The sequence below is a fragment of the Sphingomonas sp. J344 genome (assembly GCF_024700005.1).
In the GTDB taxonomy this organism is placed as follows: domain Bacteria; phylum Pseudomonadota; class Alphaproteobacteria; order Sphingomonadales; family Sphingomonadaceae; genus Sphingomonas.
In genome coordinates, this window is the sequence record NZ_JAJONB010000001.1 from 1695284 (window position 1) to 1752954 (window position 57671).

Annotated in this window: 48 protein-coding genes and 4 pseudogenes (2 of these 52 running past the window's edge); 34 read left to right on the top strand and 18 right to left on the bottom strand. The window is 66.5% G+C overall.

Annotated features, from left to right (window positions below):
* Positions 1–387, bottom strand: partial view of an MBL fold metallo-hydrolase gene (locus LRS12_RS08675; RefSeq protein ID WP_257844230.1) — the start only. 414 nt of this gene lie to the left of the window's left edge; the window shows 387 of its 801 coding nt (coding positions 1–387); its start codon is at positions 385–387; its stop codon lies beyond the left edge, outside the window.
* Positions 387–2699 (bottom strand): TonB-dependent receptor, encoded by a 2313-nt coding sequence (locus LRS12_RS08680; protein WP_257844232.1) that lies wholly within the window; start codon positions 2697–2699, stop codon positions 387–389. Before LRS12_RS08680 ends, LRS12_RS08675 begins: the two co-directional genes overlap by 1 nt.
* Before the next feature lie 118 nt (positions 2700–2817).
* Between LRS12_RS08680 and LRS12_RS08685 the strand changes: the two genes are divergently transcribed.
* The 12 genes and pseudogenes from LRS12_RS08685 to LRS12_RS08735 all read left to right on the top strand — a co-directional run bounded on the left by LRS12_RS08685 (position 2818) and on the right by LRS12_RS08735 (position 18650).
* Entirely contained in the window at positions 2818–3744 is a 927-nt protein-coding gene (locus LRS12_RS08685; RefSeq protein ID WP_257844234.1) for a LysR family transcriptional regulator, read from the top strand.
* A 129-nt stretch (positions 3745–3873) separates the two neighbouring features.
* A pseudogene (locus LRS12_RS08690) lies at positions 3874–7381 on the top strand (hydantoinase B/oxoprolinase family protein).
* Positions 7378–8049, top strand: coding sequence for a DUF969 domain-containing protein (locus LRS12_RS08695; RefSeq protein ID WP_257844236.1), 672 nt, complete (start codon positions 7378–7380; stop codon positions 8047–8049). Before LRS12_RS08690 ends, LRS12_RS08695 begins: the two are co-directional and overlap by 4 nt.
* Positions 8046–8996, top strand: coding sequence for a DUF979 domain-containing protein (locus LRS12_RS08700; protein ID WP_257844237.1), 951 nt, complete (start codon positions 8046–8048; stop codon positions 8994–8996). The genes LRS12_RS08695 and LRS12_RS08700 overlap by 4 nt, the downstream gene beginning before the upstream one ends.
* Complete coding sequence (locus tag LRS12_RS08705; RefSeq protein ID WP_257844238.1) at positions 8996–9976, top strand: DUF2891 domain-containing protein; 981 nt, start codon at positions 8996–8998, stop codon at positions 9974–9976. Before LRS12_RS08700 ends, LRS12_RS08705 begins: the two co-directional genes overlap by 1 nt.
* A gap of 152 nt (positions 9977–10128) precedes the next feature.
* On the top strand, positions 10129–12426 hold the full coding sequence (locus LRS12_RS08710; RefSeq protein ID WP_257844239.1) for a TonB-dependent receptor: 2298 nt from the start codon (positions 10129–10131) through the stop codon (positions 12424–12426).
* The gene (locus LRS12_RS08715) at positions 12416–13717 is read left to right on the top strand and encodes an MFS transporter (protein ID WP_257844240.1); all 1302 of its coding nucleotides are present in this window, start codon (positions 12416–12418) and stop codon (positions 13715–13717) included. The genes LRS12_RS08710 and LRS12_RS08715 overlap by 11 nt, the downstream gene beginning before the upstream one ends.
* Positions 13714–15051 carry a carboxylesterase family protein gene (locus LRS12_RS08720; protein WP_308222993.1) on the top strand — a complete coding sequence of 446 codons (1338 nt, stop codon included), beginning with the start codon at positions 13714–13716 and terminating at the stop codon, positions 15049–15051. The genes LRS12_RS08715 and LRS12_RS08720 overlap by 4 nt, the downstream gene beginning before the upstream one ends.
* Complete coding sequence (locus LRS12_RS19965; RefSeq protein WP_308222994.1) at positions 15048–15332, top strand: hypothetical protein; 285 nt, start codon at positions 15048–15050, stop codon at positions 15330–15332. Before LRS12_RS08720 ends, LRS12_RS19965 begins: the two co-directional genes overlap by 4 nt.
* Positions 15329–16912, top strand: a complete 1584-nt coding sequence (locus LRS12_RS08725) for an AMP-binding protein (RefSeq protein ID WP_257844241.1) — start codon at positions 15329–15331, stop codon at positions 16910–16912. Before LRS12_RS19965 ends, LRS12_RS08725 begins: the two co-directional genes overlap by 4 nt.
* Positions 16899–17681, top strand: a complete 783-nt coding sequence (locus tag LRS12_RS08730; protein ID WP_257844242.1) for a TetR/AcrR family transcriptional regulator — start codon at positions 16899–16901, stop codon at positions 17679–17681. The genes LRS12_RS08725 and LRS12_RS08730 overlap by 14 nt, the downstream gene beginning before the upstream one ends.
* Positions 17682–17757: 76 nt before the next feature.
* Positions 17758–18650: pseudogene (locus LRS12_RS08735) on the top strand (SDR family NAD(P)-dependent oxidoreductase).
* Positions 18651–18708: 58 nt separating this feature from the next.
* Here LRS12_RS08735 and hemA read toward each other — a convergent pair.
* The gene (gene hemA / locus LRS12_RS08740; RefSeq protein WP_257844243.1) at positions 18709–19950 is read right to left on the bottom strand and encodes a 5-aminolevulinate synthase; all 1242 of its coding nucleotides are present in this window, start codon (positions 19948–19950) and stop codon (positions 18709–18711) included.
* 219 nt (positions 19951–20169) lie between these two features.
* Between hemA and LRS12_RS08745 the strand changes: the two genes are divergently transcribed.
* Positions 20170–20337, top strand: coding sequence for a hypothetical protein (locus tag LRS12_RS08745; RefSeq protein ID WP_257844244.1), 168 nt, complete (start codon positions 20170–20172; stop codon positions 20335–20337).
* Positions 20338–20340: 3 nt separating this feature from the next.
* Here LRS12_RS08745 and LRS12_RS08750 read toward each other — a convergent pair whose 3' ends face one another.
* On the bottom strand, positions 20341–22011 hold the full coding sequence (locus LRS12_RS08750; protein WP_257844245.1) for a hypothetical protein: 1671 nt from the start codon (positions 22009–22011) through the stop codon (positions 20341–20343).
* Positions 22008–22799 (bottom strand): glutamate racemase, encoded by a 792-nt coding sequence (gene murI / locus LRS12_RS08755; RefSeq protein ID WP_257844246.1) that lies wholly within the window; start codon positions 22797–22799, stop codon positions 22008–22010. Before murI ends, LRS12_RS08750 begins: the two co-directional genes overlap by 4 nt.
* 75 nt (positions 22800–22874) lie before the next feature.
* On the opposite strand from murI, the gene plsY reads away from it, so the two are divergent.
* From plsY to LRS12_RS08770, 3 genes are read left to right on the top strand one after another with little or no spacing between them, the layout of a single operon-like run.
* A complete protein-coding gene (gene plsY, locus LRS12_RS08760) occupies positions 22875–23480 on the top strand; it encodes a glycerol-3-phosphate 1-O-acyltransferase PlsY (protein WP_257844247.1) in 606 nt (201 codons plus the stop codon).
* A complete protein-coding gene (dprA, locus tag LRS12_RS08765) occupies positions 23473–24558 on the top strand; it encodes a DNA-processing protein DprA (protein WP_257844248.1) in 1086 nt (361 codons plus the stop codon). The genes plsY and dprA overlap by 8 nt, the downstream gene beginning before the upstream one ends.
* A 6-nt stretch (positions 24559–24564) precedes the next feature.
* Entirely contained in the window at positions 24565–25239 is a 675-nt protein-coding gene (locus LRS12_RS08770; protein ID WP_257844249.1) for a hypothetical protein, read from the top strand.
* A 22-nt stretch (positions 25240–25261) separates the two neighbouring features.
* Here LRS12_RS08770 and LRS12_RS08775 read toward each other — a convergent pair whose 3' ends face one another.
* A complete protein-coding gene (locus LRS12_RS08775; RefSeq protein WP_257844250.1) occupies positions 25262–25708 on the bottom strand; it encodes a hemerythrin domain-containing protein in 447 nt (148 codons plus the stop codon).
* A gap of 119 nt (positions 25709–25827) precedes the next feature.
* On the opposite strand from LRS12_RS08775, the gene topA reads away from it, so the two are divergent.
* On the top strand, positions 25828–28371 hold the full coding sequence (gene topA / locus LRS12_RS08780; protein WP_257844251.1) for a type I DNA topoisomerase: 2544 nt from the start codon (positions 25828–25830) through the stop codon (positions 28369–28371).
* 103 nt (positions 28372–28474) lie between these two features.
* Here topA and LRS12_RS08785 read toward each other — a convergent pair whose 3' ends face one another.
* Complete coding sequence (locus LRS12_RS08785; RefSeq protein WP_257845472.1) at positions 28475–28771, bottom strand: hypothetical protein; 297 nt, start codon at positions 28769–28771, stop codon at positions 28475–28477.
* Positions 28772–28856: 85 nt separating this feature from the next.
* Positions 28857–29699 carry a pantoate--beta-alanine ligase gene (gene panC / locus LRS12_RS08790; RefSeq protein WP_257844252.1) on the bottom strand — a complete coding sequence of 281 codons (843 nt, stop codon included), beginning with the start codon at positions 29697–29699 and terminating at the stop codon, positions 28857–28859.
* A 77-nt stretch (positions 29700–29776) separates the two neighbouring features.
* Here panC and LRS12_RS08795 point away from each other — a divergent pair, with 77 nt between their 5' ends.
* From LRS12_RS08795 to LRS12_RS08810, 4 genes are all read left to right on the top strand, one after another.
* Positions 29777–30577: a division plane positioning ATPase MipZ gene (locus tag LRS12_RS08795; protein ID WP_257844253.1), complete on the top strand. Its 801-nt coding sequence runs from the start codon at positions 29777–29779 to the stop codon at positions 30575–30577.
* Positions 30574–30870 carry a J domain-containing protein gene (locus LRS12_RS08800; RefSeq protein ID WP_374580635.1) on the top strand — a complete coding sequence of 99 codons (297 nt, stop codon included), beginning with the start codon at positions 30574–30576 and terminating at the stop codon, positions 30868–30870. Before LRS12_RS08795 ends, LRS12_RS08800 begins: the two co-directional genes overlap by 4 nt.
* 84 nt (positions 30871–30954) lie before the next feature.
* The gene (gene pgmG, locus LRS12_RS08805) at positions 30955–32337 is read left to right on the top strand and encodes a phosphoglucomutase/phosphomannomutase PgmG (protein WP_257844254.1); all 1383 of its coding nucleotides are present in this window, start codon (positions 30955–30957) and stop codon (positions 32335–32337) included.
* Positions 32338–32387: 50 nt separating this feature from the next.
* On the top strand, positions 32388–32711 hold the full coding sequence (locus LRS12_RS08810) for a DUF1801 domain-containing protein (RefSeq protein WP_257844255.1): 324 nt from the start codon (positions 32388–32390) through the stop codon (positions 32709–32711).
* A gap of 4 nt (positions 32712–32715) precedes the next feature.
* Here the strand turns inward: LRS12_RS08810 and LRS12_RS08815 are convergent, their stop codons facing one another.
* Positions 32716–34806, bottom strand: coding sequence for a TonB-dependent receptor (locus LRS12_RS08815; RefSeq protein WP_257844256.1), 2091 nt, complete (start codon positions 34804–34806; stop codon positions 32716–32718).
* Between the two features lie 126 nt (positions 34807–34932).
* Entirely contained in the window at positions 34933–36105 is a 1173-nt protein-coding gene (locus LRS12_RS08820) for a tetratricopeptide repeat protein (RefSeq protein ID WP_257844257.1), read from the bottom strand.
* A gap of 112 nt (positions 36106–36217) precedes the next feature.
* Between LRS12_RS08820 and LRS12_RS08825 the strand changes: the two genes are divergently transcribed.
* Positions 36218–36979, top strand: coding sequence for an exonuclease domain-containing protein (locus LRS12_RS08825; RefSeq protein ID WP_257844258.1), 762 nt, complete (start codon positions 36218–36220; stop codon positions 36977–36979).
* Between the two features lie 47 nt (positions 36980–37026).
* Here LRS12_RS08825 and LRS12_RS08830 read toward each other — a convergent pair whose 3' ends face one another.
* The 4 genes from LRS12_RS08830 to LRS12_RS08845 form a co-directional block, all read right to left on the bottom strand.
* Positions 37027–37944 carry a TraB/GumN family protein gene (locus LRS12_RS08830; RefSeq protein WP_257844259.1) on the bottom strand — a complete coding sequence of 306 codons (918 nt, stop codon included), beginning with the start codon at positions 37942–37944 and terminating at the stop codon, positions 37027–37029.
* A 32-nt stretch (positions 37945–37976) separates the two neighbouring features.
* Positions 37977–38399: a hypothetical protein gene (locus LRS12_RS08835; protein WP_257844260.1), complete on the bottom strand. Its 423-nt coding sequence runs from the start codon at positions 38397–38399 to the stop codon at positions 37977–37979.
* Positions 38389–38598 (bottom strand): helix-turn-helix transcriptional regulator, encoded by a 210-nt coding sequence (locus tag LRS12_RS08840; RefSeq protein ID WP_257844261.1) that lies wholly within the window; start codon positions 38596–38598, stop codon positions 38389–38391. Before LRS12_RS08840 ends, LRS12_RS08835 begins: the two co-directional genes overlap by 11 nt.
* Positions 38599–38663: 65 nt before the next feature.
* Positions 38664–40187: a sodium:solute symporter gene (locus tag LRS12_RS08845; protein ID WP_257844262.1), complete on the bottom strand. Its 1524-nt coding sequence runs from the start codon at positions 40185–40187 to the stop codon at positions 38664–38666.
* 111 nt (positions 40188–40298) lie between these two features.
* Between LRS12_RS08845 and LRS12_RS19970 the strand changes: the two are divergent.
* From LRS12_RS19970 to LRS12_RS08895, 11 genes and pseudogenes are all read left to right on the top strand, one after another.
* A pseudogene (locus LRS12_RS19970) lies at positions 40299–41173 on the top strand (Ku protein).
* A 4-nt stretch (positions 41174–41177) separates the two neighbouring features.
* Positions 41178–41657: an MgtC/SapB family protein gene (locus LRS12_RS19975; protein WP_260481515.1), complete on the top strand. Its 480-nt coding sequence runs from the start codon at positions 41178–41180 to the stop codon at positions 41655–41657.
* The gene (gene ligD / locus LRS12_RS08855) at positions 41644–44088 is read left to right on the top strand and encodes a DNA ligase D (RefSeq protein WP_257844264.1); all 2445 of its coding nucleotides are present in this window, start codon (positions 41644–41646) and stop codon (positions 44086–44088) included. Before LRS12_RS19975 ends, ligD begins: the two co-directional genes overlap by 14 nt.
* 72 nt (positions 44089–44160) lie before the next feature.
* Entirely contained in the window at positions 44161–46638 is a 2478-nt protein-coding gene (locus LRS12_RS08860) for a circularly permuted type 2 ATP-grasp protein (protein WP_257844265.1), read from the top strand.
* Positions 46638–47516, top strand: coding sequence for a transglutaminase family protein (locus tag LRS12_RS08865; protein WP_257844266.1), 879 nt, complete (start codon positions 46638–46640; stop codon positions 47514–47516). The genes LRS12_RS08860 and LRS12_RS08865 overlap by 1 nt, the downstream gene beginning before the upstream one ends.
* Positions 47517–47595: 79 nt before the next feature.
* Positions 47596–48546, top strand: coding sequence for a DnaJ C-terminal domain-containing protein (locus LRS12_RS08870; RefSeq protein ID WP_257844267.1), 951 nt, complete (start codon positions 47596–47598; stop codon positions 48544–48546).
* A 9-nt stretch (positions 48547–48555) separates the two neighbouring features.
* Positions 48556–49490 (top strand): annotated as a pseudogene (locus LRS12_RS08875) (YihY/virulence factor BrkB family protein).
* Positions 49491–49493: 3 nt separating this feature from the next.
* A complete protein-coding gene (gene fabI / locus LRS12_RS08880; protein ID WP_257844268.1) occupies positions 49494–50297 on the top strand; it encodes an enoyl-ACP reductase FabI in 804 nt (267 codons plus the stop codon).
* 1 nt (position 50298) lies between these two features.
* Positions 50299–50826 carry a GNAT family N-acetyltransferase gene (locus LRS12_RS08885; RefSeq protein WP_257844269.1) on the top strand — a complete coding sequence of 176 codons (528 nt, stop codon included), beginning with the start codon at positions 50299–50301 and terminating at the stop codon, positions 50824–50826.
* Between the two features lie 70 nt (positions 50827–50896).
* A complete protein-coding gene (gene aroC / locus LRS12_RS08890) occupies positions 50897–51964 on the top strand; it encodes a chorismate synthase (protein ID WP_257844270.1) in 1068 nt (355 codons plus the stop codon).
* 105 nt (positions 51965–52069) lie between these two features.
* A complete protein-coding gene (locus LRS12_RS08895; protein ID WP_257844271.1) occupies positions 52070–52306 on the top strand; it encodes a hypothetical protein in 237 nt (78 codons plus the stop codon).
* 42 nt (positions 52307–52348) lie between these two features.
* Here the strand turns inward: LRS12_RS08895 and LRS12_RS08900 are convergent, their stop codons facing one another.
* The 4 genes from LRS12_RS08900 to LRS12_RS08915 all read right to left on the bottom strand — a co-directional run bounded on the left by LRS12_RS08900 (position 52349) and on the right by LRS12_RS08915 (position 57078).
* Positions 52349–53638 carry an adenylosuccinate synthase gene (locus LRS12_RS08900; protein ID WP_257844272.1) on the bottom strand — a complete coding sequence of 430 codons (1290 nt, stop codon included), beginning with the start codon at positions 53636–53638 and terminating at the stop codon, positions 52349–52351.
* A gap of 67 nt (positions 53639–53705) precedes the next feature.
* A complete protein-coding gene (locus tag LRS12_RS08905; RefSeq protein ID WP_257844273.1) occupies positions 53706–54053 on the bottom strand; it encodes a response regulator in 348 nt (115 codons plus the stop codon).
* Between the two features lie 5 nt (positions 54054–54058).
* Positions 54059–55138, bottom strand: coding sequence for a PAS domain-containing hybrid sensor histidine kinase/response regulator (locus LRS12_RS08910; RefSeq protein WP_257844274.1), 1080 nt, complete (start codon positions 55136–55138; stop codon positions 54059–54061).
* Positions 55048–57078, bottom strand: a complete 2031-nt coding sequence (locus tag LRS12_RS08915) for a PAS domain-containing protein (protein WP_257844275.1) — start codon at positions 57076–57078, stop codon at positions 55048–55050. Before LRS12_RS08915 ends, LRS12_RS08910 begins: the two co-directional genes overlap by 91 nt.
* A gap of 107 nt (positions 57079–57185) precedes the next feature.
* Here LRS12_RS08915 and LRS12_RS08920 point away from each other — a divergent pair, with 107 nt between their 5' ends.
* Positions 57186–57671, top strand: the beginning of a protein-coding gene (locus LRS12_RS08920) for a fumarylacetoacetate hydrolase family protein (protein ID WP_257844276.1). 519 nt of this gene lie beyond the right edge of the window; 486 of the gene's 1005 nt are visible here — the first part of the coding sequence; the start codon lies at positions 57186–57188; its stop codon lies beyond the right edge, outside the window.

The window sequence follows — 57671 nt, forward strand, 5'->3', positions numbered from 1 at the left end:
CATTCCCGCGACCAACTCGCGCGTGCCCGGCGGGCCATAGACGGTCAGCTTCTCCGCGACATTGGTCTGGTTGCGCAGCCCCAGCACCGCCGACAGGCCGCCGGTATGATCGGTGTGCAGGTGGCTCAGGAACACCGCGCGCACGCGGGGCAGCTGATAGCCAGCCTTGGTCAGCTGCTGGACCGCGCCATCCCCGGCATCGACCAGATAGACGCGCCCGTCATGCACCAGCGCATTGGCGGGCTGCGAGCGGTCGCGGCTCGCCACCGGTCCGCCCATTGTGCCGAGCGTGATGAACGCATCGCCCTGGGGCGGCGCCTGCTGTGCGGACGCGGGCACCGCCGCGAGCACCGCCGCAACCACCAGTCCCAGAAGCGACGCGCGCATCAGAAGTCGAACCCGACGCGGACGCCATAGGTGCGCGGCGGGCGCAGCGTGCCGACCGGGAAGTCGAGGATCGGCCGGGTACCCGCGCGCGCCAGCACGACCTCATCGGTCAGATTGTTGACGAAGCCGGTGACGCTCCACCCCTGCTGGCTGCGCAGTGTGACGAACGCGTCGGCCATCACGAACCCGTCCTGCTTTTCTTCAGGGCGGTAGTTCGAGTTCATGAAGCGGCTGCTCTCGATATTCGCCCGCGCACCCGCGACGAAATCGAGGTCGCCGGTCAGCTCGAACGTCCGCTCGTACCCGACATTGATCGCCCATTCGGGCGAGTTGACCGTCGGCTTGCCCGAACAGTCGATGTCATAGAAGCGCGCGTTGTTGACCCCCGGATTGGCCGCACGGCTGCCCAGCGTGGTGCAGCCCGTGGTCACCGGCGCGCCCGTCGGCGAGAAATTCGCCGTCTGCAGGCTGTCATACTTGCCCTTGAGATACTGGACGTTGAGGTTGAACAGGTCGTTGCGGGTCGGCGCAAAGCGCGCCTCGAATTCGGCGCCATAGATGTGCGACTTGCCGGCATTGACCGTGATCGACCCCTGCGCGAACACGCCGGTCCCGGTCGGCACGCCGCCGACATAGGTAATCTGTTGGTCCTTGTAGTCCCAGTAGAATGCCTCGAAATTCAGCTGCAGCTTGTTGTCCATGAAACGGTTCTTCGCGCCGAAGGTATAGGCGGTCAGCGTTTCCGGGCGGAACGTGTTGTTCGGCGGCTGCGCGACGAAGAAACCGCCCGCCTTGAAGCCGGTCGCGACATTGGCATAGACCAACGACGCCGGACCCGCGTCGAACTCGACCCCCGCCTTCCAGGTGAATTTCTCGAAGCTCAGGCTGCCGGTGAACGGCGCGCTCAGCGGGGGCAGCACCGGGCCGGGCAGGCCGCCCGACGCGGTCGAGGTGAGCTGTTTCTTGTCCTCGCGCGTGAAGCGGCCACCCGCGACAAGGCGCAGCTTGTCGCTGAGGTCGAAGGTCAGCTGTCCGAACGCCGCGACGCTCTCGGTATTGAGGCGCGGGGTAAAGCGCGTGGTCGAGATATTGCCCTGGCGGAAGAAGTTCAGAGTGTTCTGATTTTCGCCGAAATAGAAGCCGCCGACGACGTAGCGCAGCCGCCCGTCCTCATTCGACGCCAGCCGCACCTCGACCGAGGTCTGCTCGGCCAGATCGGTGATGTCGCCGGCAAAGCCGGGCAGATAGGTGCGGAAATTGACGTCCGAACGCCGCCATGCGGGGAGGACCGTCAAGGTGCCGAAGCCAAGGTCGCCGACCACGGTCGCGCTGACGCCGATGAACTGGTTGTCGAGGAAGCCGTCAGTCCCGGCCAGCGCCACGCAGCCGCTGTTCACGAAATTGCCCATGCCGCCGCAGAAGGGCGGGGCGGAGATGGTCGACGCCAGCTGACGGATCGCGGCGTGCGCGCGCGGGTCCGACACGCTGACGCGATCCTCGAGCGCCGGAACGGTGTAGCGCGCCTCGGGCAACAGCACCGCGCCCGATCCCTTGCCATGCTGGTTGTAATAGTCGGCGACCAGGGTCATCGACCAGCGGTCGGACGGCTCGATCAACAGCGACGCGCGCACCGCCTCGCCCTTGTCGTCGTCATAGCCGTCGGAGATATATCCGTCCCGATCGACCACCTGCCCCGCGACGCGCAGCGCGACCTTGTCGCCCAGCGGCACGTTGAGCGCGAGGAAGCCCTTCTTGCTGTCGTAATTGCCATATTCGAGCAGCGCTTCGCCGCCGAACTTGCCGAGGATCGGCTTTTTGGGGAGCACGTTGATCGCGCCGCCGGTAGCGTTGCGGCCATAGAGCGTGCCCTGCGGCCCCTTGACCACCTCGACGCGTTCGAGGTCGTAGAACACGCCGGCGGGTGCCGTCGGGCGGCCGACATAGACGCCGTTGAAGTTGAACGCGACGGCGTTTTCCGAGAACGAGTTCTGCGAATTGGTGCCGACGCCGCGCAGGAAGAAGCTGGTCGTGCCGCCGGTCGGCTGGACGACGAGCGAGGGGACCAGCTTGCCGAGGTTGGCGGTTTCGGTGATGCCCGATTGGGCGAGGTCGTCGCCGGTCACTGCGGTCACCGCGACGGCGGCGCGCTGGAGCGATTCCGAACGGCGCTGCGCGGTGATGACGATGTCCTGAAGACCCTCGCCTTCCTCGGTCGCCTGCGCGGCTTCGGGGGCGGCGGGCGCATCCTGCGCCAGCGCAGGAGCAGCATGGGCGACGAGGATCGCGGTCCCCGCGAGAAGCAATTTTTTCATCAGACAATCCTCCCATGGGCGCCGCTTCGCCGAGCGCGCCTCTGCATTGAGGATGGTCAAAGCCGATCATTTATCATAACGATTTGTTTCTATCGTTTAGCACAAATGGAATTGATGGATGCGGCTCGATCAATTCGATCTCAACCTGTTGATTGCATTCGACGTCCTGATCGAGGAACGCAGCGTCACGCGTGCGGCGGAGCGGCTCAACCTTACCCAATCGGCGATGAGCGCGGCGCTCAAGCGGTTGCGCGAATCGTTCGCCGACGAAATTCTGGTGCAGCACGGCAAGCGGATGGTGCCGACCGCTGCCGCTCTGTCGCTGGCGCCCGACGTGGCCGCAGCACTGCTGAACATGCGCGCGATCCTTGCGAGCGGTATGCGGTTCGATCCTGCCCAGTCGCAGCGCACGTTCCGCATTGTCGGGTCGGATTATATCACCACCGTTCTACTCGGCCCGGCACTGCGCATGCTGCACAGGGAAGCACCGCACATCCGGATCGAGATTACGCTGCCGCGCTCCGACATTCTCGAACAGCTCGACGACGGCGAGATCGACTTGCTCATTTCGCCCGAACAGTTTCTCAGTCCGCATCACCCGCGCGAATTGCTGTTCGAGGAACGGCATGTCGTGGTCGGTTGCTCGACCAACCCCGTGATGCACCGACGGCTGGATGCAGAGACCTATTTCGCCAGCGGGCATGTGGCGACCAGCGTGTCGCGCGATGGCACGTTCATCGACAATTATCTGCGCGGTCAGGGCGAACAGCGTCGTGTGGAAATTGTCTGTGCTGCCTTTTCGCAGGTGCCGTGGATCCTGCCCGGGACGACCCGCCTCGCGCTGATGCACGAACGGCTCGCACGCGAACTGGCGCCGCAACTGGGGCTGATCGTCCAGGAATCGCCCTTCCCGCTGCCGGTGATGCGCGAAATGATGCAGTTTCACAGCGCGCGCAGCAGCGACCGGGGCCTGTCATGGCTTTGCGACCGGCTGAAACGTGCCGCAAGTGGCAACGCCGGGTCGGGCGAAACGGCGACCGGGTAATCCAATCGCCATCTTGTCTGATTTGGCCAGCCGCGTATCCACGGGTGCTGCGAGGTGTAACGGGGGGCCGGGGTGAGCGGATCGGGGTGTTGGGAATTCGCGATCGATCGCGGTGGCACCTTCACCGATATGGTTGCGCGTGCGCCCGACGGAACACTGACGACGCTGAAGCTGCTATCGGAAAATCCCGGTCACTATGACGACGCGGCGATTGCCGCGATCCGGCGCGTAACGGGTGTCGCATCGGGGGCGCTGCCGCCGATGCAGGTGCGGATCGGCACCACCATCGCGACCAACGCGCTGCTCGAGCGCAAGGGCGAGCCGGTGTGCCTGGCGATCACGCGCGGCTTCGGCGACGCGCTGGTGATCGGCACCCAGGACCGGCCGCACATCTTCGCGCGGCGGATCGAGCGCGCGCCGTCATTGGACGCCGCGACGGTCGAAATTGACGAGCGGGTCGGCGCGGATGGAGCGGTGGTGCGCGCGCTCGACCTCGACGCGGCGCGGCGCGATCTGACGGCGGCGTTCGAGTCTGGGTTGCGCGCGGTGGCGATCGTGCTGGTGCACGGCTTTCGCTATCCCGCGCATGAGGTGGCGCTGGCGCAGCTGGCGGTACAGATCGGCTTTACCCAGATTTCTGCGAGCCACGCCGTGGCACCTCTCATCAAGCTGGTCCCCCCGCGGCGATACCTGTGTCGCCGACGCCTATCTGTCGCCCGTGCTGCGCCGCTACGTCGCCGGTCTCGACGCCGCGCTGGGCGCGGACAATGCGCCGCTGTTCATGCAGTCGAGCGGCGGGCTTGCCCCGGGCGGGGCGATTTCCGGAAAGGACGCGATCCTGTCCGGCCCCGCCGGCGGCATCGTCGGCATGGCGGAAACTGCGCGCGCCGCCGGGTTCGATCGCGTGGTCGGTTTCGACATGGGCGGCACCTCGACCGATGTGTCCTTGTTTGCCGGCCGCTATGAGCGCGACAGCGAGACGATCGTCGCGGGCGCGCGCATCCGCGCTCCGATGCTGCGCATTCACACCGTCGCGGCGGGCGGCGGGTCGATCTGCCGGTTCGAGGACGGCCGGCTGCGCGTCGGCCCGGAATCGGCGGGGGCGGTGCCGGGTCCGGCCTCTTATCGGCGTGGCGGGCCGTTGACGGTCACGGACTGCAACTTCGCGCTGGGCAAGCTCCAGCCCGGTTTCTTTCCCGCCGCCTTTGGTCCTGACGGCGATCTGCCGCCCGATCCAGAGTCGGCGCACGCGCGGCTGGCGGCGGAGGCGGCGGCTGCGGGCATGACGCCTGAGGCGGCGGCCGAAGGATTCGTCGCCATCGCGGTCGCCAACATGGCCAATGCGATCAAGTCGATCTCGATCGCGCGCGGGCAGGATGTGACGCGCTTCGCCCTGTCGTGCTTTGGTGGCGCGGGCGGGCAGCATGCGTGTCTGGTCGCCGATGCGCTGGGGATCGAGACCGTCCTGATCCACCCGCTCGCCGGGGTGCTCTCGGCCTATGGCATCGGCCTGGCCCGCCAGCGCGCGATCCGCGAGCGGACCGTGGCGCTGCCGCTCGTCGACGCTGACAGGCTGGCGACGGCGCAGATTGCTCTTGCCGATGAGGCGTGCGCGGCACTGGCCGCGCAGGGGGTGGCGGGAGGCGTCACCGTTGAAACGCTCGCGCATCTGCGGCTGCCCGGCTCCGACAATCTGATCGCGGTGCCGTTCGGTGCGGGGGAGACGATGCAAGCCGCCTTCGCCGAGCAGTTCCGCGAGCGCTTCGGCTATGCCCCGCGCGGCGAACTGACGGTCGAGATGCTGAGTGTCGAGGCAATCGAGCCCGCCCGCGCTGCGCCGTCGCTCCCCGCTCCGCCCGCCCGTGCGGCGAAGCCTCACGCGCAGGTGCGGCTCTACACTGCCGGCGACTGGCACGACGCACCCGTCTTCCGCCGCGATGCGCTGCCCGCCGGGGCGCAGGTGAGCGGTCCCGCGCTGGTCATCGACGATGTCGCGACCAGCGTGATCGAACCCGGCTGGACCGCAACGATCGATGCCGAGGGCAGCATCCTGCTGACCCGAAGCGGAGCCACCGCACGCGCGCAACGCAGCGACACCAGCGCCGATCCGGTGCGGCTGGAGATCTTCGCCGGGCTGTTCATGGCGATCGCCGAGGAAATGGGCGCGGCGCTCCGCCACAGCGCGACATCGGTCAATATCCGCGAGCGGCTCGATTTCTCCTGCGCGCTGTTCGACGGCGCGGGCAACCTCATCGCCAATGCGCCGCATATCCCGGTGCATCTGGGGTCGATGGGCGAGAGCATCCGCACCGTGATCGACCGGCGCAGTGCCGACGGGCGCGGCATCCGGCGCGGCGACGTCTACGCCCTCAACGCACCCTATAATGGCGGGACGCATCTGCCCGACATCACCGTGATCCAGCCGGTGTTCGTCGGGTCGGGGGACGCACCCGACTTCTTCATCGCGGCGCGCGGGCACCATGCCGATATCGGCGGGATCAGCCCCGGATCCATGCCACCGGACAGTGTGGACATCGCGGAGGAAGGAGTCGTCATCGACAATTTCCTGCTGGTCGAAAATTCTGTGCTGCGTGAAGCGCAAACCCGCGACTTGTTCGCATCGGGAAAATGGCCGGCCCGCAATATCGACCAGAATCTCGCCGACCTTGCAGCTCAGGTAGCGGCGTGCGCGCGCGGCGCTTCCGAACTCCAGCGACTGTGCGACGAACAGGGGGTGGCGGTGGTCCGCGCCTATATGGGCCATGTCCAGGATCATGCCGAAGCGGCGGTGCGACGGCTCATCGGCGGGCTGTCCGACGGCACCTTCCGCTACGAACTCGACAACGGTTCCGTGGTGGCGGTCGCCGTAGAGGTCGATCGCGATGCCGCCACGCTGAGCTTTGATTTCACCGGGACTAGCGACCAGCTGCCCGACAATTTCAACGCGCCGCTGTCGGTCGTCCGCGCGGCGGTGCTCTATGTCATCCGCTGTCTGGTCGATGAGCCGATACCGCTCAACGACGGCTGTCTGCGCCCGGTGACGATCCGCGTGCCGGGAGGGTCGATGCTCAATCCGCGCTTTCCCGCCGCGGTGGTCGCGGGCAACGTCGAGACCAGCCAGGTGGTGACAGACGCGCTGTTCGGCGCTTTGGGCGCAATGGCGGGGGCGCAAGGGACGATGAACAACTTCACCTTCGGCAACGAGCGCCACCAATATTATGAGACGATCGCGGGCGGCTCCGGTGCCGGTCCGGGGTTCGACGGGACCGCGGCGGTACAGACGCACATGACCAACAGCCGCCTGACCGACCCAGAGATCCTCGAAACGCGCTTCCCCGTGCGGCTCGAGGAATTCTCGATCCGGCGCGGGTCGGGCGGCAATGGTCAGTGGCGGGGCGGCGATGGTGCGGCGCGCCGGGTCCGTTTTCTTGAGCCGATGCACGCAGGCATCCTCGCCAACCGCCGCCGCGTGCCGCCGTTCGGGCTGGCGGGCGGCAGGGACGGAGCGACCGGCGCGAACCATGTCGAGCGTGCGGACGGCACCGTCGAGCGGTTCGGCGCGACCGCCTCGGTCGAGGTCGGCGCAGGCGATGTGTTCGTGATCGAAACGCCTGGCGGCGGAGGCTATGGCGCATGAGTTACCTCCCCCTGCTCGGCATCCTGGTCGTCGTTGCTGGCTTTGCGCTGCGCCTCAACCCGATGCTGGTTGTCACCGCCTCGGCGCTGGTCACCGGTCTGCTTGCCGGGATGGGGCCGGTCGAGGTGATCTCGGCGTTCGGCAAGGCGTTCAACGACAACCGCATCATCGCGATCGTATGGATCGTGCTGCCGGTGATCGGTCTGCTCGAACGCTATGGCCTTCAGCAGCGGGCGCGCGCGGTGATCGGCGGGTTCCGCCGCGCGACCGCCGGCCGGCTGCTGATCCTTTACCTCCTCTATCGCCAGATCACGGCGGCGATCGGGCTCCATTCGACGGCAGGGCATCCCCAGACGGTGCGACCGCTCGTTGCTCCGATGGCGCTGGCCGCCGCCGAGCAGCAGCATGGCGCGCTGACCGAGGATGAGGCGGAAACGGTCAAGGCCAATGCCGCCGCTACGGACAATGTCGGGCTGTTCTTTGGCGAGGACATCTTCTTCGCGATCGGATCGATCGTGCTGATTCAGGCGACGCTGTCGACCTATGGCATATTGCTCGCCCCGCTGGAGCTTGCCGTCTGGGCGATCCCGACCGCGATCGCCGCGTTCGTCATCCATGCCGCGCGGCTGCTGCTGCTCGACCGACGGTTGGGGAGGGGGCGCACATGATCACCCTTAACTGGCTCTACGTCCTTGCCGGTCTGATGTTCGCCGCCTTTGCGGTGCTGAGCGCGCGCGACCGGCGCAATACGAAGCGGTTCGGCAACGCCGCCTTCTGGGGCCTGATGGCGCTGAGCCTGCTCGCCGGATCGTATCTCGGCGACCTTGGCAACGGGCTGCTGGTGCTGGGGTTGGCGGGGCTAGCCGGGTTCGGCGCGATCGGGCGCGGCGAGCCGGCGACGACCAGCGACGCCGAGCGTGAAGCGTTCAGCGCGAGGCTCGGCAACCGGCTGTTCCTCCCCGCGCTGATCATCCCCGCCGTCGCGCTGTTCGGGACGTTGCTTTACAATTACACCCCGCTCGGCACCTCCGGCCTGATCGAAGCGAAGCGCGAGACCTATGTGCTCCTCGGTCTCGGCGTGCTGGGCGCCATCCTGGTGCTGTTCGTGTGGTTGCGCCCGCCCGCGCTCGCCCCGCTTCAGGAGGGGCGGCGGCTGATCGACTCGATCGGCTGGGCGGCAGTGCTGCCACAGATGCTCGCCGCGCTCGGCGTGGTGTTTGCTGCGGCCGGGGTTGGCACGGTGATCGGCGACCTTACGCGCGCGATGATACCTGGGGGTAGCGTGTTCCTGACCGTCGTGGTGTTCGGCGTCGGGATGGCGTTGTTCACGATGATCATGGGCAACGCTTTCGCCGCTTTTCCTGTGATGGCGGCGGCGATCGGCGTGCCGTTGTTGATCGTTCAGTACAACGGCGACCCGGCGGTGATCGGGGCGATCGGGATGCTGGCTGGCTTTTGCGGGACGCTGATGACGCCGATGGCGGCGAACTTCAATCTGGTCCCCGCCGCGCTGCTCGAGCTGAAGGACCGCAATGGCGTAATCAAGGCGCAGGTGGCGACGGCGCTGCCGCTGCTGGGGGTCAATATCCTGTTCATCTGGTGGCTGGGCTTTTGATGAGCACCCTCACCCCCGAACTCGCCGCGCGGTTCGCCCGCACCACCTTGTCGCACCTCGGCCAGCAATGGCCGTACAAGATGGACCATGTGCTGAACGGGCCAGAGGATGCGCGCCCGCCGGTCGCCTTCCACCCGATCTTTCACGGCAGCTTCGACTGGCACAGCTGCGTGCATGGCTGGTGGCAGGTGATGCGGATCGCTCGGCGCTTCCCCGACCTGCCCGAGGCGGCAGCGGCGCGCGCGCGGGCCGATGCGATGCTGGTGCCGGACAAGGTCGCGGTCGAGCTTGCCTATCTCTCGCGGCCCTATGCGGCGGCGTTCGAGCGGCCCTATGGCTGGGGCTGGCTGCTCGCGCTGCATGGCGAGCTCGCGCGGCACGACGCCCCGTGGGCGGCGGCGCTGGAGCCGCTGGCGCGCGCGTTCGCGGAGCGGTTCATGGGGTTCCTGCCCAAGCTGACCTACCCGCTCTATGTCGGCACGCATTTCAACACGGCGTTCGCACTGACGCTGGCGCGTGACTGGGCGCTGGAGCACGACGGCGCGCTGCTGGTGCTGATCGACCAGCGGAGCCGCGACTGGTTCGGGTCGCTGCGGGATTGCCGGACGTTCGAGCCCGGCGGCGACGAGTTTCTGTCGCCGACGCTGTCGATCGCATTGCTGATGAGCCGTGTGCTCGATCCGGTCGCATTTGCCGCGTGGTTCGCCGCCTATCTGCCCGCGATCGGCGACCATCTGCTGACACCGGCGCATGTGTCGGATCGCAGCGACGGCAAGATCGCGCATCTCGACGGTCTCAACCTCAGCCGTGCCTGGGCGTATCGCGGGATTGCTGCGGCATTGCCCGACTCGCATGCGCACATCCCGACGATGCGCGCCGCCGCCGACCGCCATCTCGCCGCCAGCCTGCCGCATCTGGAGGACGACTACATGGGCAGCCACTGGCTCGCCAGCTTCGCGCTGCTCGCGCTCGAAGCCTGATTTCCATCGCGCGACCGTCCCCCATTGCCGCAAATCCATGACCCGAAAAGATATTCACACTCGTGATAGTGAATGTTGACAGGCTCCGGACATCGCGACATATTCCTTCCAGCAAGTCGACGCATGATCGACGGCATCGAGGAGAGGTAAGGATGAGGGCAAGGCTTCTGGCGACCGCGTGCGCGGTCACGCTGTTCACGGTTCCGATGTCCGCTGCGGCGCAGGACGCCCCGGCCGGCGACACCGCCGCTCAGGGCGACGATGAAGTGGTCGTCACCGCCACCCGCCGCGCCGAGCGCATCCAGGACGTGCCGCTCAGCATCAGCGCGTTCCAGCAGGAAGAGCTGACCGAAAAGGGCATTGTCGGGTTCGAGGGGATCGCCCGCGAAACGCCGGGCGTCGTGCTCAACCGCCCGACCCAGAATTTCAACAATTTCACTGCACGCGGCATCGCCACCAACGGCTATAACGCGAACCTGCAGAGCTCGGTCGCGGTCTATATCGACGAACTGCCGATCTCGACGATCGGCAACACGACGGTGGTCGACCCGACCCTGTTCGACGTCGAGCGCGTCGAGTTCCTGCGCGGTCCGCAGGGCACGCTGTTCGGGTCGGGATCGCTGTCGGGTGCGATGCGCATTCTGACCAAGAACCCCAATCTGTCGTCGTTCGACATGGCAGGGCAGGTCGATCTCGCGCTGACCGGATCGGACAGCTTCCGGCAGCGTTACAATGTCATGGTCAACCTGCCGATCGTCAGCGACACGCTGGCGGTGCGCGCGGTGGGCTTCTATCGCAACGAAGACGGCTATCTCGACAATGTCGGGACGGGCGTGAAGAATTCGAACAAGCTGATCAACTGGGGCGGGCGCGTCATCGCGCTGTGGAAGCCGACCGACCGGCTGTCGGTGCGCGTGATGGGGTCCTATGAGGACAGCGATCCCAAGGACAGCTCGCTCACCAGCCCGTCGCTCGGCCGCGAGAAGCGCGTGTCGGATCAGCCGGACCGCTTCACCGGAAAGCAGACGATCATCAACGGCACGGTCGAATATGAATTCGATTTCGCCCGCCTGACCAGCTCATCGACCTATTCGGATTTCGACCAGAAATTCTATGTCGACCTGGCCGGCACCTTCGCGCCCGGCTCGTTCCCCGGCGCGCCGATCGCGTTCGGCCTCGACGCCGACGCCTATGACAAGGTGTTCGTGCAGGAAACGCGGCTGGTGTCGTCGCTCGACGGCCCGTTCGAATTCACCATTGGCGGCTTCTACATGCACCGCCGCCGCGACGTGGACTTTTTCTACCGCTCCAACCCGCAATTCCTCGCGGCGCGCGGGATCACCGGCCTGCCCGATCAATATTATCAGAAGCTCTACACGCATTCGAAGAGCGACGAGCTGGCCGGGTTCGGTGAGCTGACCTATCGCTTCTCGCCCAAATTCTGGCTGACTGGCGGCATGCGCTATGGCCGCACCTCGGCACAGGCATTTACCGAGGCGGGCGGCTATCTCGCGACGGCGGGCGGGTTCAACTATTTCACCTATGCGCTGTTCGGCATTCCGGTGAACTTCAATCCCGCCACCTTCACCCCCTATGCCGCAGCGGCCGGGGTCAAGGCGACCGGATCGGCTCCGTCATGGAAGGCGAGCGCGAGCTGGAAGCCGAGCGAGGCGATCACCACCTACGCCACCTTCTCGACTGGCTTCCGCGCGCCGATCGTCAATGCCCGCGCCGGTGCCGCCAGCCTGACCGACCCGACCGACATTATCATCCCCTACGGTGCGGACTCGGACGACCTCAAGAGCTACGAAATCGGTGCCAAGGCGCGCTGGCTCGACGGTCGGGTGACGATGAACGCCGCGCTCTACCTGATCGACTGGAGCAACATCCAGGCCCAGGCCAACCGCCGCTCGGACTCGGTCCAGTTCGCCACCAATATCGGCGCCGCGCGTAGCAAGGGGTTCGAGGTCGAAATCGGCGTGATCCCGGCCAAGGATGTCTTCGTCGGTCTCAACGCCGCATATAACGACTCCAAGATCACCAAGCTGACCCCGACCGAGGCGACGATCTCGGGCGCGGTGCTCGGCCATCGTCTGTCGGCACCGCGGTTGCAGGGTGCGGCGTACATCTCCTATGGCTTCGACCTGGGGGATAGCGCGCGCGGCACCTTCGCGATCAACGCGCAATATGTGGGGTCTTACAACAGCTCGTTCCCGAACACGCCGGGCAACCCGAACCTGCGCCTCGCGACGTTCGGCAAGACCGACGAATATGCCAATGTGAACCTCAATCTGGGGGTCAAGAAGGGGTCGCTCTCGGCCAATCTCTATGTCGAGAATCTCTTCGACGATCATTCGGTCGTGTACATCCACCCCGAGGCGTTCCTGGTGAGCCGCTTCGGCACGCTGCGCCCGCGCACCGTGGGGATCCGCCTTGGCTATGGCCTCTGATGCAGCGACGGCCGGTGGCGACACCGGCCGTCCGTCACCCGCGAACCGACCGTGGTTCGTGCTGGTCACGCTCACCTTCGTCTATGTGCTCAATTTCCTCGACCGGCAGCTGATCGGCATCCTCGCCAAGCCGATCCAGGATTCGCTGAATGTCACCGACACCCAGTTGGGACTCATCGGCGGCCTCTATTTCGCGATGTTCTATTGCTTCATCGCGATCCCCGTGGGGTGGTTCGCCGACCGCACCAGCCGCGTCGGGGTGCTCAGCCTTGCCTGCGCGATCTGGAGCGGGGCGACGGTCGCATGCGGCATGGCGGCCAACTATACGCAGCTGGTCATCGCGCGGATGACGGTAGGATTCGGCGAGGCCGGCGGCGTCCCGCCATCCTATGCGATCATCACCGACACCTACCCGCCGGGCAAGCGCGCGGCGGCGCTGGGCATCTTCAACTTGGGTCCGGCGATCGGTGCGGCGGCGGGCGTCGCGTTCGGCGCGGCGATCGCCGAACATTATGGCTGGCGGCTGCCTTTCATCATCGTCGGCGCGATCGGCGTGGTCACGGCTGCGTTCGTGTGGCTGACGATCCGCGAGCCGCAAAAGGGCGCGATGGATGGCGCACGCGCGGCGAGTGCGGACGACAAGGCGCCGTTCTGGCCCACGGTCGGCGCGTTCCTTTCCAACCCGGTGCTGATGCTCGCGGCGCTTGGGAGCGGTGCGACCCAGTTCGTCACCTATGGCCTGGGCAATTTCGCGGTCCTCTATCTGATGCGCGAAAAGGGCATGGTGCTGGGCGACGTCGCGGTCTGGTACGCGCTGGTCCTGCTGATCGGCATGGGCGGCGGGATGGTCGTATCGGGCCGGGTGATCGACGCGATGACCCGGAAATCGCGTAGCGGCTATGCGGTTGCCCCGGCCGCGTCACTGGCGGTGGCGATGCCCTTTTACATCGGCTTTGTCTGGGCACCGGGCTGGCCGCTCGCATTGGCGCTGCTCGCGGTGGTGATGGTGTTCAACTATTTCTACCTCTCGGCCTCGGTTGCGCTGGTGCAGGAAGAGGTGCGCCCCAATCAGCGCGTACTGTCGGGTGCGCTGCTGCTGCTGATCATGAACTTCATCGGCCTTGGTCTCGGCCCGACCTGGGTCGGGTTCGCAAGCGACTGGTTCAAGGCGCAGGGCGATACGCAGAGTCTGCAAAGCGCGCTCTACACGCTCACCCCCTTCTATCTGATCGCGATCGGATTGTTCGTGGCGCTCGCGCGGCGGCTGAAGCGCGGGGAGGCGGCGGCGTGAAGCGGCTGATCGTCCTGATCGCGCTGCTGTTCGCCGCGCCCGCGCTGGCCCATCCGCGGGTCACCGCGCCGGTCGGCACGGTCGAGGGGGTGGAGCAGGGCGGCGTCCGGATCTTTCGCGGCATCCCCTATGCGCAGCCGCCGGTCGGCCCGCTGCGCTGGAAACCGCCGGTTGCGGCCCCGGACTGGCAGGGGGTGCGCAAGGCGACCGCGTTCGGCACCGCCTGTGTTCAGCCGCGCAACCGCAATGCCGGCATCTATACCAACCCGCTCGACAAGGTCAGCGAGGATTGCCTGACGCTCAACATCTGGGCGCCAGCGGAGGGCAAGGACCTGCCGGTGTTCGTATGGATCCACGGCGGCGCGCTGGTCGCGGGCTATGGCCATGAATCCATGTATGACGGCGCGCGGATGGCCCAGCGCGGCAACATAATCGTGGTGTCGATCAACTACCGGCTCGGCATCCTCGGCTATCTCGCCCACCCCGAACTGAGCGCGGAGTCGCAGGACGGCGTGTCGGGCAATTACGGACTGCTCGACCAGATCGCGGCGCTGAAATGGGTACAGCGCAACATCGCGGCGTTTGGTGGCGATGCGGGCAACGTCACCATCGCGGGCGAGTCCGCCGGGGCGCTCAGCGTCATGTATCTGATGGCCAGCCCGCAGGCGCGCGGCCTGTTCCACAAGGCGGTGGCGCAGAGCGCGTACATGATCACCACGCCTGAGCTGAAGCGCGGCGCGCACGGCCTGCCCTCGGCCGAAGCGGCGGGGAGCCAGATCATGGCGGCGGTCGGCGCGCGCGACCTTGCCGGGCTGCGCGCGATGGACGCGGAGAAGCTGACGGTCGAGGCCGCGACCAAGGGCTATGGCCCATGGGGGACGGTCGACGGCAGGACGCTGACCCGCCAGCTGGTCGCGATCTGGGACCATGGCGAACAGGCCAAGGTGCCGGTGCTGACCGGGTTCAACTCGGGCGAGATCCGGTCGCTGACGGTGCTGCTGCCGCCCGCGCCCGCGTCCGCCGAGGCGTATGAGGCGGCAGTTCGCGCGCGTTATGGTGACCTCGCCGAGCATCTCCTGCGGCTTTACCCGTCGAGCAACATCAAGGAGTCGCTGCTCGCGACGACGCGCGACGCGCTCTACGGCTGGACCTCGATGCGGCTCGCGATCGGCCAGACGACGATCGGGCAGCGCGCCTATCTCTACCTGTTCGACCATGGCTATCCGGCGGCGGACGAGAATGGGCTCCACGCCTTTCATGCTGCCGAAATCCCCTATGTGTTCGGCACCGCCAGCCGCACGCCCCCTATTGGCCCAAGGTTCCCGATGACGTGACCAACCGCCGCCTGTCGGACGCGATGCTGTCCTATTGGGCGAGCTTTGCGCGCAGCGGCACCCCGGTCGCGGACGGCCAGCCGGCATGGGAGGCCTATGGCAAGCCTGCCAACTACATGAACTTCGCAGGCAAGCCCCAGCCGGGAACGCGGCTGATGCCCGGCATGTTCGCGCTGCACGAAGCGGCGATGTGCCGCCGCCGCGCGGCGGGCGATCAGCCATGGAACTGGAACACCGGCGTCGCCTCGCCGGTCCTCAACAAGGCGACGGGTTGCCGATGATCGACGGAAGCATGCAGGATTATCCGCTGACGCTGGACAAGTTCCTGCACCACGCCGCCAAATGGCATCCGGATGCGGAGGTCGTCACTGCGCGGGACGGCGGCGGGATCGACCGGATCGGCTATGCCGGGCTGCGGGACCGCGCACTGGCGGTGTCGTCGCTGCTGACCAGCTTTGGCGTCAGGCAGGGGGATCGCGTGGCGACGCTGGCGTGGAACAGCCAGGCGCATGTCGAGACATGGTATGCGATCATGGGCATGGGCGCGGTCTGCCACACGCTCAACCCGCGCCTGACTGCGGCGCAGCTTGCCGATATGGTCGTGCAGTCGGGTGCGCGGGTGATGATCGTCAGCGCCGATCTCCAGCCGCTCGCGCGTGCCATCGCCGAGCGCGTGCCGGACCTGTCTCTGATGCTGGTGATCGACGGTGAAGCCGATGTTCAGACGGCGGGGACGTGTGCTGTCACCGCGCTGGAACCGCTGATCGCGACCGCACCCGGTGGAGCGGTATGGGGCGATTTCGCTGAAACGACGCCGTGCGGCCTGTGTTTCACCTCCGGCACGACCGGCGCGCCCAAGGGCGTGACCTACACCCACCGCGCCAGCTTCCTGCACACGCTGCGCTGCCTTCAGGCCGATGTGATGGCGATCCGGTCGACCGACAGCGTGCTGGTGGTGGTGCCGATGTTCCACGCCAATGCCTGGGGGCTGCCCTTCGCGCTGCCCGCAGCGGGTGGGCGGCTGGTGCTCCCCGGACGCGCGACCGATGGCGCGAGCCTCGCCCGGCTGATCGCCGCGGCGGAGGTGACGATCGGCGTCGCAGTGCCGACCGTGTGGTTGGGTGTCGCCGAACATCTCGAGGCGACCGGCGAGTCGCTGCCCAGCCTGGAGCGTATCATCGTTGGGGGATCGCCGCTCGCTCCAGCGTTGATGGAGCGGATCGAGCGCGTCCTAGGTGTCACGGTCCAGACCAGCTGGGGCATGACCGAACTGTCGCCCTCGGGCACCGTCGCGCCGCCGCACGATCCGCAGCGGACGGCGGCGGTCTCCGGCCGCCCGGCGATCGGCGTCGACCTGTTGCTGACCGATGCCGATGGCGTGGCACTGCCGCAGCAGCGCGATGCCGAAGGCCATCTGCGCGTGCGCGGCGCTGCCGTGGTGGACCGCTATTTCGGGCAGGATGCTCCCGCGACCGACGCCGACGGCTGGTTCGCGACCGGCGACCTCGCCCGCATCGACGCGCAGGGCAACCTCATCATCACCGGCCGCGCCAAGGATCTGATCAAATCCGGCGGCGAATGGATCAATCCCGCCGAGATCGAGGCGGTGGTCGGCGCGCTGCCGCAGGTATCGCTCGCCGCCGTGATCGGGCGCGAGGACGCCAAATGGGGCGAACGCCCTCTGCTGCTGGTCGAAATGCAGGACGATGCGCTGAGCGACGCCGAACTGCTCGCCCCCTTGCGCGGACGGGTCGCGTCGTGGTGGATTCCCGATGCGGTGGTGCGTCTCGACGCGATGCCGCTCGCTCCAACCGGCAAAATCGACAAGAATAGCTTGCGGTCTCAATATGGAAGCGCTTGAGACCTTGTTCGACCCGGCGCGCGGCGATCCGTCCGCGTCCGGGCAACAGGGGGAAGAACGCCCAGTGCCGGAACAGACGCCCGACAAGCCCAAGCCGCGCCGCCGCTCGACCAAGGCTGAACAGCGCGCGGAGACGATGGAGCAGATCCTCGACGAGGCGGAGTATCTGTTCTCGAAGCACGGGCTGCACGGAGTGACGCTCAAGGACGTCGCCAAGCGCGTCGGCGTGCACCACACGCTGCTCAACTATTATTTCGAGGACAAGAAGAAGCTGTTCGACGCGGTGTTCGCCCGTCGCGCGGTGGTGACCAGCGAACGGCGGCTGCGCGCGCTCGACGAATACGACGCCGCGACCGGCGGCAAGCCGACGCTGGAAGGTGCGCTCCACGCCTTTCTGGACACCGATCTCGACCTCTATATCGAGGGCGGCGAGGGCTGGAAGAATTACGGCGCGCTCGGTGCATTGGTGGCGAACACGCCCGAATGGGGTGCCGAGCTGATGGACGCGCATTTCGATCCCGTTGTCCTGCGTCTGATCGGCCTGCTGAAAAAAGCGCTGCCCGATTGTGCCGAAGAGGATATTTTCTGGGGCTATCACTTCGTGACTGGCGCGCTGATGGTCACGCTGGCGCGTACGGGACGCATCGACAAGCTGTCGGGTGGCTTGTGTCGGTCCAACGATTTTGCGGCAGTCAAGGAACGCATGGCTGCATTCATGGCCGCCGGTTTTCGCCAGATCTGCGAAACCCGGGGGCGGGGCAGGGGCTAGCCTTGCCGATCACGAGGGTTTACCCCTAGTCAAGACATTCACTCACGCGTTAGCGAATATTATGGGAGATGGTTCAATGTCGCTCGAAGGCCGGATTGCGATCGTTACCGGAGCCGGTGGCGGGCTGGGGCGCGCGCATGCGCTCTACCTCGCGGGCAAGGGCGCGCGGGTGGTCGTCAACGACCTCAGCGAACACGCGGCGCAGCGCGTCGCCGCCGAGATCGGGGCGCAGGGCGGCAAGGCGCTGGCGTTGGCCGGTTCGGTCACCGACGAATGGGCGGTGTCGCACATCGTCGCATCGACCATTGATGCCTGGGGGCGGATCGACATTCTGGTCAACAATGCCGGAATCCTGCGCGACAAGAGCTTCGCCAAGATGACGATGGACGATTTCCGGCTGGTGGTGGACGTGCATCTGATGGGCGCGGCGATTGCGAGCAAGGCGGTGTGGGAGATCATGCGCGGACAGGGCTATGGCCGCATCGTGATGACCACCTCGTCCTCAGGGCTCTACGGCAATTTCGGCCAGGCCAATTACGGCGCTGCGAAGATGGCGCTGGTCGGGCTGATGCAGACGCTGGCGATCGAGGGCGAGAAATACGGCATCCGCGTCAACTGCCTCGCGCCGACTGCGGCGACGGGCATGACTGAAGGCGTGCTGTCGGATGCGAGCCTTGCCGCCCTTGACCCGGCGCTGGTCAGCCCCGGCCTGCTCGCTCTGGTAGGTGAGGACGCGCCGACCCGCGCGATCCTGTGCGCTGGCGCGGGGCATTTCGCGACTGCCAATGTGACGCTGACCGATGGCATCCAGATCGGCGGCGGCGCGGATGCGGGGAGCAGCTCGCCGCGCGCTGGGCCGAAGCGAGCGATCGTGCGGGCGAGATCGTTCCGGCCTATGGCTTCACGCAGGCCGAACGCGAGCTGGAAGCTGCGGGAGTCAATGTTGCGGCGGTCGCTGTCGCGCGCTGATTCTTAACGTTATCCCTTCCCGGTGCCGGGGCGCGGCACCGGGAGGAAACGCCACGCATCAGGCTGCCGCACGCAGTTCCAGCCGTTCCCAGATCTCGACCAGAGCCCCGGTCAGTTCCGCCATCATGGCTTCGTCATGCGCCGGTCCGGGGGTGAAGCGCAGCCGTTCCGTACCGCGCGGAACGGTCGGATAGTTGATCGGCTGAACATAGACGCCGTATTCGGCGAGCAGGATGTCGCTGATCTTCTTGGCGCGAACCGGATCGCCCACCATCAGCGGGACGATATGCGTGACGCTGTCCATCACCGGAAGGCCGGCATCGGCGAACATCGTCTTCAGTTTCGCCGCCGCTGCCTGCTGCCCGTCGCGCTCCTCGCTCGATTGCTTGAGGTGGCGCACCGATGCCAGCGCACCGGCGACCAGCACCGGCGAGAGGGAGGTGGTGAAGATGAAACCGGGCGCATAGCTGCGGATCACATCCACAATGGTGCGATCTGCAGCGATATAGCCGCCCATCACCCCGAATGCCTTGCCCAAAGTCCCCTCGATGATCGTCAGCCGCGATGCCGCGTCGTCGCGCTCCGAAATCCCGCCGCCGCGCGCGCCATACATGCCGACCGCGTGCACTTCGTCGAGATAGGTCAGCGCGTTATATTTGTCGGCCAGGTCGCAGATCGCGTGGAGCGGGGCGACGTCGCCGTCCATCGAATAGACGCTCTCGAACGCGATCAGCTTCGGCACCGATGGATCGTCGGCGGCGAGCAACTCCTCGAGATGGTCGAGGTCATTGTGCCGCCACACCCGCTTCTCGCACCCCGAATTGCGAATGCCCGCGATCATCGAGGCATGGTTGAGCTCGTCCGAATAGATGATGCAGCCGGGCAGCACCTTGGCCAGCGTCGACAGCGTCGCCTCGTTCGAGACGTAGCCGCTGGTGAACAGCAACGCCGCTTCCTTGCCGTGAAGGTCGGCCAGCTCGGCCTCGAGATGGACGTGATAATGGGTATTGCCGCCGATGTTGCGCGTGCCGCCGGAACCCGCACCCACGTCGTGCAGCGCCTCTTCCATCGCTGCGATCACCTTGGGGTGCTGGCCCATGGCGAGATAGTCGTTCGAGCACCACACGGTGATCGGCTTTGGCCCGTTATGCCCGGCAAAGCAGCGCGCATTGGGGAACATCCCCTTGTTGCGCAGAATGTCGATGAAGACGCGATAGCGTCCTTCGGCATGAAGCCGGTCGATCGCCTGGTTGAATACGCGCGAATAATCTACCGCGCGCGGGGGTGCCTCGCTGGTCATTCTGACCCGTTAGCGATTTTTCGAGCGCTGCGCCACTAGGGCAATGCCCTAACTTTTGATCATCGTGATCGACTCTTCGTTACGCCGGCGCTTGCCCCAGATCAGGACTCGACGGGCGAAATCTGCTATAGGTCCGGGCACTGTGGAACGGGACTCCGGGCATTTCCGCAGCTGAGAGACCATCGCGCTCCCGCTGAACGCAGAATTGGGAGATCAAGGATGTCGCAGACGGACGTCGATTACTACACACAGCGCGAGCGTGCCGAGCGCGAACGCGCCGAACGCGCCGACGATGCGGGCGCGCGCCATGCGCACCTGGCAATGGCGGAGGTCTATGCGCAGCGGGTCAAGACGATGGCGGCGACCCCCGCGATTCCGCTCCGCTGACGATCAGCTGACGCGCCGCCACGGTTGCGGCTGGCGCATGTCGAGCCGACACACGCCGGTCAGCCTGTGCGCGGCGATATAGCCCGCCACCCGCATGTCATAGTCGCTGGCCAGCGGATCGGCGAACACCCAGTCCTTCGGCTGAAAGGTCGAATATCCGCCCAGCGTCGGCACCTGCCATAGCTGGGCGAGCAGCATCGAATCGTCGTTATGCGGGTGTTTCGCGTGCATCGCCGCGCTGCGGTACAGCGGCTCGCCCACGCGCGTCTGCACCGCGTAGAAGGCGCGGCAGCCCGACGGTGGCGGCGGCACCCGGGTCAGCGGCTCCCAATAGGCGTTTCGACTGAGCTGGGCGGCGGAAAAGCCATTGAGCTGTTCGGCCAGCAACACGCCGACAAGCGCGAGCGCGACGAGGCGCTTCGCATCGAGCAACGCGATCAGTCGATCGCGCCAGACTGCGGCAACGAGCAGCAGTACCGGCAGCACCAGAAAGACCTGGTAGCGCAGCACGACCCGCATCCCCTTCGCGCCGGGGACGAGGTGGAACACCGCACCCCAGGGCGATACGACCCACAGCTGGAGCGTGAGCGCCCAGCTGACGACGACCGCCAGGGTAAAGGCGAACAGCACGGGATCGGCGGGGATGCGTCGCCGCAACACGCGCCACGCCGCCACCGCGACCAGCACGAACAGCAGAAGCGGGAAGCCCGATTCATGCTCACCGCCGAACACACGGCGTGCAACATCGGGATCGGGCGCGAACAGGCCGAGCAGCGCCCGCAACGCGCGCTGGATCCAGCCCCACAGGAGATTGTCGGGGCCGGTATTGATCAGGTCGATAGGCGTGACGAGATAGCCCAGCATCTTCCAATAGCCATGCCCGCCCGTCTCCCCCGCCTTGGCGAGATAGACCGACAGAAAGGGCAGCACGGCAACGGCGAAGACGACCCCGCAGATGGCGAGTGTGCCGATATGGGCGCGGGCCAGCGACAGCGCGGCGACGGGACGCCAGTTGCCTGTCGAAACCAGCCAGCACGCGACGAACACGCAGCCGAACCAGATGGTGAACCACGCCATGTAGAAGCCGGTGATCAGCCATGCGGCGAGCAGCAGTGCGAGCAGGACGCCGGAAATCCGTGCCCTGGTGCGCCGCCCCGCCACCTCCGCGCGCACGGCATCGATCGCCAGGATGATCGCCACGGGCAACAGCGCGATGCTCTGCAACTGGGCATGCACTGCCTGGAGCGCCATTGCATTGTTGATCGTGAACAGCGCCGCGACCAGCAGCGCGACCGGCGCCTGCCAGCCGAGGGTCCGGCGGACGAGCCACCAGCTTGCGACAAAGCCGATCGTCTTGAATGTCGCGGCGTTGAGCGTGTCGGCAAGGAACGGGTCGAACCAGATCCGCCAGAAGGAATAGACGAGGCCGAACAGGAAATAGCCGTCATTATAGCCCAGCGTGCCGGGATGCGGGTGGAAATAGATCGGCTGGTTCCACGCCGATGCCCCCATCAGCACGTTGCGCCAATGTTCGAGCAGGCTGATCTCGATGATCCCGTCGGCGCGATCGCCAAAGCCCAGGTCGAACCCGCTCAACACCGGATCGCGGAATGCGATCAGCATCGCCGCAAGCCAGGCGAGCGCGACCCAGGCAAGCTCGCGGCGCAGAATCACAGCGTCTCGATCCGATCCAGGCCGTAGGTGGCGACCGCTGGCATCAGCGCGGGGTCGGGCGTCGCGGTGAACACCGCGATGCCGGGGGTGGGGCTGGTCGGCCATTCCTGTCCCTGCGTCAGGTGGGCGATGCGCCGTGCGATTCCCGGCCCGCCATCGACGAAATGCAGCGGATGCGGTGCAACCGCTGCAAGTTCGGCCTCGACCAACGGGAAATGGGTGCAGGCGTTGACGATCACATCGATGCGATCTCCGCCCGGCTGGTCGATCAGCCCGGCCAGCACCGCGCGAAACCGCGACGGATCGCTCGTCCCGCCCCGCAATTTCGCTTCGGCCAGCTCGACCAGTTCGGCGCTCCCGTGGCGCAGCACGGTGCAATCGGCGGCGAAGCGTGCGGTCAGATCGTCGACATAGGGCTGGCGCACCGTTGCCTGGGTCCCGAGCACGCCGATCACCCGCGTCCGCGAAAGTTCGGCGGCGGGCTTGATCGCGGGGACGGTGCCGACGATCGGCACGTCGAGTGCGGCGCGGACATGGGTCAGCGCGATGGTCGATGCGGTGTTGCATGCGATCACGATCAGGCGCGGCTTGTAGCGTTCCGCCAGCCGCCCCAGCAGCGCCGGGACGCGCGCGGCGATCTCCCCTTCGCTGCGCGTCCCATAAGGAAAACCGGCGACGTCGGCGACATAGACCAGAGGCGCATGCGGCAGCAGAACGCGCGCCGGTGCCAGTACCGACAGCCCGCCCACGCCCGAATCGAAAAAGAGAAGGGGCCGGGTGTCGGCCATGCACATGCGTCCGCTGATCGAGATTGTTGCGTGCGCTTACCGAAGCACCTAGCCTTTGTCCAAGCAAGGGGACTCATGCAGACGCAACTCGCCAATTTCGCGCCGGTGCTCGCCATCGCGCTCGGCTATCTTCTCGGCTCGATCCCGTTCGGGGTCATCCTGACCCGGATCGCCGGGGCCGGTGACCTGCGCCAGATCGGATCGGGCAATATCGGCGCGACCAACGTCCTGCGCACGGGACGCAAGGGGCTGGCGGCGGCGACGTTGCTGCTCGACATGCTCAAGGGTGCGGCGGCGGTGTGGATCGTCGAGGCACTTTGGCCGGGCCTTGGCGTGCTCGCCGCGGCCGGGGCGTTTGTCGGCCATTGCTATCCGGTCTGGCTGAAGTTCAAGGGGGGCAAGGGCGTCGCGACGCTGATGGGCATCGTCCTCGCGCTCCATTGGCCTTGCGGCCTGGTCTTTGCGACGGTGTGGCTCGGGCTGCTCGCGCTGCTCCGCATTTCATCGGTCGCCGGGATGGTTGCGGCGATGAGCGCACCGGTCAGCGCTGCGCTGATGGACCGTTTCGATCTCACCATGCTGCTCGTCGCGCTCGCGGCAATCGTGCTGTGGAAGCATCGCGAGAATATCGAGCGGCTGCTCGCCGGGACCGAACCGCGCATCGGGCGCAAGCATGGCTGATGAGGCCGCGCGCCTCGCCCGACTTCGCCTTATCCGGTCGCCGCGCATCGGGCCGGTCACCTATCGCCAGCTGATTGCGCGCTTCGGCGATGCGCAGGCCGCGCTCGACGCGCTGCCCGGACTGGCGTCGTGCGGTGGCGGCGCGGCCCCGACGCTCGCCGATCCCACGCTCGCCCGGCGTGAGCTGGCAACGGTGGAACGGCTTGGTGCACGTTATCTGTTCCTCGACGATCCCGATTATCCGGCCTTGCTTGCGGAGCTGGAAAACGCCCCGCCCGCACTGATCGTGCGCGGCGATACCGGCCTGTTGTTCCGGCCCTGTGTCGCGATGGTCGGCGCGCGCAACGCTTCGGCCGCTGCCTGTCGCTTCGCGCGCCAGCTGGCTCAGGGATTGGGGGAGGCGGGTGTGACCGTGGTTTCGGGTCTCGCGCGCGGGATCGACACTGCGGCACATGTCGGATCGCTCGCCAGCGGAACCGCGGGCGTGATCGCCAGTGGGATCGACATCGCCTTTCCGCCCGAAAATGCCGAGTTGCAGGAACGGGTCGCGCATCAGGGCCTGTTGATCGCCGAACAGCCGCCGGGGGCCGAACCGCTCGCCCGCCACTTCCCCTCCCGCAACCGCATCATCGCGGGGCTGGCGCATGGCACGGTGGTGGTCGAGGCCGCGCCGCGCTCCGGATCGCTGATCACCGCGCGCATCGCGGCTGAGGCGGGGCGGGAGGTGATGGCGGTCCCCGGTTCGCCGCTCGATCCGCGCGCACAGGGCTGCAACCTGCTGATCCGCGAGGGCGCAACGTTGGTGCAGGGCGTCGATGACATCCTTGAAATGATCCGCCCGATCGATCCGCGCGCGGTCCGCGCGCCGGTTTCCGGCTTCGGCACGGAGCCCCCGGTGGAGCCCGATGCCGCCGGGCGTGACCGGGTAGAGGGGTTGCTCGGCCCGGTCCCGGTGCCCGTCGACGAGCTGATCCGTCAGTCGGGCCTGCCCGGCGCGGCGGTGCAGCTGGTGCTGCTCGAACTCGAACTCGCCGGACGGCTGGAGCGGCATGCCGGCGGGCGGGTCAGTTTGCGGTGAGTATCGATGATTCTGAATCGGCTGGAGATTGCGGAAGTTCTCGGCGAAGCCTCGGCGCTGATCGGGGCGCACGCACTGGCCTTCATCGTCGCGACCGCAATCTATGTGGTGTTCGGGATCTGGATCGAGGATCACGACGAATCATGGAGTGCGCAAGCCACGATGCTGATCGCGCCCGTACTTCTGCAGGGCTTGTTGCAATATCTCCTGTTCCGCCAGGCCTTTGGCGATGTGGGCGGTGGGTGGGTCGGCGGCGTGGTTGCGCCGTTTACCGTGATCGGGCTGCAGTTCGGGATCTGGTTGATTTGCGGATTGGGCTATTTCCTGTTGCTGCTGCCGGGTCTCTATCTGGCGGCCCGGACTTCGGCAGCGATCGGGATGGCAGCGGTTGAGCGCACCGGTCCGATCGACAGCATCGTCGGAAGCTGGCATCGCACGCGCCGGTCGGCGTGGCCGCTCGTGGTCGTGCATGCGATCCTGCTGTTCCCGATCGTTGCGCTGCTCGTCGGGATGTTCGGCACCATCATTCTAGACCAGGGCATCGAATATGAATCGATCGAGTTCAGGGTGGTCGCGAACCTCGTCTTCGGCGTCGTGACGATGGCGGGATGGGCAGTGGCGGGCGCAGTTTACCGCCTGACGGCACCGCCGCGCGGGGGACACGAAGACATTTTCGCCTGAATATCGTGCAGGGCGAAGCGGGTTATCGCGCCATCATCCGCGCGCTCGCCTCACGCAGGGTGATCGTGCCGCACGCGAGCGCGAGCGGGTAGAGGATCTCGTTCTCGATCCGCACCCGCGCGGCCAGTGCCGAGAGCATCCGCTTGCTCGCCTCGACGAACAATTCACGATCGCCTTCGATCTCCTCGGCGGTCCAGTCGCTGACATAGGCGCGCCACTGGGCGGCGAGCTTCTCGAAATCGCCCATCGCGATCTCCGCCGCCTCGCGCTGGGCAAGGTCACCGGCGGACAGGAGATGCGGATAAACGTCGAGATCCTCGGTCGCGAGATGCGCGGCGAGTTCGGTGTCGAGTGCGACGATCGCCGCATGCAGCTCCGCACCCGACGCGTTCGCCGCGTCGCGCATCAGCGCGTTCGCCATCGCAGTAATCCGCGCATGTTCGTCAATCAGCCGTTCGATAGAGACCATCTGCCCACCCTCTTCCGACTCTTATAGACGATCGGAGTTAAGAGGGGGTGGCGTTCTGCTTGACGCCCGCTATTCAGCCTCCCCATCCTCGCGCGTACACGTAAGGACCACCCGATCTCATGCAGCTCGTCATCGTCGAATCGCCTGCCAAGGCGAAAACCATCGAGAAATATCTGGGCAAGGACTATCGCGTCCTCGCCTCCTACGGCCATATCCGCGACCTCCCCGCAAAGGACGGTTCGGTGCAGCCCGATGACGGCTTTGCGATGGATTGGGAGACCTATCCCGACAAGGCCAAGCAGCTCAAGGCGATCACCGACGAGGCAAAAAAAGCCGATCGCCTGATCCTCGCCACCGACCCCGATCGCGAAGGGGAGGCGATCAGCTGGCATGTTCAGGAAGTGCTGGCGAAGAAGAAGGCGCTCCCCAAGGAGGTCGAGCGCGTCACTTTCAATGCGATCACCAAGGCGGCGGTGACCCAGGCGATGGCTGCGCCGCGCCAGCTCGATACCGACCTGATCGACGCCTATCGCGCACGCCGTGCGCTCGACTATCTGGTCGGCTTCACTTTGTCCCCGGTGCTCTGGCGCAAGCTGCCCGGCGCCAAATCGGCGGGCCGCGTGCAATCGGTCGCACTGCGTCTGATCGTCGAGCGCGAGCGTGAGATCGAGCTGTTCAAGGCGCAGGAATACTGGTCGGTCACCGCGCATCTCGAACATGACGGGACTGCGTTCGACGCGCGGCTCGTCCGCTTCGAGGGCAAGAAGCTCGACCGACTGTCGATCGGCACCGAAGGCGTGGCGATGCGCGCCAAGGCTGCGGTCGAACAGGGTCGCTTCACCGTCGCCAGCGTCGAGACCAAACCGGCGATGCGCAACCCGCCGCCGCCCTTCACTACCTCGACACTCCAGCAGGAAGCGGCGCGCAAGCTCGGCTTCTCCGCCAGCCACACGATGCGAATCGCGCAGGCGCTCTACGAGGATGGCGCGATCACCTATATGCGCACCGACGGCGTGCAGATGGACGGCAGCGCGATCGACGAGGCGCGCAAGGCGATCGTGAACCGCTACCAGGCAAGCTACATCCCCGACAAGCCGCGCCAGTACCAGTCCAAGGCCAAGAATGCGCAGGAAGCGCATGAAGCGATCCGGCCCACCGATTTCAGCAAGGACAAGGCCGGGTCGGGCGATCACGCGCGCCTCTATGACCTGATCTGGAAGCGCGCGCTGGCGAGCCAGATGTCGAGCGCCCGGATGGAGCGCACCACGGTCGAGCTTGAGGAGCCGACCGGACAGGACGCGCTGCGGGCGACCGGACAGGTGGTGATCTTTCCCGGCTATCTCGCTTTGTACGAGGAAGGCCGCGATGACGAGGGCGACGAGGATTCGCGCCGTCTCCCGGTGATCCGCAACGGCGACACGCCCGCCAAGAAGGGGGTCGACGCCGAACAGCATTTCACCCAGCCGCCGCCGCGCTTCTCCGAAGCGTCGTTGGTCAAGCGGCTCGAGGAACTCGGCATCGGCCGCCCCTCGACCTATGCCTCGATCATCCAGGTGCTCAAGGACCGCGCCTATGTCCGGGTCGAGAAGAACCGTTTCTTCGCCGAGGAGACCGGGCGGCTGCTGACCGCGTTCCTCGAGCGCTTCTTCGAGAAATACGTCAATTACGACTTCACTGCGGGACTCGAGGAAGAGCTGGACGACGTGTCCGGCGGTCGCGCGGGCTGGCAGGCGGTGCTCGAAGCCTTCTGGAAGGATTTCCGCCCGCGTACCGACGAGGTGATGGAACAGAAGCCGAGTGAGGTGACCGCCGAGCTCGACAAGTTCCTCGAGCCCTATCTTTTCCCGGACAAGGGCGACGGGACCGATCCGCGCCTCTGCCCGTCCTGCGGGGTCGGCAAGCTGGCGCTGCGCGGCGGCAAGTTCGGCGCGTTCGTTGCCTGCTCAAACTATCCCGACTGCAAATTCACCCGCCGCTTCGGCCAACCGGGCGGCGCGGACGGTGGCGACAGCGGGCCGGAAGTGATCGGCACCGACCCCGGCACGGGTGAGGAAATCAGCCGCCGCTCGGGCCGGTTCGGTCCCTATTTCCAGCGCGGCGAGGGCAAGGAGGCGGCGCGCGCGTCGATCCCCAAGGATATCCCCGAGCTGGACCTCGACTGGGCGGTCAAATTGCTCAACCTGCCGCGCACGATCGGCGACCATCCCGAAAGCGGCAAGCCGATCACCGCATCGATTGGCCGCTATGGCCCCTATCTGGCGCATGACGGCAAATACGCGCGACTGGCTTCGACCGCAGAGGTGTTCGAAACCGGCATGAACGCCGCGGTCGTCAAGCTAGCCGAAGCGGCAGCGGGCGGCGGGCGGCCACAGCGCGGGTCGCGCGAGCCATTGAAGGTGCTGGGTGCGCACCCGGTGTCGGGCGCGGAGATCAAGCTGATGGAGGGGCGCTATGGCGCCTACCTCACCGACGGGACCACCAATGCGACGCTGCCCAAGACGGTCGATCAGGCCGCGCTGACGCTCGACGAAGCCGTCCAGCTCATCGACGCCAAGGCTGCAGCCGGCCCCGTCAAGAAGAAGGGCGGGCGCAAGGCTCCGGCAAAGAAGGCATCGGCCAAGAAAGCCGCGCCGAAGAAGAAGGCGGCGGTGAAGAAGGAATAGCTTATCGTCGCCCCGGCTTGAGCCGGGGTCAAGCTGCCTTGTCAAAGGCAGAAGAAGCGGGGTCCCGGGTCAAGCCCGGGATGACGCCGTTCTGGGAGGGGCGTTACGCCGCCCGAAGGCTCGTCATCTGCAACCAGGCGCGGGCCTGTTTCTGCGCTTCGATGATTTCGCGCGCGGTCATTTCTTCCGCGACTTCGGCGCGCATGTATGGCGCCTGGGCGCTGCCCTTGAGGGCGGCGATGTTGAACCATTTGTGCGCTTCGATCAGGTCCATGTCGATGCCGGACGCGCCGCTCGAATAGACCATCCCGAGTTCGTAGGCCGCGTCGGCGCTACCGCGCGCCGCATCCGCCAGCCGGCTGTCGATCAGGAACTGTGCGCTCTTAATGCTGTTGCCCATGACTTTGCCCCACTTTTCATCGCTCTCATCATGGAGGCGAGAGTGCGGCATTCATGGTAAGCAAAAGGTTAACAGCGTTTACCGTTCATTCCGGCGTCGCCACCGAAACATTATCGATCAAGCGCGTGCCCGAAATCCGCGCGGCGGCGAGCAGGCGGCGGGGCTGGCCGGGGAGAGGTGCTGCGAGGCTGTCGGCATCGACCAGCTCGACATAATCGACTTCGAATCCAGCGGCTTCCAGCGATGCGCGTGCAGTGGCGAGTACGGCAGCAGCATCGTCCCCCTTTTCGATCGCACGCGCCGCCACGCCGAGCGCGCGGGGCAGAGCGACCGCGGCGGCACGATCCTCGGGCGCGAGATAGGCGTTGCGCGACGACAGCGCGAGGCCGTCATCGTCGCGCTGGGTGGGCACGCCGCGCACCTCGATATCGAAATCGAGGTCGGCGACCATGCGGCGGATCACCGCGAGCTGCTGGAAATCCTTCTCCCCGAACAGCGCGATATCGGGCTTCACCTGGTTGAACAGCTTGGCGACCACGGTGGCGACCCCGTCGAAATGACCCGGCCGCGCCGCGCCGTCGAGCGGCTCGCTGACCCCGGAGACCGAGATATTGGTCGAATGGCCCTCCGGGTACATCACCTCGACCGGCGGCATCCACAACAGGTCGACCCCGGCTTCGGACAGCATCCGCGAATCCGCCATCTCCTTGCGCGGATAGCGGGCAAGATCCTCGTTCGGGCCGAACTGCTTGGGGTTGACGAAGATCGACACCACCACGCGCTGTCCCGCCAGCTTCGCCTCGGCCACCAGCGCCATATGCCCGGCATGCAGCGCGCCCATCGTCGGAACGAAGGTGATCCGCTCCCCATTGGCGCGAAATCCCGAAACGGCATCGCGGAGGTCGGAGAGCTGACGGATGGTTTGCACGCGCACAATGCCTTGGATATGGAACGAAGGGCGGCCTTCTATGGGGGGCGGGCCGGGTGTTCAATCAGGGAAGTTGAGTGACCGACGCATCGAACTCGCTGCACGTGATCGTCTTCGCCAACGAAAAGGGCGGGACCGGCAAATCCACGACCGCTGTCCACACCGCGATCGCGCTCGCGATGAAGGGCGCGCGGGTGTCGTGTTTCGACCTCGACCATCGCCAGCGGACGATGGGCCGCTATCTCGACAATCGGCTTCAGACGATGGAACGCGCCGGACGACCGCTGCCGATGCCGCGGTACGAGACGCATGATGGCGAGAATATCGCGCGCTTCTCCGAATCGCTGGAGCGGCTGGGGCAGGATACCGACTTCCTGATCATCGACACGCCGGGGCGCGACGACAAGTTCGGGCGGATCGCGATCACCAATGCCGACACGCTGGTGACGCCGATGAACGACAGCTTCGTCGATTTCGACCTGATCGGGCAGGTCGATCCCGATACCTTCCGGGTCACCCGGCCGAGCTTCTATTCGGAGCTGATCTGGGATTCGCGCAAGCGCCGCGCCAAGGCCGACGGCCAGACGATCGACTGGGTCGTCCTGCGCAACCGGATGCAGCATATCGAGGCGCGCAACATGAAGCGCGTGTCGGAGGCGATCGACCAGCTCGCCAAGCGCGTCGGCTTCCGCGTCATCCCCGGCCTGTCGGAGCGCGTGATCTATCGCGAGCTGTTCCCCAAGGGGCTGACAATGCTCGACAGCCGCGAGTTCGGCGAAATGGGCCTCGCCCATGTCGCCGCGCGGCAGGAGCTGCGCGAGATGATGGCGGGCCTCGCCTTGCCCGAACTTGAGTCGGCGATGCCGCTCTTCGCATGATCGCGAAGTTTCTGATCGCCCTGCTGGTGTGCTGGCTCGGCTTTCGACTGTGGCATGGTTGGGGGCGCCCGATGCCCGGAACCCCAAAGCCGCCACCTGCGCCGCAGCCGCGCGATCCGGCGGAGGCGGAAGCCCTTTCAATCCTCGGCATCGCGCCGGGTGCGCAGCCGGACGAGATCCGCGCCGCGCACCGCCGTCTGATCGCCAATGTCCATCCGGATCGCGGCGGCTCGCCCGAGCTGACACGTCAAGTCAACGCTGCGCGCGACACGCTGTTGAAACCAAAAAACTGAAACGCATTGCTGTCAGCCGCGTTTGACGGTTGAACTTTGCGTAACGCGCGCGAAATGAAGCGCGTCGATTTCCCTGGAGGCCCAATGACCCATCGTTTCGATCCGACCTCGCTGCGCGAGTACGACATCCGCGGAATCGTGGGCAAGACGCTGGGGCCGGACGATGCGCGCGCGATCGGGCGCGGCTTCGCCACCCTGCTGCGCCGCGCGGGCGGACATCGGGTGGCGGTCAGCCGCGACGGGCGCGTCTCCTCGCCGGTGCTGGAGGCGGCGCTGATCGAGGGGCTGACTGCGTCGGGCTGCGACGTGGTGCGGATCGGGCTCGGCGCAACGCCGATGCTCTATTATGCCGAAGCGGTACTAGAAGTGGATGGTGGCATCCAGATAACCGGAAGCCATAATCCCGGCGATTATAATGGCTTCAAGATGGTGTTTCAGCACCGTCCGTTCTTTGGGGCCGACATCCAGACACTGGGCAAGATGGCCGCGGAGGGCGATTGGGAAGAGGGCGAGGGCACCGTCGCCGACGCCGATATCCTCGACGATTATGTCGGTCGCCTGCTCGCGGGATATTCGGGCGGCACCTTCCGCATCGGCTGGGACTGCGGCAATGGCGCGTCGGGTCCGGTGATCGAGAAGCTGGTCCAGCTGCTTCCGGGTGAGCATCACACGCTGTTCACCGATGTGGACGGCAATTTCCCCAACCATCATCCCGATCCCACCGAAGAGAAGAATCTGGCGCACCTCAAGGCACTGGTCGCGGAGAAGAACCTCGATTTCGGACTGGCCTTCGACGGCGACGGCGACCGGATCGGCGCGATCGACGGGCAGGGCCGCGTGATCTGGGGCGATCAGCTTCTGTCCATTCTGGCCGAACCTGTGCTGCGCAAGGATCCCGGCGCGACGATCATCGCGGACGTGAAGGCCAGCCAGGCACTGTACGACCGCATCGCCGAGCTGGGCGGCCAGCCGCTGATGTGGAAGACCGGCCACAGCCTGATCAAGACCAAGATGAAGGAAACCGGCGCACCGCTCGCGGGCGAGATGAGCGGCCATATCTTCTTCGCGCAGGATTATTACGGGTTCGACGATGCACATTATGCCGCGGTCCAGCTGATCAACGCGGTGCACCTGATCGGCCAGTCGATGAGCGACATCCGCAGCGCGATGCCCGCAATCGTCAACACCCCCGAAATGCGCTTCCAAGTCGATGAAAGCCGCAAGTTCGCGGTGATCGACGAGGTGCTGGCGCGGCTCAAGGACTCGGGCGCGGACGTCAACGACACCGATGGTGCGCGGGTCAATACCCCCGATGGCTGGTGGCTGCTGCGCGCGTCGAACACCCAGGACGTGCTGGTCGCCCGCGCCGAGGCGAAGGACGAGGCAGCGCTGGAACGCCTCCTGGCCATGATCGACGCCCAGCTCGCTGCCAGCGGGCTCGAGCGCGGGCCGCAGGCGGGGCATTGAACGCTGCCGTCGTAACATGGCTTGACGCGCTCGGTCCGGGGGATCGGGCAATGGTCGATGCCCTGCGCGCGATCGTCATCGACGCTGCCCCGGAGTTGGTCGAAGAAATCAAGTGGAACGCGCCCAGCTTTCGCGACGGCGCGGATCACAAGGTCACGCTGGGGATCGAGCGCAAGGGCGGGGTCCGCATTGTCCTGCATCGCGGTGTTGCATCCAGGGATGTTGCAGGCTTCAGCTTCGCCGATCCCGATGGTCTCGCCAGCTGGCCGGCAGCGGATCGCGGGGTGGTGACGTTGCGCGATCCCCCGACGATCGAGACGAAGCGCGCCGCGCTTGGCGCATTGATCGCGCGCTGGGTCGCCGCAACCCGATGAGCCGTTATCCCAGGCTATGCTTCACCGTCAGCGACGGCACGATGTGCTTGTTGCGGCTGCGATATTCGACCGCTGTGGGCGTGAGGGCGGAGCGATCCGGGGTGTAGAAAGTCCGTTCGCGCGTCCCCGGGGTTCCGGTCGCATTGTCGAGCGCAAAGGTGACCGTCGTCGCCTTTGACGGCCGCCATTCGGCGAAGGCGGTGACATAGGGCGGGACCATCCGGTTCGCATCGACCTCGTTCCGGCGATAGAAGCTGGAGCCGCTGTTGGCGAAGACCGAAAAGCCCCAGGCGAAGCTGCCCAGATCCTGCCGAAAGCTGGTTTCGTGGACGAAGCCGGTATAACCTGAAAAGGGCCGATCGCGGCCGGTATAGGGATCCTGCACCGAAGTCGCGACCATCGAATTATAGATGCTGAGCCGCCCGCCCTTGATGCCCAATTTGGCAAGCGGCGCGTCGATTCGGCTGCGCGCGATATAGACATGGCCGGTGCCCAGATTGCCCGGCGCATCGAATCCTTCGGGGGTCGGTACGCGATCCTGAACCTTCTCGACCCGCTGATAGCCGAGATCGACCTTGATCAGCCCGTCGCCCAGGAACTTGCGCTCGACCGTCAGCTGAGTCTCCCATCCGCGCTGGGGGAGGAGGTTGGCGTTGCCGCCATTGACGCGGTCGTTGCTCAACTCTGCGCTCGAGATGAAATCCTCGAACTGCAGCTGCGCGACGAAGCGTTGGGCCAGCCAGTTGACGTGCCAGTTGCCCGATCGCCAGTCGAGCACCAGCTTGGGCTTGAGAAAGCTCAGCGCGCGCTCCGACGTCGCATCGCCCGACACGGTGATGCGGGACGTTTCGAAGGTCGCACCCAGGTCGAGCCGCAGCCCCTTGCCGATCCCGCGTCCGGCGTTGAGGAACAGTTCGCCGCGCCGCTCCAGCACGACCGCGTCGTCGACCGGCAGGTCGATCCGCGTCCGTGCCCCGCCCGCGCCGAGCAGGAACAGGTCGACCTTGCTCTCCAGCCGGTTGATCACCCCCTCTGCGCCCGTCTCGACCGACCAGCCGCCAAGGTCGGGGCGGGTCCAGACGAGCCGCGCGAGCGTCTCCTCCAGCGTGTCGTCAAGCTCCTGCTCATAGCCGCCGGTGACGGTACCGGTGATGCGATTGAGCGACAGCTCGCGATTGTCACGGTAGCGGCGCGTGGCGAGGCCGATCAGCTTGATCCCGCCCCCGGCAAAGGGGCGCGTGACGTCGCCGCCTAGCTCATAGATATCGCGGTCGAAACGCTGGCTCAGCCGGTCGTCGCGCACTGGCCCGGTCGCCGGGGTTACGTCATTGTCCTGATCCAGCTTGAACCGGTCCAGGAAGATGCGGCCGTTGAGGTTGGCGGTGCGATATGCACCGTCGTTGAACGACCAGGATGCCGACAGCGCGCCATTGGGAGCGTTGATCCGGTTTTCCTTGACCCGATATTCGAGCAGCGCACCGTTCGGCACCGCAGTGATCCGGTCGTAGCCGTGCTCGGTGGTGAAGTCGTTGTCGAGGGCCAGCGCGACGTTGAACGTCGATCGCCCGCTGCGGATCAGCGTAGAGATGCTGCCCTCTGGCGCGACCTTGCCGGTATAGTCGCGCAGCACCGACGCCGTCACCGTGCCCGACATGCCGCCGCGGTTGCCGAGCACCAGGTTCAGCACCTGTGCCTTGCCCGCATATTCCGCGCCGAACCCGTCGCCCGGCCCGAGCTCGACGCGCAGCACCTGGCTGGCCGGAATGCGGGAAAGGATGGTGGTCAGCGGGTCGCTCTTCGAACTGGGGCGCTGGCCGTTGATGACCACGTTGCCGGCCGCCGAACCGAAGCCGCGCACTTCGGCATCGGTTTCCTGAATCGCAAAGCCGGGCACGCGATTGGCGATGTCGAGCGCGGTGGAGGGGGCGAAGGGCGCGAAATACGCCGCCTCGAACACCTGACGCCCCGCCGCCGCTGCCGTCGCGCCGCCGGTGTCTTCGCGCTCCGCTCCGTCATCGACAGCAGCGGCGACCTGCGCATAGGCCGGTGCCGAAGCGATCAGGGCGATCGCCGATACGGCGTGCAACAGGGTCATGTCTTTCTCCAGGCTCACTCGACTACATTCGTAGTCAAATGGGTGATCTATGCCAGCAAGACACGAGAGGCAAGGGGCTGAAATCGCGTTTCGACCAACTATCGACGCGGTTTGACGAGCGGCGTTCTAGCGGGAAGCAGGGTGGGCCAGATCCCAAGCCGCACGGACCTGCGCAGTATAGATCGGAGCGCTGCGCTCCACCGCCGCCTGCGCGTCGCGGGAGAAGCCTGTATGGGACTGAAGCCTGAGGCGCGCATCGGCTGCGGCGACGAGCAGCAGCGAGCGGACCTCTTTCGGCTCCCGCCCTGTCGCCTGAAGATGCCGCGCGAGGCCAAGGATCACCCGCGCGCGATCCGGATCCAGCGCCGGACGTCTGATCAGCACGGCGAACGCCTTGCGATACCAGGTCTCGGCCTCATCCATCCGGCCCTGTTTCGCGATGATACCGGCGACATAAGTCCGCCCCCGCGCCACGCCGGGATCATCCTCGCCAACCAGCAGCGCAGAGGCTTCGAGCCCCTTGCGAAATATCGCTTCGCCCTCCGCGAGCCGACCTTGGCTGGCGATATTGTAGCCCAGATTGGTGTAGGTCACGGCCAGTTCGAGACGGCCTCTGTTGTCGACAGGGTGGGCGCGTGCGGCGAGCAAAGGCGCATATGTGGCCTCGGCCTCGGCGAAGCGACCTTGGTCCTCCAGAAAATAGGCGATGTCCTGCCGAGCCTGCAGGATGTCCCGATCTCCGACTGGCAGCACCCGGGCGCGCAGGGCGAGCGTCGTGCGCATCATCGCTTCCGCCTCGCGATGCCGTTCCTGATAATTCAGATTCCAGGCAAGCGCCTGATAGACATCCGCGACCTCAACGTGCTGCGCCTTCTCCGCCTCAAGCAGCGCGAGCGCCAGCCGGTACAGTGGTTCACCCTCCATGAAGCAGGCCTGCTGCTCCATCCCGCTGGCGAGGTGCAGATAGGTGCGGACCAGCTGCGCCGTGCGCGTCATCGGGCGGCGGTCGGTATGGAACAGCGGGGCATAGCGTTCCGCCACCCAAAGGTCGCCGGGATCGCGCGACGCGACCAGCAGCTGTCCCCAGCTCGTCGCGCATTGCAGCGTGGGTTTGGCCGGGTCGCACGCGGCCAGCTCCGCGCGGCGCGCGGCGATGTAGCGGGCACGGGCGGCATCGCCCCCGGCGAGTTCGATGCAGCGCGGGGCTCGTGCGGTCGCCGGCGAGAGCGAAACGCCCGCCAGCGCCGGGCTGGCCAGCGTCAGCGTCAGGAACAGCAACAGGCGGCGCAGCAGGTGCATGGGGCGATCCTATCGCGCCGCGCGCCGCGCACCAGCGACGATCTCTGACAGGGCGGGACAGTCCGCACCGGTCGGGGCTGGCAAATCGCGGCGGCGCAGGCCACATGGGGGCATGGCTCCCCCCGCCCCCCAGATCATCCGCGTCATCGACCTCGAAACCACCGGCAACGCCCCGCCCCAGCATGGCGTGTGCGAGATCGGGTGGCAGGATGTCGTGCTGGGCAAGGACGGCCGTTGGGCGCTGGAGGGGGAGGGCGGCGCGCGCCTCGTCAATCCCGGCCGCCCGATCCCGCCGCTGACCATGGCGATCCACCATATCCGCGATGAGGATGTCGCCGACGCATCATGGTGGCACGATGTCGCGCGCCCGGTGCTCGATCCCTGGCCGCGCCGCGTCGCGCTGGCGGCGCATCGCGCGAGCTTCGAGGAGCAGTTCTGCACCCCGTCGCTGACACGCGGGGCAGACTGGATCTGCACGTATAAATGCGCGCTGCGGCTGTGGCGCGACAGTCCGGGCTTCTCGAACCAGTTCCTGCGCTATTACCGCATGCCCGAGGGGCTGGAGCATGAGCGCGGCCTGCCCGCGCACCGCGCCTTTCCCGACGCCTATGTGACCGCGCACCATCTGCGCGACATGTTGAACGAAGCGAGCGTCGCGCAGCTGATCGAATGGTCGAAGCTGCCCGGTCTGCTCCCGCGCGTCCGTTACGGCCCGGATCGCGGGAAGGAATGGAGCGAGATCGACGACGAATCGCTCGACGCCTTCCTGCAGGATCGCGACGAGGACATTCGCTACACTGCACAGGTCGAACTAGACCGCCGCCGCGGCCGGGGTCCGGAGTTCAAGCCGGTCTGCCAGCCGGATTTGTTTTAGGGCGTCCTGCATTTGGCTCCCCTCCTTTCAGGGAGGGGAGCCAAGGCTCAATACTCGATTCGCTGGGTCTTGATCTGGCGCTTCTCCAGCATGACCTGAACGCTGTCCGGCCCGGAAAGGTGGCCCGCACCGACCGCCATGAACACGACTCCCGGCTTGTCGAGCCGCGTGTCGATCCACTCGGCCCAGCGCGCGTTGCGGTCGGCGAGCAGCATCTTGCTGAGCTCGGGCGAGCTGCGCAGCGCCTCGTTCATGATCGCGGCCAGACCCTCGGCATCGCCTTCCGACCATTCCGCGACCATCTTGGCGAATTCCGGCCCGACCTGCCCGAGCTGCTCGAGCGTTTCGCTGAGGAACTGAATCTGCGCGGCTTCCGAGAGGCTGTTGAAAAAGCCGAACTGCATCTCGATGCTCTCAAGCCCCGAAACCGGCTTGTTCGCCGCCTTGGCCGCTTCGCTGAGCGCGGTTTCCGCGCCCGATGCGGGATTATAGCCCGCCTTCATCAGCGCGACGAGGCTGAGCTGGCTGGCGGCGAACCAGGGCTGGAACCGCTCGACCGCCTGCGCGGGCAATCCGGCATCGGCGACGGCCTTGGCAAAGGCGGCGCGCTTGTCGGCGGGCAGGCGTTCAGTAAGGGTCGGACCGGCCGTGCTGACGGCATATTTGAGGATCAGCGGCTGGACGCTGGCGGGATCCGGCATCTCGCCGATCTCGGTCACCATCTCGCTGCTCTCGTCGAACGCCTTCTTCACCGCCTCGTCAAACCAGCTGAGGCCCGCTGGCAGGACGTGGATCGTGCCGAACAGATAAATCGTCGTGTCCTCGTCCTTGACGACCCAGAGTGCGGGGTCGGAATCCTTGAGCTGCGCCACCGGGGCAGGGGCGGGCGCCTGTTGCGCCAGCGCGGCGGGGGTGACGAACAGCAGCGCAAGGGCAGTGCCGGTGCGCGATAGCATCTTGATCATAATTTACTCCGATACCAATGATTTGGGGTCAATCAGGGACGTAATTTCTTGTAGCCATAGGCAAGCAGCATCGCGATCATCGTCGCGACGAACACGCCCTCATGCTGGGGCTCGGGCACCAGTCCACCGCGCCACCACAGATACCAGCAGGCATAGCCGGCGATGTAGAGGTTTAGCGCGACCGCCGAGGCCCATTGATTGTCGCGCCGGTCGAGCTCGTCGGTGGCGAGGTGATAGCGCCACCCGCCATAGCCGAGCGCGACCAGCAGCACGGCGGAGGCGACGATTGCCCAAGCGGCCGGAATGCCCTCAAGAAAGCCGCCGCCCTCGACCTCGAAAAAGGCCGAGAGGAAGCCGATCACGCCGCCCGCCGCCATCAATCCGCCGATGATGAAGCTCAGCCGCCGGCTGCGTGCCCTTGCTGCGGCGATGCCGGGGCGGGGATCATTCGCCATGGTCGTGCTCCGTGTCATCGAAAATCTCCTCGATCCTCAAATCGAACAGCCGCGCAATGCGAAAGGCAAGCGGGAGCGAGGGGTCGTATTTCCCCGTCTCGATCGCATTCACCGCCTGGCGCGACACGCCGAGATGCCCGCCCAGCTCGGACTGGCTCCAGTCGCGTTCGGCGCGCAGCACTTTCAGGCGGTTCCGCATGCGTCACTTTTCCCTGACAATATGTCAGTCACGGGTGACTATATGTCAGGTATCCATGACACGAGTCAAGCGGATTTCTTGCCCTGCGGAATCGCCGCGACGATCGCTGCAGCCGCCGTGCCGATGCACAGCAGATAGGGGAAGGCGAGACCTTGTGGCCCCAGGGCGAAGGGCTGGAGCAGGAATACGGTCACGAAACCGGTGAGCAATGCCGCGATCACCGACGCTGTATTGCCGCGCGTGCTGAACAGCGCGACGCCATAGACGCCAAGCAGCCCGGCATAGGCGAACACCATCACCGACAGCACGAACTCCAGCAGCGGCATGTCGCTGTGCTTCTGCCAGTAATAGCTCAGCACTGCGGTCGCGAACATCGCCACCGCGACCGCCGCCATGCCCCAGCGCCCGGCATGGACATAGTGGCGATCCGCCGCGCCGCCATGCGCCTCGCGCCAAGGTCGGTAGAAATCGCTCACCAGCACCGACGACATCGAATTGAGGGCGGATGTGACGGTCGACACCGCCGCCGCGATCACCCCGATCGTCACCAGCCCGCGCAGGCCGGGCGGCAATTGCGTCAGAATATAGTGGACGAACACCGTGATCTTCTCGCCGGCGAACTGGGCCGACACCGTGTTGGTCGCGCCCATCAGGTCGGGACGATTGTAGAAGATGTGGAGCAACAGCCCGATCGTCACGAAGATCGCGATTACGGGCACGCTGGCCAGGGCCGACAAGATCAGGCTGCGTGCGCCGGTCCTGGCGTCCGGACTGGCAAGCAGACGCTGGGTGGTGTCCTGGTCGAGTCCCGAGCTGGCGGTATTGAGCAGGAACAGCCCGGTGACCGCCGCCAGCACGGTGAACGGCTTGGCAAGATCGGTCGAGAAATCGAACAGCCGCAACTTGTTCGTGCCGTCGGGCGCATTGCGCAGCGCATCGATCAGCGCCGCATTGTCGAGCGGGATCGCGGCGCGCAGGAAGATCAGTACCGCGACCGCTGCACCGGCATAGACGATGAACTGGACGAAATCGTTCCAGATCACCGATTTGAGGCCGCCGCGCAGCGTGAAGGCAAGGCTGGCGAGCATCACCGCCGCCGCCGACAGGATGATCGACCCGGCGTCGATCGCGTTGAACCCGACCATCGCGATCGCGATCGCCGCCAGATAGACGCGCGCGCCCCCGGACAGGATCCGCCCCGCCAGATACATGCCACCCGCCCAGCGCATCGCGCGTGGGCTGTAGCGCGTCTCGAGCAGCTCATAGACCGTCGCGACGCGCAGCGCGTAAAAGCGCGGGATCAGGACATGCGCGACGAAGAAGGCGGCGAGGATCGCGCCCAGCACCGCGCCGAGGTAACTGTAATCACTGCGATACCCGTAATCCGGGGCACCCAGAAAGGTCGCCGCAGACTGGTTGGTCGCGAGCACCGAAACCGCCGCGAGCCAGGCTGGAACGCTGTTCCCTGCCAGGAAATAGTCCCCCGCATTGCGCGTCTCGACCCGGTTGAAATGCCAGGACAGCCCGGCCAGCACGGCGAGGTAAAGCGCGACCACCAGCCAGTCGAGCGCGGCGAAATGCAGCATCATCGCAAATGTGTAGCAGAGGTGTTGCCGAGGTCACGCGGCAAGTTGTCGCCGGACTTCGGAACGACTCCCGCCCTCACGCTTTGAATCGGCCTCGCAACGAGGGAGGTTTGAATGGCAGCGCGCGCCTATTGGCAGGGTCAGATCCGACTGGCGCTGGTCTCGATCCCCGTGGAAATCTACAGCGCAACCAAATCCGGCGCACAGGTCGCCTTTCATCAGGTCCACGAACCTTCGGGCAAGCGGGTCAAGTACGAGAAGGTCGTGCCCGGCATCGGCCCGATCGACACCGACGAGATCATGAAGGGCTTCGAATATGAAAAGGGCCATTATGTCCTGCTCGACCAGGACGAGATCGACGCGGTCAAGCTGGAGTCGAAGAAGACGCTGGAACTGACCCAGTTCGTCGACGCGCACGAGATCGACGTCCTCTATTATGAAAAGCCCTATTTCGTCGTCCCTGCCGACGACCTTGCCGAAGAGGCGTTCGTCGTCCTGCGCGAGGCGTTGAAGCGCACGCGCAAGGTCGGCCTCGGCCAGCTCGCGATGCGCGGTCGTGAATATGTGGTGAGCCTCAAGCCGTGCGGGCGCGGCATGGTGCTCGAAACGCTCCGCTACGCCGATGAGGTCAACAAGGCACAGGGTTATTTCCGCGACATTCCCGATATCGAGCCTGACGCGGAACTGCTCGGCCTCGCCGAGTCGCTGATCGAGAAAAAGGCCGCGAAGTTCGACCCCGCGACCTTCCACGACCGCTATGTCGATGCGCTCAAGGGGCTGATCGACCGCAAGAAGAAGCAGAAGGGCAACCGCAAGATCATCGAGGACAAGGACTCGGGCGGCGACCCGCGTGGCGGCAATGTCGTCGACCTGATGGCCGCGCTCAAGAAGAGCCTCGAAAAACCCGGCGCGGCTAAGAAGGCATCTGCGGCGAAGACCCCCGCAAAAAGGCTCCGGCCAAAAAGGCCCCGGCGCGCAAGCGGGCGTGACGCGATGGAGTTGAACCCGCCGATCACCTTCGACGCACTCAACTGGGATCCGTGGCTGCGGCTCGCCGGCGCGGCCGTTGCAGGCCTGCTGCTGGGGCTCGATCGTGAGGTGCGCGGGCATGGCGCGGGGCTGCGTACGCACGCGATCCTGTGCTTCTCCGCCGCGCTCATCACGGTCTGCGCGCTGGCGCTCTACTATCAGCTGGGCGGTGAGGAATCGCAGGCCGATCCGCTCCGCGTGATCGAGGGAACCGCCGCCATGGCCGGCGTGATCGGAGGCGCGCTCATCGTCTTCTCCAGGGGCGAGGTGAAGAACCTCACCACCGCCGCCCATATCTGGCTTGCCGCATCGATCGGCATCGCGTTCGGCGCCGGGCTTTATCCGATTGCGGTGATCGGCACGGTCGGGTCGGTGCTGCTGCTCACCCTGTTCGGCTGGATCGAGGACAGGGCCTTTGCGGGACGACGCGATGGCCAAGACTGACCCGCTCGCAAAATACAATGCGATGCGCGATTTCGCGAAGACGGCGGAGCCGCGCGGCGAGATCGGCAAGGGTGAAGGCCGCACCTTCATAGTGCAGAAGCATGACGCGACCCGCCTCCACTGGGATTTCCGGCTGGAAGTCGACGGGGTGCTCAAAAGCTGGGCGGTGACGCGCGGCCCCACCCTCGATCCCGGCGCAAAGCGGCTGGCGGTGCGCACCGAGGATCACCCGATGTCCTATGCGACGTTCGAGGGGACGATCCCCAAGGGCGAATATGGCGGCGGCACGGTGATGCTATGGGATCGCGGGACCTGGGCGCCGGTGCCGGGGAAGAGCGCCAAGGATCTGGACAAGGGCCATCTCCACTTCACCCTGGATGGCGAGCGGATGAAGGGCGAATGGCTGCTGATCCGCCTCAAGCCGCGCGGGAAGGAGAAACGTGAGAACTGGCTGCTGCGCAAGATCGACGACGCCTATGCTGGCGCGACCGATACGCTGGTGGAGACGGCGCTGACCAGCGTCGCCACCGGGCGGACGATGCTGGAGATCGAGGAGGGGGTCAAACCTGCGCGACAGCATAAGGCCGCAGCGCCGAAGGTCGCGAAGAGCCAGATGTCAGGCGGCAAACGCCCCAACTTCCGCGACCCTCAGCTCGCCACGCTGGTCGATGCGGTCCCCGCCGGAAACGGCTGGCTGCACGAGATGAAATATGACGGCTACCGCGCGATGGTCGCTCTGGGGAAGGGCGGGCCAAAGGTCTTCACGCGGTCGGGCCTCGACTGGACCGACAAGTTTGCGCGCATCGCGGAAGCCGCTGCCACGCTCCCCGCCGCCTCGGCGCTGATCGATGGCGAGGTGGTCGCATTCAAGGACGGCAAGCCCGATTTCTCGACGCTGCAGGAAACCCTGTCCGAAGGGCGCGGCGACCTCGCCTTCTTCGCCTTCGACCTGCTGGAACTGGACGGGGAGGACATCGCCGTGCTCCCCCAGATCGAGCGCAAGGAGCGTCTCCGCGCGCTCGTCGCCGGGGCCGATTCGCGCATCCAATTCTCCGAACATGTGCTGGGCGCGGGCGAGAAACTGTTCGAGGCGATGTGCCGTGAGGGGCATGAGGGCGTGATTTCGAAGCGCGCCGACGCTCCCTATCGCGGGACGCGGTCCAAGAGCTGGCTCAAGACCAAATGCACGCGACGGCAGGAGTTCGTGATTGTCGGCTGGCTGCCCAGCAGCGCGAGCGGACGCGGGCTGCGCTCGCTGCTGCTCGGCGTGCATGAAGATGGCGCGCTGCGATACGCGGGCAAGGTCGGGACCGGGTTCAACGCGACCAACTCCGCGGCGCTGATGGACAAGCTCGCCCGGATCGAGCGCAAGACGCCGCCGGTCGACGTCCCCAAGGTCGCGGCGCGCGGGGCGCATTGGGTCACGCCCAAGCTGGTCGCGGAGGTCGCCTTCGCCGAATTCACCGCCGAGAATGTCGTCCGCCATGCCAGCTTCATCGCACTGCGCGACGACAAATCCGTCGATCAGGTCGTGACCGAAACCGCCGCGCCGCCGCCCGCCGCACCGGAGAGCGATGTGAAGATCAGCAACCCCGACCGCGTGATCTTCCCCGATTCAAAGATCACCAAGGGTCAGCTCGCGGACTATTATGCCGCCGTCGCGCCAATCTTGCTGCCCTGGCTCACCAACCGCCCGGTCAGCCTGGTGCGCTGTCCGCAGGGCCGCGCCAAGCAATGTTTCTTTCAGAAGCACGACGCAGGCAGCTTCGGCGAACATGTCCATCATGTCGACATTCGCGAAAAGGACGGGTCGGTCGAACCCTATCTCTACCTCAAAGATGCCGACGGCGTGCGCGCCTGTGTCCAGATGGGGACGATCGAATTTCACGGCTGGGGCAGCCGGGTCGAGGATGTCGAAAAGCCCGACCGGCTGGTATTCGATCTCGACCCGGACGAGGGGCTCGACTTCGCCAAGGTGAAGACGGCGGCGGCGGATCTGAAACGGCATCTCGCCGATCTCGGCCTCACCAGCTGGCCGATGCTGACCGGGGGCAAGGGTGTTCACGTCATCGTGCCGCTGACCCCGCAGGCGGAATGGCCCGAAGCCAAATCCTTCGCCGAACGCTTCGCCCGCGCGCTGGCACAGGCCGAGCCGGACCGCTTCACCGCCAACCTCAAAAAAGCCGAGCGCAAGGGCCGCATCTTCATCGACTATCTGCGCAACCAGCGCGGCAGCACCGCAGTCATGCCCTATGTCGCGCGTGCCCGCCCCGGCGCGCCGGTTTCCGCGCCGTTGAGCTGGAGCGAGCTGCGCGACGCCGACAGCGCGCAACGCTTCACCGTGCGCGACGCCGCCATGCTGCTCGACCGCGCAACCGGTCGCGCGCTCGCCGGTTGGGGACAGGCGGATCAGGTGCTGCCCGACTTTTAGCCCGGCAAGCCTAAAGCTTGTTGCACCCGCGAGCATGGCCCGTCACACACAGTCCGTCGAAGGGGGCACTGAATGGCGATCGCTGTGGCGGACACATATGACACGGCGACGATCGCGCGGCGCTGGCTGACCGATTATCGCGCCGCCACGCCCGCGACCGATATGCTCTACGCCGCCGGGCTCGACGATCCGGCGTGGAACGCGGCGCTGGAGGAACTGGCCGAACGCGCGGGCGAAGATCTGACCGCCGCGCGCGAAAAGGCGCAGCGCCATGCCGAAGATATCGGCACCGGCTTCCGCATCGCGGGGGAGGGGGAGGAGCGCCCCTGGCCCCTGTCGCCCGTCCCGCTGCTGATCGACAAGACCGAATGGCAGGGGATCGAGGCTGGCGTGGCGCAACGCGCCGAGCTGTTCGAAGCGGTGCTCGCCGATTGCTACGGCCCGCAGACGCTAGTTCAGGGCGGCAGCCTGCCCGCGAGCCTGTTGACCGGCAGCCCCTATTTCCTGCGTCCGATGATGGGGCTGGAGCCGCCTGGCGGATGCCACCTCCACTTTGTCGCGTTCGACTTGTGCCGGGGCCCGGCGGGCGAGTGGCGGGTGCTCGCCGATCATCTGCGCGCGCCGGCGGGGGCGGGCTATGCGCTGGAAAACCGGCTCGCCATCGCGCGCATGCTGGGCGGGTTGCAGGAACGGCTCAATATCGAGCGGCATGCGCCGTTCTTCGCGGCGTTTCGCGAAGGCATCGCCGCGCGTTGCCGCCGCAGCGATCCGCGCATCGGGCTGCTGACGCCGGGACGCCTCAACCCCAGCTATGCCGAACAGGCGCATCTCGCACGCTATCTCGGTTTCCTGCTGGTAGAGGGCGGCGACCTCGCCGTGCTCGACGACCGGGTCTATCTGCGCACCATCGCGGGGCTGAAGCGCGTCGATGCGCTGTGGCGGCGCGTCGATCCTCGGATGATCGACCCGCTCGCGTTCGATTCGCATTCGGCGATCGGGGTGCCGGGACTGATCGACGCGATGGCGCAGGGGGAGGTGGTGATCGCCAACTCGCCCGGCGCGGGGATGCTGGAGGCACCCGCCTTCGCCGCCTTCCTGCCGCGCGTCTGCGCGCGGCTGACCGGCGAGAGCCTGAAGCTCGCCAATATCGCGACTTGGTGGTGCGGCCAGCCGCGCGAATGCGCCGAAGTCGCGAGCGACCTCGACAATATGGTGATCGCTCCCGCATTCGGCGTCGCGACCAATGTCCTGTCCGACGCGATGCTGGGATCGGCACTGTCGCCCGACACCCGCGCCGCGCTGCTCGCCGACTTCGAACGCCGCCCGCAGGATTATGTCGGGCAGGAGGTCGTGCGCCTTTCGACCATGCCGGTGGTCAGCGACGGGCGGCTCGAAGCGCGACCCTTCACGCTGCGCGTGTTCGCGGCGCGCGGAGCGGACGGCAGCTGGCATGTCATGCCCGGCGGCTTCGCGCAGATCGGCGACAAGCCCGACGCGCGTGCGGCGGTGATGGGGGAGGGCAACTGGTCCGCCGATGTCGTGATCCATGGCGACGCGCCGGTCGCACCGGTGACCCTGCTCCAGCCGAGCGATACCACCCAGCTGCGCCGCAATCCCGGCACCCTGCCCAGCCGCGTTGCCGACAATCTCTACTGGCTCGGCCGCTATCTTGAGCGCGGCGAGGCGCGACTGGGCGTGGTCCGCGCGCTGCTCGGCCATTCGATCAGCGCCGACAGCGGCGCTGCGCTCGCCGCCGACACGGTTGGGCGGCTGGTCGGGCTGGTGGTGGAGGCGGGGGCGGCACCCGCGCCCGACAGCCTCGGTCGCGCGCACCTCACCCGCTTTGCCGAAATCGCGATGGACGCCGCCGATGGCTGGTACAGCGTCCGCGCGATCAACCGTCAGGCGCGCGCGATCGGCGCGGTCAGCCGCGACCGGCTTGCCGCCGACATGATCCGCCTGCTCGACGCGCCCTATCCGACGCGCGGCGGCGCGCTCGATCGGGCGGGGTCGCTCCAGCGGCGCTATTCGGCGCTGGCGGGGCTGTCGTCCGAACATATGGGCCGCACCGATGCCTGGCGCTTCCACGATCTCGGCCGCCGGATCGAGCGCGCGGTGGCGACCGTTTCGGCGCTGCTCGCATTGGGTCAGCCCGATGCGACGAGCGACGACCTCTCCGCGCTGCTCGATCTTGCCGACAGCCAGATCAGCTATCGCCAGCGTTACCTGACCGGCATCGCCCGCGTGCCCGCGCTCGACCTGATCGCGCTCGACCCCGGCAATCCGCGCGGCATCGCGTTTCAGGTGGAGGCGATCGTCGCGCATCTCGACGCGCTGCCGGTGCTGTCCGACGACGGCCTCGCCGAGCCGCAACAGGGGCTTGCGCGCGAACTCGCCGCGATGGTCGCGACCGCGCAGGCGGCGCATTTCGGCAACGACCAGCTTTACGCGATCGGCAACAAGCTCGCCGCGCTGTCGAACGCGGTCGCGCGCCGCTATTTCCTCCACGGATCGGAACCGCTGCGCGCCTCCGGGCTCGTGGTCGGCTGATGCGCTACGCCATCCGCCACGTCACGACATTCGACTATGGCGAGCCGGTCGGCTTCGCCCGCTGCAACCTGCGGCTGAAGCCGATCCACTGGTCGGGGCAGCAGCTGCACGACTATAGCCTGAGCATCGAGCCCGGCGGCGATACCGCGCCCGCCCGCGCCGAGGCTGGCCTCGCCAATGTCGTCCGGCTGGTGGTGACTCAGGCGGTGCGCAGCCTGACGATCGAAAGCCGCTGCACCATCACCGTCGACCGCCCGGTGCCGCTGCCCGCGCCGAATGATCCGACGCTGGCGCAGATCGCCGCGCAGGCGCGCGCCAGCCGCGATGCAGGACCAGCCAGCCCCGCCTCCTATCTCTTCCCCTCGCCCCTGATCCCGCTCGACCGCGACATTGCGGAGTGGTGCGCGCAGGAACTGGACCCGCAACGCGGCGCGCTGGACGCCGCCATCGGCCTCGCCCGCCGCATCCAGAGCGAGTTCGACTTCGATCCGACCGCGACTCTGGTCGACACGCCTCCGCACGAAGCATTCCTGAAGCGCGGCGGCGTATGTCAGGACTTCGCGCAGATCATGATCTCGGGCCTGCGCGCCGCCGGTCTCCCCGCCGCCTATGCCTCCGGCTATCTGCGCACCCTCCCGCCGCCCGGTCAGCCGCGCCTCGTCGGGGCCGACGCGACCCATGCCTGGGTGCTGTTGTGGTGCGGGCCGGAGCGCGGCTGGGTCGGGGTCGATCCGACCAACGGCATCTGGATGGCGAGCGACCATGTCATCATCGCGATCGGCCGCGACTATACCGACATTGCCCCGATCGACGGCATCGTGCTGGGATCCGGCGCGCAGAACATGGCGGTGTCGGTGGATGTCGAGCCGCTCGAATAGGCGCCAACCCTTGCACTCTCCCCCCGCCGCGCCGATGTAGCGGGATAATACGCTGAACGAGCATCAACAGGGAAACATCGTGGCCGATCCGTATTCGACTTTGGGTATCTCGCGCGGGGCCAGCGAGGATGAGGTCAAGAAGGCGTATCGCAAGCTCGCCAAGGAGCTGCACCCCGACCGCAACAAGGACAATCCCAAGGCCGCCGAGAAGTTCAGCACCGTGACGCAGGCGTACGACCTGCTGATGGACAAGGACAAGCGCGCGCGGTTCGATCGCGGCGAGATCGACGGCGACGGCAACCCGACCTCGCCGTTTGGCGCAGGGTTCGGCGGTGCGCGCGGCGGACCGCAGGGCGGCTTTCGTCCCGGCGGGTCGCAGTTCGATTTCGGCGGCGGTGGCGATGCCGGGTTCGAGGATATCCTCGAAGGGTTGTTCGGTGGTCGCGCAGGCGGCGGGTTCGGCGGGCAGCAGGGCGGCTTTTCCAGCGGCTTCGGTCGCCGCCCTCCTCCGGCCAAGGGCGCCAATGTAGCATACCGGCTGCGCGTGCCGTTCGAGGATGCCGCAGCGCTGAAGCCCCAGCGGATCCAGCTGCGCGACGGATCGACCATCGACCTCAAGCTGCCCAAGGGGGTCGAGACCGGCACCCAGATGCGGCTGTCGGGCAAGGGCGATTCCGGCCCGGGCGGCAATGGCGATGCGATCGTGACGATCGAGATCGAACCGCACCGATTCTTCACTCGCGACGGCGATCATATCCGCCTCGACCTGCCGATCACGCTCAAGGAAGCCGTCGCGGGGGCGAGCGTGCGCGTGCCGACGCCGGAGGGCCCGGTGAACCTCAAGGTTCCCGCCGGGTCGAGTTCGGGCAAGACCTTGCGGCTCAAGGATCGCGGCTTCCACGGCAAGGGCGCGCGCGGCGACCTGCTCGCCACGCTGATGATCGAGATACCGGGATCAGACCCGAAGCTCGCGGAGTTCGTCGCCGACTGGACCGATCAGGGGAACCCGCGCGCCCGGCTGGGCGTCTGAACGGATAGCGTGACCGAACCCGTATCCCCCGAATCGCCTGAAGCGCGGCGGCACGGCTTTCACAAAAGGCTGTCCGACCTCGGCGTCACGGACCGGGCGATCGAGGTAGCCAGGCGGGTGGCGGTCGGTGCCTATACCGATGGCTTCACCCATGCCGGCAACCTTGCCTATTTGAGCCTGGTCACGCTCTTCCCGTTCTTCATCGTCGCGACCGCAGTGGCGCGGCTGGTCGGGCGCACGGGCGACGGGCTTCAGGCGGTGGCTGCATTCCTGCGCACCGTGCCCCCGAAGTCGCCGATCTGCTGCGGCCTGCCATCCTCGAAGTGCTCGACGCGCGCTCGGGGTCGCTGCTGTGGCTGGGCGCGCTGGTCGGGCTGTGGACCACGTCGGGCTTCATCGAAACCGTGCGATCCATCCTGCGTCAGGCCTATGGTATCCCGTCGGGCACGCCCTTCTGGCGGCTCAAACTGGCCACCATCGGCATGGTTATCGCATCGGTGATATTGGCAATGATGGCATTCAGTTTCCAGGTGCTGCTGATCGGCGCGGAACAGTTCATCCTGCGCGTCCTTCCTTTCGCGTCGGACGCGGCGCGGATGATCTCGCTGACCAAGGTCGCGCCCGCCATCGCCTTGTTCGGCGCGCTCTACATTCTGTTCTACACGCTCACTCCGTCGCGTTACCGCAAGTCCGAATGCCCCAAATGGCCAGGCCCGGCCTTTGTGACTCTTTGGTGGATGGGTTGCACGGCCGCGCTTCCCGAGGTGATCAGCTCGTTTGGCGGCTATGGCCTGACCTATGGCAGCCTCGCTGGCGTGATGGTTGCACTCATCTTCTTCTTCCTCATCGGCTTCGGGGTCGTTATCGGCGCCGAACTCAACGCGGCACTGGCAGAAACGCCCGAGAACGGGTTAGAGACACCGCTTGAAGGGACCGGAGGGTAAGACGTGACCGGATTGATGCAGGGCAAGCGCGGGCTGATCATGGGGCTCGCCAATGATCGATCGCTCGCCTGGGGGATCGCCAAGAAGCTGCGCGAACACGGCGCGGAGCTGGCATTCAGCTATCAGGGCGAAGCGCTGGAGCGGCGCGTGCGCCCGCTCGCGGAAGAGCTGGGCAGCGACTTCCTGATCGACTGCGATGTCAGCAACATGGACGCGCTCGACACCGCGTTCGAAACGCTTGCCAGCCGCTGGCCGACGATCGACTTCGTCGTCCATGCGATCGGCTTCTCGGACAAGAACGAGCTGCGCGGCGGCTATGTCGACACCAGCCTCGACAATTTCCTGATGACGATGAACATCAGCGTCTATTCGTTCGTCGCGGTGGCCAAGCGCGCGAGCGCGATGATGCCGAACGGCGGATCGCTGCTGACGCTCAGCTATTACGGCGCGGAGAAGGTCATCCCGCATTATAACGTGATGGGCGTGGCCAAGGCTGCACTGGAGACCAGCGTCCAGTATCTCGCGGTCGATCTCGGTCGCGACAACATCCGCGTCAACGCGATCAGCGCCGGTCCGATCAAGACGCTGGCGGCGAGCGGCATCGGCGACTTCCGCCTGATCCTCAAGTGGAACGAGCTGAATGCCCCGCTCAAGCGGAACGTGACGATCGAGGATGTCGGCGGCGCCGGCCTCTATTTCCTGTCCGACCTGTCGAGCGGCACCACCGGCGAAACCCACCATGTCGACGCCGGCTACCACGTCATCGGCATGAAGGCCGAAGACGCCCCGGATATCGCGCTGGTCTGAGATGACCATCACCATCCGCCCCGCCACCGGCGGCGACGTCGCGGCGATCGACGCGCTGCTGCGGCGCAGCTTTCCTGCGGCGGATGAGGCGATGCTGGTCCAGCGGCTGTGTATCGATGGCGACATGGTGCTGACCCTCGTCGCGGATGACGAGGAGACCGGCGCGCTTGCGGGCATGGTCGCGTTCAGCCGGATGGAGGTGCGCGTCAACGACGTCGCCCTCGCGGCCGTCGCGCTCGCCCCCGTCGCGGTCGAGGCGGCGTACCGGAAACAGGGCGTGGCCGAGGCGCTGATCGCGGCGGGGCACCGGCATCTCGGCGATGCGGGCTATCTGCTCAGCTTCGTGCTCGGCGATCCGGCCTATTATGGCCGCTTTGGCTATGCCGCCGATCTCGCGCGCGGTTTCGACTCGCCTTATGCGGGTGACTATCTGATGGCGCTGGCGTTGCAGGACGGAAAGCTGCCCTGCGGGGTGCGCGGCGTGGCGAGCCACGCGGGTGCCTTCGCGGCGCTGGCGCAGGACGCCTGATCCGGGCTTTCTCCGACCCGCGATCCTTCTTGCTTCCAAATCGCTTGGGATTGGGCGAGGAGATGACGCCATGAGCTTCAACACCTTTGGCCGCGTGCTGCGCTTCACCACCTTTGGCGAGAGCCACGGCCCGGCGATCGGTGCAGTGGTCGATGGCTGCCCGCCCGGCCTCACCCTCAGCGAAGCCGATATCCAGCCCTTTCTCGACAAGCGCCGCCCCGGCACATCGCGCTTTACCACGCAGCGTCAGGAGCCGGACGCGGTCCGCATCCTCTCCGGCGTATTCGACGGGCGGACCACCGGCACCCCGATCGGCCTGCTGATCGACAATGTCGACCAGCGCTCGAAGGATTATTCGGAGGTCGCAGCCGCCTATCGTCCCGGTCATGCCGACTATGCCTATGACGCCAAATACGGCTTTCGCGACTATCGCGGCGGCGGGCGCTCCTCGGCGCGTGAGACGGCAATGCGCGTCGCGGCCGGCGCGGTCGCAAGGCTGGTGATTCCGGAGGTGACGATTACCGCCTGGGTCGAGGCGATCGGCGGCGACGCCATCGACTATGCCAAGTTTGACGCGAACGACATCGGCAACAACCCCTTCTTCTGCCCCGACCCCGACGCCGCTGCCCGCTGGGAAACGCTGGTCGATGACGCGCGCAAGGCCGGATCGTCGCTCGGCGCGGTGATCGCGTGCGCGGCGACGGGCGTTCCGGCGGGCTGGGGCGCGCCGCTCTATGCCAAGCTCGACAGCGAGCTCGCCGCTGCGATGATGAGCGTCAATGCGGTGAAGGGCGTCGAGATCGGCGACGGATTTGCCGCAGCCGCCTTGTCCGGCGAGGCCAACGCCGATCCGATGCGTCCCGGCGCGGACGGCCCCGAATTTCTCGCCAACCACGCCGGCGGCATTGCGGGCGGCATCTCGACCGGCCAGCCGGTCCGCGTGCGCGTTGCGTTCAAGCCGACCAGCTCGATCCTGACCCCGGTCGAAACCATCACCCGCGACGGCGAAGCGACCGAGATCCGCACCAAGGGCCGCCACGACCCCTGTGTCGGCATTCGCGGCGTGCCGGTGGTGGAGGCGATGATGGCGCTGGTGCTCGCCGATCAGAAATTGCTCCACCGCGCGCAATGCGGCTGACCCGAACCGCTGAACCGGTTGATTATGTGGACAAAGTTCGGGCTGAAATGCGACTTTTGACCCCGTGCGCGCGTTCAGCCCGCGTCGGGTAGTCAGGAGTGTCTCATGCGCCACAAGACGTTGTTCAGCCTCATCGCCCTTGGCGGGTCCACCGCTGCCATCGCGGCGATCGGCACGCCACAGGCCGAGCCGCCGCTTCAGAACGAGCTGACCAACGAAGCGGTCCCGGACGACACGACCGCACCGGAGACCTTGTCGAACCGGACCGATGTCGAGCCCAGCGCCGACCCGACGCATCACGGGACCGAAACGGTGCCCGAGCCCAATTCGACCTTCTACTGACCTGTTTCGTCCCCGGGCGCGGCGCGCCGCGTCCGGGTCACATCAGTCCGCGAACGGATCGCGGACCAGGATCGTGTCCTCCCGCTCGGGGCTGGTCGACACCAGCGCCACCGGACAGCCGATCAACTCCTCGATCCGGCGGATATATTTGATCGCCTGTGCCGGCAGCTGTGCCCAGCTGCGCGCGCCGGCAGTCGACTCGCTCCAGCCCTCGATCTCCTCATAGACCGCGACCGCGCGCGCCTGATCCTGCGGGCTGGGCGGCAGATAGTCGTAATGCTTGTCGCCGACGGTATAGCCGGTGCAGATCTTCAGCGTCTCCATGCCGTCGAGAATGTCGAGTTTGGTCAGCGCGATGCCGGTGACCCCGCTCAGCGCGACCGACTGGCGCACCAGCACCGCGTCGAACCAGCCACAGCGGCGCTTGCGCCCCGTCACCACGCCGAACTCGCGGCCGCGCGTGCCGAGCAGTTCGCCCACCTCGTTATCCTGCTCGCTCGGGAACGGGCCGGAGCCGACGCGCGTCGTGTACGCCTTGACGATCCCCAGCACGAAGCCGACCGACCCCGGACCAAGGCCGGAGCCCGACGCCGCCGACCCGCTCACCGTGTTGGACGAGGTGACGAAGGGATATGTGCCATGGTCGATGTCGAGCAGCGCGCCCTGCGCGCCCTCGAACAGGATGCGCTTGCCCGCTTCCTTCGCGCCCTTCAGCGTCAGCCACACCGGCGCGGCATAGGGCAGCACCGACGGCGCGATCTCGCGCAGCTCCTCGAGCAGCCGGTCGCGGTCGATCGGCGGCTGGCCGAAGCCGGCGCGCAGCGCGTCGTGATGCGCGCACAGCCGGTCGAGCTGCGGCCCGAGATCGTCGAGATGCGCCAGGTCGCACACGCGGATCGCGCGGCGGCCGACCTTGTCCTCATAGGCCGGTCCGATGCCGCGCCGCGTCGTGCCGATCTTGCCCGCGCCGCTCGCATCCTCGCGCAGCGCGTCGAGGTCGCGGTGAAAGGGCAGGATCAGCGGCGCGGTCTCGGCGACCTGCAGCGTTTCCGGCGTGATCTCCACGCCCTGCGCGCGCAGCTTCTCCATCTCGTCGCGGAAATGCCAAGGGTCGAACACCACGCCATTGCCGATCAGCGACAGTGTCCCGCGTACCAGTCCGGAAGGGAGCAGCGACAGCTTGTACACCTTGTCGCCCACAACCAGCGTGTGGCCCGCATTGTGCCCGCCCTGAAATCGGACGACGAGGTCGGCGCGGCTGGCGAGCCAGTCGACGATCTTGCCCTTGCCCTCATCGCCCCATTGGGCGCCGATCACCGCGACGTTCGCCAAGTTTCCGATCCTTTCCGGTATGCGCGGCTCCCCTAGAGCGCGCGCGCCGCTACGTCCAGCACCGCGGTCAGCTATCGAGCGTCGCGCGGACCTTGGCGGCGAGCTGATCGACCCCGAACGGTTTGGCGATCAGCGATGCGGTGATTCCGGCATCGCTGGTGATCGCATTCTCGTCGGGCGTGTAGCCGCTGGTGTAGAGCACTTTCAGGCCCGGCTGGCGTTCACGCGCGCGTCGGGCGAGTTCGTCGCCGGTCATTTCCGGCATCACGACATCGGTGAACAGCAACGAGATCGGCTGGCTGCGTCCGATCAGTCGCAGCGCCTCGATCCCGTCGGGCGCCTGCAACACGGTATAGCCGAGCTCGCGCAGCGCCTCGACCGAATGGTTGCGCACCCGCTCTTCATCCTCGACCACCAGGATCACCTCATCGGGCGACCCGGCGCGCTGCCCCCGGCTTCCGTGGCGCTGTCATTCGCTGCGGGCGGCGCATCGTGGCGGGGCAGCAGCAGCGTCACGCGAGTCCCGCGCCCCGGTGCGGTGTCGATTGCGACATGCCCGCCCGATTGCCGCGCAAATCCGAACACCTGGCTCAGCCCCAGCCCGGTGCCCTTGCCCACCCCCTTGGTGGTGAAGAAGGGGTCGAACGCGCGCGCCGCGACCTCGTCCGACATGCCCGACCCGGTATCGGCGACGGTCAGCGCGACATAATCGCCGGGCGCAAGCCCCAACTCACCTGCCGCCGCCGCGTCGAGCGTCTCATTCGCGGTCTCGATCGTCAGGCGCCCGCCATCGGGCATCGCGTCGCGGGCATTGACCGACAGGTTGAGGATGACATTCTCGAGCAGATTGGGGTCGGCCAATGCGGTTGCGAGCTGGCTTTGCAACCGAGTCTCGACTGTCACCTTCTCGCCCAATGTGCGCATCAACAGGTCGATCATCCCCGACACCAGTGCATTGATGTCGAGCGCAACCGGCGCGAGCGGCTGTTGCCGGGCAAAGCCGAGCAGCCGCTGGGTCAGCGCGGCGGCGCGGGTCGCGCCGTCCTTGGCCGCGACGATGTAGCGGTCGAGGTCGGTCGCTCCCTGCGCGATCCGCCGTTCGAGCATGTCGAGCGATCCGATGATGACGGCCAGCATGTTGTTGAAGTCATGGGCGATGCCGCCGGTCAGCTGGCCGACCGCCTCCATCTTGTGCGCCTGACGCAGCCGTTCCTCGGCGATCATCAGCTGCCCGGTGCGCTCCTCCACCGCCTGTTCCAGCTCGTGTCGCGACCGTGCCAGCACTTCGCGCGCGTCGACAATGTCCTGGATGTCGGTGCAGGTGCCGAACCAGCGGGTGATCGTCCCATTCTCGTCGCGCACTGCCTGCGCGCGGCCCAGTACCCAGCGATAGACACCGCTATGGTGCCTCAGGCGATACTCGATGTGATAGGGGGCACCGGTCGCGAGGCAGCCCCGCCACACTTCCCATGCGCGCGCCTGATCGTCCGGGTGGAACATGCCGTTCCACGCCTCGCCATCGGTCGAACCGGGGGAACGCCGGTATATTCGTACCAGCGGTCGTTGTAATAATCGTGATAGCCGTCGGGCTGGGTCGACCAGACCATCGGGTCGATCGAATTCGCGATGGCGCGGAACTTGGCCTCGCTCTCGCGCAGCGCGATCACCGCCGCGGCGCGTTCGACCGCATCCCAGGCGGATTGTGCGACCGCCTCGATCAACGCGACCTCTTCGGCGCGCCAGCGGCGCGGCTCGGCTTGGTTGGCATAGAGGCTGGCGACCCATGAGCCACCCCGCATCAGCGGCACGCCAACTGCGGCGGGGGAGTAGCGCGCGAGATCTGTCCCGACGAAACGCGGGTCGTTGGCGGCGTCGTCCGTCACCAGCGTCAGCCCCTGGCGGTACATCGCATTGGCCCCGCCCATGTCGAGCCGTTGCGTACCCTCCAGCGAGCGCAGCTTGCCGCTGGCGACGCACGGTCCGAACTGGACTGCCCCTTCGCCGACCACGCGGTAGAAGCCGACGCGGTCGATGCCCAGCCGCTCGGCGATCGCACCCGCGCTGAGCCGCATGATCGCGTCCGGCGAGTCCAGCCCGCGTTGCCGATTGGCAAGGTCGAACAGAAACGCCTGATCCTCAGTGATGGTTTTGAGATCGGCGGCAGCCTTGCGCGCGGCCTCCTCGGCCTCGCGCCGCTCGGTGACCTCGAAACTGACGCCGGGAAAGCGGATGGGGCGGCCCTCAGTATCATGGCTGCACCGCCCCTGCGCCGTGACCCACCGGATGCGACCGCCGCCATCGACCAGCCGATACTCGCTTGAGAACCGGTCGCCGCTGCGGATCGCCTGTTCGATCTCGGCGCGGACGCGCTGGGCGTCCTCGGGGTGGATGTGGCTGAAGAACGCCTCGATCGGGCCACCCTGCTCGGCCAGTTCCGGGTCAACACCGTAAAGCCGCGCGAATCGCGCATCGGTGCGGACCTGGTTGGCGACCAGGTCCCAGTCCCACACGCCGATGCCGTTCGAGGCGTCGAGCGCGAGCTGCAGCCGCTCCTCGCTCTCGCGCAGCAACGTTTCCGCGATCACCCGTTCGGTGACGTCATTGGCCTCCACAAAGATCGCGGTGGTGGTGCCTGCCGCATCCTTGATCGGCTGATAGACGAAATCGAGCATTCGCGTCTGCGCCACGCCTTCGCGCATCAGCTCGACCGGCTGCCCGGTCGCGCGGAACGCGATGCCGCTCGCAAACACCCGGTCGAGCAGATCGACAAACCCTTGCTCGACGATTTCGGGCAGTGCCTCGGCCAGCGGCTTGCCCAACAGATCGCGGCGACCGGTCAGGTCGCGATAGGCGGGATTGGCCAGCGCGAAGACATGGTCCGGCCCCTGCAACAGCGCCACCGCGCCGGGGGATTGCTGAAACAGCTCGTGCAGCCGTTCGATCTCGGCGCGGCGTTCGCGCTGCGACAACACCGTCGCGGTGGTCTCGTTGCCCTGATTGAGGATGCCGCAGACCTTGCCATGTTCGTCGCGGATCGGCGTGAAACTATAGTTCCAATAGGTTTCGCGTGGGTGGCCCCCGCGCTCCATGTCGAGCCGCTGGTCATAGGTTGCAAAGCCCGCGCCTGTCGCGATTACCTGCGCGAATTGAGGGCCGACCACGTCCCAGATTTCCGGCCAGACATCCTCGCCGCGCTGCCCCAGCGCAGCCGGATGGCGCTCTGCCGGGATTGGTGCCCAGGCATCGTTGTAGAACAGGCGAAGCTCCGGCCCCCAATAGATCGCGGTGGGCATTTCCGAGCCGAGGCAGATGCCGAGCGCGAAGCGGAGCGGTTGCGGCCAGGTCTCCGGCGGCCCCAGAGGGGTTGCCGACCAGTCATGCTCGCGTATCCGACGGCCCATTTCGCCGCCTTGCTCCAGGAATCGAAGCTCGGAATACATGTGATCAGCGTTGCGGGTTGCGCCCGCGCCTGTCAATGCAGGGCAGATAATGTCTCGGTCGAAACCAGCCGGTTAGAGGATCGACGGTCAGGAGCAGGAGAAGCAGCGTGAAACTTGCCAGCCTTAAGAATGGCCGTGACGGTCGCCTCGTCGTCGTTTCGACCGATCTCGCCTGGTATGCCGATGCGAGCCATATCGTCGGGACACTTCAGGCGGCGCTCGACGATTGGGATCGGTATGAGGGGGCATTGCGCAACCTCGCCACGGATCTCGATCATGAAGTGATTCCGCGTGAGCGGTTTCACGAGCGCGATGCCGCCGCCCCGCTGCCGCGCGCATATCAATGGGCCGACGGCTCGGCCTATGTGAACCATGTCGCGCTGGTCCGTCAGGCGCGCGGGGCGGAGATGCCCGAGACCTTCTGGCACGATCCGCTGATGTATCAGGGCGGCAGCGACGGCTTTCTCGGCCCGCGCGACCCGATCCCCCTCGCCGACGAGAGCTGGGGCTGCGATCTCGAGGCCGAAGTGGTGGTCGTCACCGGCGACGTGAAGCTGGGCGCGAGCCGGGAAGAGGCGCTCGCCGCGATCCGC

Bases quoted from the DNA above. Each gene is read 5' to 3' on its own strand.
- murI (WP_257844246.1), bottom strand. From the start codon at position 22,799: ATGGCCGACACCCGGCCCCTTCTCTTTTTCGATTCGGGCGTGGGCGGG.
- LRS12_RS08730 (WP_257844242.1), top strand. From the start codon at position 16,899: ATGGAAGCGCTTGAGACCTTGTTCGACCCGGCGCGCGGCGATCCGTCC.
- LRS12_RS08785 (WP_257845472.1), bottom strand. From the start codon at position 28,771: ATGGGCAACAGCATTAAGAGCGCACAGTTCCTGATCGACAGCCGGCTG.
- LRS12_RS08770 (WP_257844249.1), top strand. From the start codon at position 24,565: ATGATTCTGAATCGGCTGGAGATTGCGGAAGTTCTCGGCGAAGCCTCG.
- LRS12_RS08845 (WP_257844262.1), bottom strand. From the start codon at position 40,187: ATGATGCTGCATTTCGCCGCGCTCGACTGGCTGGTGGTCGCGCTTTAC.
- LRS12_RS08725 (WP_257844241.1), top strand. From the start codon at position 15,329: ATGATCGACGGAAGCATGCAGGATTATCCGCTGACGCTGGACAAGTTC.
- LRS12_RS08775 (WP_257844250.1), bottom strand. From the start codon at position 25,708: ATGGTCTCTATCGAACGGCTGATTGACGAACATGCGCGGATTACTGCG.
- LRS12_RS08705 (WP_257844238.1), top strand. From the start codon at position 8,996: ATGAGCACCCTCACCCCCGAACTCGCCGCGCGGTTCGCCCGCACCACC.
- LRS12_RS08680 (WP_257844232.1), bottom strand. From the start codon at position 2,699: ATGAAAAAATTGCTTCTCGCGGGGACCGCGATCCTCGTCGCCCATGCT.
- LRS12_RS19975 (WP_260481515.1), top strand. From the start codon at position 41,178: ATGGAGTTGAACCCGCCGATCACCTTCGACGCACTCAACTGGGATCCG.
- LRS12_RS08825 (WP_257844258.1), top strand. From the start codon at position 36,218: ATGGCTCCCCCCGCCCCCCAGATCATCCGCGTCATCGACCTCGAAACC.
- plsY (WP_257844247.1), top strand. From the start codon at position 22,875: ATGCAGACGCAACTCGCCAATTTCGCGCCGGTGCTCGCCATCGCGCTC.
- LRS12_RS08820 (WP_257844257.1), bottom strand. From the start codon at position 36,105: ATGCACCTGCTGCGCCGCCTGTTGCTGTTCCTGACGCTGACGCTGGCC.
- LRS12_RS08830 (WP_257844259.1), bottom strand. From the start codon at position 37,944: ATGATCAAGATGCTATCGCGCACCGGCACTGCCCTTGCGCTGCTGTTC.
- ligD (WP_257844264.1), top strand. From the start codon at position 41,644: ATGGCCAAGACTGACCCGCTCGCAAAATACAATGCGATGCGCGATTTC.
- LRS12_RS08700 (WP_257844237.1), top strand. From the start codon at position 8,046: ATGATCACCCTTAACTGGCTCTACGTCCTTGCCGGTCTGATGTTCGCC.
- LRS12_RS08745 (WP_257844244.1), top strand. From the start codon at position 20,170: ATGTCGCAGACGGACGTCGATTACTACACACAGCGCGAGCGTGCCGAG.
- dprA (WP_257844248.1), top strand. From the start codon at position 23,473: ATGGCTGATGAGGCCGCGCGCCTCGCCCGACTTCGCCTTATCCGGTCG.
- LRS12_RS08895 (WP_257844271.1), top strand. From the start codon at position 52,070: ATGCGCCACAAGACGTTGTTCAGCCTCATCGCCCTTGGCGGGTCCACC.
- LRS12_RS08685 (WP_257844234.1), top strand. From the start codon at position 2,818: ATGCGGCTCGATCAATTCGATCTCAACCTGTTGATTGCATTCGACGTC.
- LRS12_RS08840 (WP_257844261.1), bottom strand. From the start codon at position 38,598: ATGCGGAACCGCCTGAAAGTGCTGCGCGCCGAACGCGACTGGAGCCAG.
- hemA (WP_257844243.1), bottom strand. From the start codon at position 19,950: ATGACCAGCGAGGCACCCCCGCGCGCGGTAGATTATTCGCGCGTATTC.
- LRS12_RS08915 (WP_257844275.1), bottom strand. From the start codon at position 57,078: ATGTATTCCGAGCTTCGATTCCTGGAGCAAGGCGGCGAAATGGGCCGT.
- LRS12_RS08800 (WP_374580635.1), top strand. From the start codon at position 30,574: ATGATCGCGAAGTTTCTGATCGCCCTGCTGGTGTGCTGGCTCGGCTTT.
- LRS12_RS08860 (WP_257844265.1), top strand. From the start codon at position 44,161: ATGGCGATCGCTGTGGCGGACACATATGACACGGCGACGATCGCGCGG.
- topA (WP_257844251.1), top strand. From the start codon at position 25,828: ATGCAGCTCGTCATCGTCGAATCGCCTGCCAAGGCGAAAACCATCGAG.
- LRS12_RS08695 (WP_257844236.1), top strand. From the start codon at position 7,378: ATGAGTTACCTCCCCCTGCTCGGCATCCTGGTCGTCGTTGCTGGCTTT.
- LRS12_RS08835 (WP_257844260.1), bottom strand. From the start codon at position 38,399: ATGGCGAATGATCCCCGCCCCGGCATCGCCGCAGCAAGGGCACGCAGC.
- pgmG (WP_257844254.1), top strand. From the start codon at position 30,955: ATGACCCATCGTTTCGATCCGACCTCGCTGCGCGAGTACGACATCCGC.
- LRS12_RS08710 (WP_257844239.1), top strand. From the start codon at position 10,129: ATGAGGGCAAGGCTTCTGGCGACCGCGTGCGCGGTCACGCTGTTCACG.
- LRS12_RS08715 (WP_257844240.1), top strand. From the start codon at position 12,416: ATGGCCTCTGATGCAGCGACGGCCGGTGGCGACACCGGCCGTCCGTCA.
- aroC (WP_257844270.1), top strand. From the start codon at position 50,897: ATGAGCTTCAACACCTTTGGCCGCGTGCTGCGCTTCACCACCTTTGGC.
- LRS12_RS08815 (WP_257844256.1), bottom strand. From the start codon at position 34,806: ATGACCCTGTTGCACGCCGTATCGGCGATCGCCCTGATCGCTTCGGCA.
- LRS12_RS08885 (WP_257844269.1), top strand. From the start codon at position 50,299: ATGACCATCACCATCCGCCCCGCCACCGGCGGCGACGTCGCGGCGATC.
- LRS12_RS08810 (WP_257844255.1), top strand. From the start codon at position 32,388: ATGGTCGATGCCCTGCGCGCGATCGTCATCGACGCTGCCCCGGAGTTG.
- LRS12_RS08865 (WP_257844266.1), top strand. From the start codon at position 46,638: ATGCGCTACGCCATCCGCCACGTCACGACATTCGACTATGGCGAGCCG.
- LRS12_RS08910 (WP_257844274.1), bottom strand. From the start codon at position 55,138: ATGTTCCACCCGGACGATCAGGCGCGCGCATGGGAAGTGTGGCGGGGC.